This is a genomic window from Rhizobium sp. 01L419, assembly GCF_056400025.1.
This window is the reverse complement of record NZ_JBFTSM010000007.1, coordinates 163,900-217,250: the sequence shown is the minus strand read 5'-3', so window position 1 is coordinate 217,250 and position 53,351 is coordinate 163,900. Positions and strand designations below refer to the sequence as shown.

The 53,351-nt window shown below is 61.3% G+C and carries 62 protein-coding genes and 2 pseudogenes (2 of these 64 only partly in view); 32 read left to right on the top strand and 32 right to left on the bottom strand.

Features of this window, described 5'->3' with window-relative positions; all coding sequences use genetic code 11:
• Positions 1-445: the end of an MFS transporter gene (locus AC1DUP_RS16160; protein ID WP_115034777.1), read on the top strand. Its footprint begins 890 nt before the window's first position; 445 of the gene's 1,335 nt are visible here — the last part of the coding sequence; the start codon falls outside the window, past its left edge; its stop codon occupies positions 443-445.
• Between the two features lie 145 nt (positions 446-590).
• On the opposite strand, the gene AC1DUP_RS16155 is transcribed toward AC1DUP_RS16160, so the two are convergent.
• On the bottom strand, positions 591-1,550 hold the full coding sequence (locus AC1DUP_RS16155) for a LysR family transcriptional regulator (protein ID WP_115034776.1): 960 nt from the start codon (positions 1,548-1,550) through the stop codon (positions 591-593).
• 104 nt (positions 1,551-1,654) lie between these two features.
• On the opposite strand from AC1DUP_RS16155, the gene AC1DUP_RS16150 reads away from it, so the two are divergent.
• On the top strand, positions 1,655-2,179 hold the full coding sequence (locus AC1DUP_RS16150; protein WP_115034775.1) for a nuclear transport factor 2 family protein: 525 nt from the start codon (positions 1,655-1,657) through the stop codon (positions 2,177-2,179).
• 71 nt (positions 2,180-2,250) lie between these two features.
• On the opposite strand, the gene AC1DUP_RS16145 is transcribed toward AC1DUP_RS16150, so the two are convergent.
• The gene (locus tag AC1DUP_RS16145; RefSeq protein ID WP_477833163.1) at positions 2,251-3,132 is read right to left on the bottom strand and encodes an alpha/beta fold hydrolase; all 882 of its coding nucleotides are present in this window, start codon (positions 3,130-3,132) and stop codon (positions 2,251-2,253) included.
• Between the two features lie 89 nt (positions 3,133-3,221).
• On the opposite strand from AC1DUP_RS16145, the gene AC1DUP_RS16140 reads away from it, so the two are divergent.
• The gene (locus AC1DUP_RS16140) at positions 3,222-3,824 is read left to right on the top strand and encodes a TetR/AcrR family transcriptional regulator (protein WP_477833242.1); all 603 of its coding nucleotides are present in this window, start codon (positions 3,222-3,224) and stop codon (positions 3,822-3,824) included.
• Between the two features lie 250 nt (positions 3,825-4,074).
• Here AC1DUP_RS16140 and AC1DUP_RS16135 read toward each other — a convergent pair whose 3' ends face one another.
• Together AC1DUP_RS16135 and AC1DUP_RS16130 are read right to left on the bottom strand one after the other, a co-directional pair.
• Complete coding sequence (locus AC1DUP_RS16135; RefSeq protein WP_477833162.1) at positions 4,075-4,338, bottom strand: hypothetical protein; 264 nt, start codon at positions 4,336-4,338, stop codon at positions 4,075-4,077.
• Positions 4,301-5,539, bottom strand: a complete 1,239-nt coding sequence (locus AC1DUP_RS16130) for an alpha-D-ribose 1-methylphosphonate 5-triphosphate diphosphatase (protein ID WP_477833161.1) — start codon at positions 5,537-5,539, stop codon at positions 4,301-4,303. Before AC1DUP_RS16130 ends, AC1DUP_RS16135 begins: the two co-directional genes overlap by 38 nt.
• Before the next feature lie 198 nt (positions 5,540-5,737).
• Between AC1DUP_RS16130 and AC1DUP_RS16125 the strand changes: the two genes are divergently transcribed.
• Positions 5,738-6,904, top strand: a complete 1,167-nt coding sequence (locus AC1DUP_RS16125; RefSeq protein ID WP_477833160.1) for an MFS transporter — start codon at positions 5,738-5,740, stop codon at positions 6,902-6,904.
• A 113-nt stretch (positions 6,905-7,017) separates the two neighbouring features.
• Here the strand turns inward: AC1DUP_RS16125 and AC1DUP_RS16120 are convergent, their stop codons facing one another.
• Entirely contained in the window at positions 7,018-7,899 is an 882-nt protein-coding gene (locus AC1DUP_RS16120) for an AraC family transcriptional regulator (RefSeq protein WP_115034771.1), read from the bottom strand.
• Positions 7,900-8,030: 131 nt separating this feature from the next.
• On the opposite strand from AC1DUP_RS16120, the gene AC1DUP_RS16115 reads away from it, so the two are divergent.
• The 3 genes from AC1DUP_RS16115 to AC1DUP_RS16105 all read left to right on the top strand — a co-directional run bounded on the left by AC1DUP_RS16115 (position 8,031) and on the right by AC1DUP_RS16105 (position 10,236).
• Complete coding sequence (locus AC1DUP_RS16115) at positions 8,031-8,993, top strand: aldo/keto reductase (RefSeq protein WP_477833159.1); 963 nt, start codon at positions 8,031-8,033, stop codon at positions 8,991-8,993.
• Between the two features lie 66 nt (positions 8,994-9,059).
• Positions 9,060-9,446 (top strand): limonene-1,2-epoxide hydrolase family protein, encoded by a 387-nt coding sequence (locus AC1DUP_RS16110; RefSeq protein ID WP_477833158.1) that lies wholly within the window; start codon positions 9,060-9,062, stop codon positions 9,444-9,446.
• Positions 9,447-9,609: 163 nt separating this feature from the next.
• Positions 9,610-10,236, top strand: coding sequence for a LysE family translocator (locus AC1DUP_RS16105; protein ID WP_477833157.1), 627 nt, complete (start codon positions 9,610-9,612; stop codon positions 10,234-10,236).
• Positions 10,237-10,367: 131 nt separating this feature from the next.
• Here the strand turns inward: AC1DUP_RS16105 and AC1DUP_RS16100 are convergent, their stop codons facing one another.
• Positions 10,368-11,018, bottom strand: a complete 651-nt coding sequence (locus AC1DUP_RS16100) for a pyridoxamine 5'-phosphate oxidase family protein (protein ID WP_477833156.1) — start codon at positions 11,016-11,018, stop codon at positions 10,368-10,370.
• A 278-nt stretch (positions 11,019-11,296) separates the two neighbouring features.
• Between AC1DUP_RS16100 and AC1DUP_RS16095 the strand changes: the two genes are divergently transcribed.
• From AC1DUP_RS16095 to AC1DUP_RS16085, 3 genes are all read left to right on the top strand, one after another.
• The gene (locus AC1DUP_RS16095; RefSeq protein ID WP_477833155.1) at positions 11,297-11,848 is read left to right on the top strand and encodes a carboxymuconolactone decarboxylase family protein; all 552 of its coding nucleotides are present in this window, start codon (positions 11,297-11,299) and stop codon (positions 11,846-11,848) included.
• Positions 11,849-11,905: 57 nt separating this feature from the next.
• A complete protein-coding gene (locus tag AC1DUP_RS16090; RefSeq protein WP_477833154.1) occupies positions 11,906-12,742 on the top strand; it encodes a helix-turn-helix domain-containing protein in 837 nt (278 codons plus the stop codon).
• A gap of 173 nt (positions 12,743-12,915) precedes the next feature.
• Positions 12,916-13,806 carry an alpha/beta fold hydrolase gene (locus AC1DUP_RS16085; RefSeq protein WP_477833153.1) on the top strand — a complete coding sequence of 297 codons (891 nt, stop codon included), beginning with the start codon at positions 12,916-12,918 and terminating at the stop codon, positions 13,804-13,806.
• Here AC1DUP_RS16085 and AC1DUP_RS16080 read toward each other — a convergent pair.
• Complete coding sequence (locus tag AC1DUP_RS16080; protein WP_162765556.1) at positions 13,789-13,998, bottom strand: hypothetical protein; 210 nt, start codon at positions 13,996-13,998, stop codon at positions 13,789-13,791. The two genes, AC1DUP_RS16085 and AC1DUP_RS16080, sit on opposite strands and share 18 nt — an antisense overlap.
• Here AC1DUP_RS16080 and AC1DUP_RS16075 point away from each other — a divergent pair.
• Both AC1DUP_RS16075 and AC1DUP_RS16070 read left to right on the top strand, forming a co-directional pair.
• Positions 13,927-14,228, top strand: a pseudogene (locus AC1DUP_RS16075) (antibiotic biosynthesis monooxygenase). The gene AC1DUP_RS16080 and the pseudogene AC1DUP_RS16075 overlap by 72 nt on opposite strands.
• Before the next feature lie 471 nt (positions 14,229-14,699).
• Entirely contained in the window at positions 14,700-17,087 is a 2,388-nt protein-coding gene (locus AC1DUP_RS16070) for an autotransporter family protein (protein WP_477833152.1), read from the top strand.
• Positions 17,088-17,105: 18 nt separating this feature from the next.
• Here AC1DUP_RS16070 and AC1DUP_RS16065 read toward each other — a convergent pair whose 3' ends face one another.
• Both AC1DUP_RS16065 and pdxR read right to left on the bottom strand, forming a co-directional pair.
• The gene (locus AC1DUP_RS16065; protein WP_477833151.1) at positions 17,106-17,564 is read right to left on the bottom strand and encodes an NUDIX hydrolase; all 459 of its coding nucleotides are present in this window, start codon (positions 17,562-17,564) and stop codon (positions 17,106-17,108) included.
• 473 nt (positions 17,565-18,037) lie between these two features.
• Complete coding sequence (gene pdxR / locus AC1DUP_RS16060) at positions 18,038-19,540, bottom strand: MocR-like pyridoxine biosynthesis transcription factor PdxR (protein ID WP_477833150.1); 1,503 nt, start codon at positions 19,538-19,540, stop codon at positions 18,038-18,040.
• Positions 19,541-19,674: 134 nt separating this feature from the next.
• Between pdxR and AC1DUP_RS16055 the strand changes: the two genes are divergently transcribed.
• The 5 genes from AC1DUP_RS16055 to AC1DUP_RS16035 all read left to right on the top strand — a co-directional run bounded on the left by AC1DUP_RS16055 (position 19,675) and on the right by AC1DUP_RS16035 (position 25,392).
• Positions 19,675-20,295, top strand: coding sequence for a C39 family peptidase (locus AC1DUP_RS16055; RefSeq protein WP_477833149.1), 621 nt, complete (start codon positions 19,675-19,677; stop codon positions 20,293-20,295).
• Between the two features lie 25 nt (positions 20,296-20,320).
• On the top strand, positions 20,321-21,388 hold the full coding sequence (locus tag AC1DUP_RS16050) for a D-alanine--D-alanine ligase family protein (RefSeq protein ID WP_477833148.1): 1,068 nt from the start codon (positions 20,321-20,323) through the stop codon (positions 21,386-21,388).
• A gap of 137 nt (positions 21,389-21,525) precedes the next feature.
• Positions 21,526-22,932 (top strand): DUF1254 domain-containing protein, encoded by a 1,407-nt coding sequence (locus tag AC1DUP_RS16045; RefSeq protein WP_477833147.1) that lies wholly within the window; start codon positions 21,526-21,528, stop codon positions 22,930-22,932.
• A gap of 13 nt (positions 22,933-22,945) precedes the next feature.
• Positions 22,946-23,977: a DUF1214 domain-containing protein gene (locus AC1DUP_RS16040; RefSeq protein WP_477833146.1), complete on the top strand. Its 1,032-nt coding sequence runs from the start codon at positions 22,946-22,948 to the stop codon at positions 23,975-23,977.
• A 152-nt stretch (positions 23,978-24,129) separates the two neighbouring features.
• A complete protein-coding gene (locus AC1DUP_RS16035) occupies positions 24,130-25,392 on the top strand; it encodes a hypothetical protein (protein WP_477833145.1) in 1,263 nt (420 codons plus the stop codon).
• A gap of 71 nt (positions 25,393-25,463) precedes the next feature.
• Here AC1DUP_RS16035 and AC1DUP_RS16030 read toward each other — a convergent pair whose 3' ends face one another.
• The 4 genes from AC1DUP_RS16030 to AC1DUP_RS16015 form a co-directional block, all read right to left on the bottom strand.
• Positions 25,464-27,287, bottom strand: a complete 1,824-nt coding sequence (locus AC1DUP_RS16030; protein ID WP_477833144.1) for an adenylate/guanylate cyclase domain-containing protein — start codon at positions 27,285-27,287, stop codon at positions 25,464-25,466.
• Between the two features lie 130 nt (positions 27,288-27,417).
• Positions 27,418-28,110, bottom strand: a complete 693-nt coding sequence (locus AC1DUP_RS16025; RefSeq protein ID WP_477833143.1) for a molybdate ABC transporter substrate-binding protein — start codon at positions 28,108-28,110, stop codon at positions 27,418-27,420.
• Between the two features lie 16 nt (positions 28,111-28,126).
• The gene (locus AC1DUP_RS16020) at positions 28,127-28,834 is read right to left on the bottom strand and encodes a DJ-1/PfpI family protein (RefSeq protein WP_113311351.1); all 708 of its coding nucleotides are present in this window, start codon (positions 28,832-28,834) and stop codon (positions 28,127-28,129) included.
• A 48-nt stretch (positions 28,835-28,882) separates the two neighbouring features.
• On the bottom strand, positions 28,883-29,488 hold the full coding sequence (locus tag AC1DUP_RS16015; RefSeq protein ID WP_477833142.1) for an alpha/beta hydrolase: 606 nt from the start codon (positions 29,486-29,488) through the stop codon (positions 28,883-28,885).
• 128 nt (positions 29,489-29,616) lie between these two features.
• Here AC1DUP_RS16015 and AC1DUP_RS16010 point away from each other — a divergent pair, with 128 nt between their 5' ends.
• Positions 29,617-30,159 carry a P-loop NTPase family protein gene (locus tag AC1DUP_RS16010; protein WP_477833141.1) on the top strand — a complete coding sequence of 181 codons (543 nt, stop codon included), beginning with the start codon at positions 29,617-29,619 and terminating at the stop codon, positions 30,157-30,159.
• Positions 30,160-30,418: 259 nt separating this feature from the next.
• A complete protein-coding gene (locus AC1DUP_RS16005) occupies positions 30,419-30,802 on the top strand; it encodes a VOC family protein (protein ID WP_477833140.1) in 384 nt (127 codons plus the stop codon).
• A 189-nt stretch (positions 30,803-30,991) separates the two neighbouring features.
• On the opposite strand, the gene AC1DUP_RS16000 is transcribed toward AC1DUP_RS16005, so the two are convergent.
• The gene (locus AC1DUP_RS16000; protein WP_477833139.1) at positions 30,992-32,197 is read right to left on the bottom strand and encodes an MFS transporter; all 1,206 of its coding nucleotides are present in this window, start codon (positions 32,195-32,197) and stop codon (positions 30,992-30,994) included.
• Between the two features lie 329 nt (positions 32,198-32,526).
• Between AC1DUP_RS16000 and AC1DUP_RS15995 the strand changes: the two genes are divergently transcribed.
• Together AC1DUP_RS15995 and AC1DUP_RS15990 are read left to right on the top strand one after the other, a co-directional pair.
• Positions 32,527-33,081, top strand: a complete 555-nt coding sequence (locus AC1DUP_RS15995; RefSeq protein WP_477833138.1) for an NUDIX hydrolase — start codon at positions 32,527-32,529, stop codon at positions 33,079-33,081.
• 126 nt (positions 33,082-33,207) lie between these two features.
• Positions 33,208-33,279 (top strand): annotated as a pseudogene (locus tag AC1DUP_RS15990) (endonuclease domain-containing protein); the annotation flags it as partial.
• A gap of 107 nt (positions 33,280-33,386) precedes the next feature.
• Here AC1DUP_RS15990 and AC1DUP_RS15985 read toward each other — a convergent pair.
• Both AC1DUP_RS15985 and AC1DUP_RS15980 read right to left on the bottom strand, forming a co-directional pair.
• Positions 33,387-33,863, bottom strand: a complete 477-nt coding sequence (locus tag AC1DUP_RS15985; protein WP_477833137.1) for an SRPBCC family protein — start codon at positions 33,861-33,863, stop codon at positions 33,387-33,389.
• Positions 33,864-33,873: 10 nt separating this feature from the next.
• Positions 33,874-34,227, bottom strand: a complete 354-nt coding sequence (locus tag AC1DUP_RS15980; protein ID WP_113311357.1) for a helix-turn-helix domain-containing protein — start codon at positions 34,225-34,227, stop codon at positions 33,874-33,876.
• A 296-nt stretch (positions 34,228-34,523) separates the two neighbouring features.
• On the opposite strand from AC1DUP_RS15980, the gene AC1DUP_RS15975 reads away from it, so the two are divergent.
• The gene (locus AC1DUP_RS15975) at positions 34,524-35,279 is read left to right on the top strand and encodes an SDR family oxidoreductase (RefSeq protein WP_477833136.1); all 756 of its coding nucleotides are present in this window, start codon (positions 34,524-34,526) and stop codon (positions 35,277-35,279) included.
• A gap of 33 nt (positions 35,280-35,312) precedes the next feature.
• Here the strand turns inward: AC1DUP_RS15975 and AC1DUP_RS15970 are convergent, their stop codons facing one another.
• On the bottom strand, positions 35,313-35,471 hold the full coding sequence (locus tag AC1DUP_RS15970) for a hypothetical protein (RefSeq protein WP_477833246.1): 159 nt from the start codon (positions 35,469-35,471) through the stop codon (positions 35,313-35,315).
• On the opposite strand from AC1DUP_RS15970, the gene AC1DUP_RS15965 reads away from it, so the two are divergent.
• Together AC1DUP_RS15965 and AC1DUP_RS15960 are read left to right on the top strand one after the other, a co-directional pair.
• Positions 35,398-35,775, top strand: coding sequence for a cupin domain-containing protein (locus AC1DUP_RS15965; RefSeq protein ID WP_113311401.1), 378 nt, complete (start codon positions 35,398-35,400; stop codon positions 35,773-35,775). The two genes, AC1DUP_RS15970 and AC1DUP_RS15965, sit on opposite strands and share 74 nt — an antisense overlap.
• Positions 35,776-35,895: 120 nt before the next feature.
• On the top strand, positions 35,896-36,648 hold the full coding sequence (locus tag AC1DUP_RS15960; protein ID WP_477833135.1) for an SDR family oxidoreductase: 753 nt from the start codon (positions 35,896-35,898) through the stop codon (positions 36,646-36,648).
• A gap of 126 nt (positions 36,649-36,774) precedes the next feature.
• Here AC1DUP_RS15960 and AC1DUP_RS15955 read toward each other — a convergent pair whose 3' ends face one another.
• Complete coding sequence (locus AC1DUP_RS15955; protein WP_477833134.1) at positions 36,775-37,221, bottom strand: MarR family winged helix-turn-helix transcriptional regulator; 447 nt, start codon at positions 37,219-37,221, stop codon at positions 36,775-36,777.
• Between the two features lie 68 nt (positions 37,222-37,289).
• Here AC1DUP_RS15955 and AC1DUP_RS15950 point away from each other — a divergent pair, with 68 nt between their 5' ends.
• Positions 37,290-37,661 (top strand): VOC family protein, encoded by a 372-nt coding sequence (locus AC1DUP_RS15950; protein ID WP_477833133.1) that lies wholly within the window; start codon positions 37,290-37,292, stop codon positions 37,659-37,661.
• 73 nt (positions 37,662-37,734) lie between these two features.
• On the opposite strand, the gene AC1DUP_RS15945 is transcribed toward AC1DUP_RS15950, so the two are convergent.
• Positions 37,735-38,079: an ArsR/SmtB family transcription factor gene (locus AC1DUP_RS15945; protein ID WP_477833132.1), complete on the bottom strand. Its 345-nt coding sequence runs from the start codon at positions 38,077-38,079 to the stop codon at positions 37,735-37,737.
• Positions 38,080-38,186: 107 nt separating this feature from the next.
• Here AC1DUP_RS15945 and AC1DUP_RS15940 point away from each other — a divergent pair, with 107 nt between their 5' ends.
• On the top strand, positions 38,187-38,933 hold the full coding sequence (locus AC1DUP_RS15940; protein WP_113299702.1) for a glucose 1-dehydrogenase: 747 nt from the start codon (positions 38,187-38,189) through the stop codon (positions 38,931-38,933).
• Between the two features lie 56 nt (positions 38,934-38,989).
• Here the strand turns inward: AC1DUP_RS15940 and AC1DUP_RS15935 are convergent, their stop codons facing one another.
• From AC1DUP_RS15935 to AC1DUP_RS15925, 3 genes are all read right to left on the bottom strand, one after another.
• Positions 38,990-39,319, bottom strand: a complete 330-nt coding sequence (locus tag AC1DUP_RS15935) for a GNAT family N-acetyltransferase (RefSeq protein ID WP_477833131.1) — start codon at positions 39,317-39,319, stop codon at positions 38,990-38,992.
• A gap of 427 nt (positions 39,320-39,746) precedes the next feature.
• Entirely contained in the window at positions 39,747-40,214 is a 468-nt protein-coding gene (locus AC1DUP_RS15930) for a DUF4168 domain-containing protein (protein ID WP_113311364.1), read from the bottom strand.
• Positions 40,215-40,514: 300 nt separating this feature from the next.
• On the bottom strand, positions 40,515-41,663 hold the full coding sequence (locus AC1DUP_RS15925; protein ID WP_477833130.1) for a helix-turn-helix domain-containing protein: 1,149 nt from the start codon (positions 41,661-41,663) through the stop codon (positions 40,515-40,517).
• Between the two features lie 667 nt (positions 41,664-42,330).
• Between AC1DUP_RS15925 and AC1DUP_RS15920 the strand changes: the two genes are divergently transcribed.
• Positions 42,331-42,531: a hypothetical protein gene (locus tag AC1DUP_RS15920; RefSeq protein WP_113299706.1), complete on the top strand. Its 201-nt coding sequence runs from the start codon at positions 42,331-42,333 to the stop codon at positions 42,529-42,531.
• Between the two features lie 256 nt (positions 42,532-42,787).
• Here AC1DUP_RS15920 and AC1DUP_RS15915 read toward each other — a convergent pair whose 3' ends face one another.
• A complete protein-coding gene (locus tag AC1DUP_RS15915; protein WP_477833129.1) occupies positions 42,788-43,759 on the bottom strand; it encodes a quinone oxidoreductase family protein in 972 nt (323 codons plus the stop codon).
• 84 nt (positions 43,760-43,843) lie between these two features.
• Between AC1DUP_RS15915 and AC1DUP_RS15910 the strand changes: the two genes are divergently transcribed.
• The 3 genes from AC1DUP_RS15910 to AC1DUP_RS15900 all read left to right on the top strand — a co-directional run bounded on the left by AC1DUP_RS15910 (position 43,844) and on the right by AC1DUP_RS15900 (position 45,572).
• On the top strand, positions 43,844-44,704 hold the full coding sequence (locus AC1DUP_RS15910) for a LysR family transcriptional regulator (protein ID WP_477833128.1): 861 nt from the start codon (positions 43,844-43,846) through the stop codon (positions 44,702-44,704).
• 68 nt (positions 44,705-44,772) lie between these two features.
• Positions 44,773-45,204, top strand: coding sequence for a hypothetical protein (locus AC1DUP_RS15905; protein WP_477833127.1), 432 nt, complete (start codon positions 44,773-44,775; stop codon positions 45,202-45,204).
• Positions 45,201-45,572: a hypothetical protein gene (locus tag AC1DUP_RS15900; protein WP_115034756.1), complete on the top strand. Its 372-nt coding sequence runs from the start codon at positions 45,201-45,203 to the stop codon at positions 45,570-45,572. Before AC1DUP_RS15905 ends, AC1DUP_RS15900 begins: the two co-directional genes overlap by 4 nt.
• A gap of 378 nt (positions 45,573-45,950) precedes the next feature.
• Here the strand turns inward: AC1DUP_RS15900 and AC1DUP_RS15895 are convergent, their stop codons facing one another.
• Positions 45,951-46,415, bottom strand: a complete 465-nt coding sequence (locus AC1DUP_RS15895; protein ID WP_477833126.1) for a GNAT family N-acetyltransferase — start codon at positions 46,413-46,415, stop codon at positions 45,951-45,953.
• Between the two features lie 216 nt (positions 46,416-46,631).
• Complete coding sequence (locus AC1DUP_RS15890; RefSeq protein WP_477833125.1) at positions 46,632-46,832, bottom strand: hypothetical protein; 201 nt, start codon at positions 46,830-46,832, stop codon at positions 46,632-46,634.
• A 12-nt stretch (positions 46,833-46,844) separates the two neighbouring features.
• Between AC1DUP_RS15890 and AC1DUP_RS15885 the strand changes: the two genes are divergently transcribed.
• Positions 46,845-47,045 (top strand): hypothetical protein, encoded by a 201-nt coding sequence (locus AC1DUP_RS15885; RefSeq protein ID WP_037108222.1) that lies wholly within the window; start codon positions 46,845-46,847, stop codon positions 47,043-47,045.
• Between the two features lie 79 nt (positions 47,046-47,124).
• Here AC1DUP_RS15885 and AC1DUP_RS15880 read toward each other — a convergent pair whose 3' ends face one another.
• The 7 genes from AC1DUP_RS15880 to napE all read right to left on the bottom strand — a co-directional run bounded on the left by AC1DUP_RS15880 (position 47,125) and on the right by napE (position 52,826).
• Complete coding sequence (locus tag AC1DUP_RS15880) at positions 47,125-48,060, bottom strand: alpha/beta fold hydrolase (protein WP_477833241.1); 936 nt, start codon at positions 48,058-48,060, stop codon at positions 47,125-47,127.
• Between the two features lie 90 nt (positions 48,061-48,150).
• A complete protein-coding gene (locus AC1DUP_RS15875; protein WP_477833124.1) occupies positions 48,151-48,858 on the bottom strand; it encodes a NapC/NirT family cytochrome c in 708 nt (235 codons plus the stop codon).
• Complete coding sequence (locus tag AC1DUP_RS15870; protein ID WP_113301965.1) at positions 48,855-49,277, bottom strand: nitrate reductase cytochrome c-type subunit; 423 nt, start codon at positions 49,275-49,277, stop codon at positions 48,855-48,857. Before AC1DUP_RS15870 ends, AC1DUP_RS15875 begins: the two co-directional genes overlap by 4 nt.
• A gap of 41 nt (positions 49,278-49,318) precedes the next feature.
• Positions 49,319-51,823 (bottom strand): periplasmic nitrate reductase subunit alpha, encoded by a 2,505-nt coding sequence (gene napA, locus AC1DUP_RS15865; protein ID WP_113301940.1) that lies wholly within the window; start codon positions 51,821-51,823, stop codon positions 49,319-49,321.
• Entirely contained in the window at positions 51,798-52,097 is a 300-nt protein-coding gene (locus AC1DUP_RS15860; RefSeq protein WP_477833123.1) for a chaperone NapD, read from the bottom strand. The genes napA and AC1DUP_RS15860 overlap by 26 nt, the downstream gene beginning before the upstream one ends.
• Positions 52,090-52,608 carry a ferredoxin-type protein NapF gene (gene napF / locus AC1DUP_RS15855; RefSeq protein ID WP_477833122.1) on the bottom strand — a complete coding sequence of 173 codons (519 nt, stop codon included), beginning with the start codon at positions 52,606-52,608 and terminating at the stop codon, positions 52,090-52,092. The genes AC1DUP_RS15860 and napF overlap by 8 nt, the downstream gene beginning before the upstream one ends.
• A gap of 8 nt (positions 52,609-52,616) precedes the next feature.
• Positions 52,617-52,826, bottom strand: a complete 210-nt coding sequence (napE, locus tag AC1DUP_RS15850; RefSeq protein WP_113301943.1) for a periplasmic nitrate reductase, NapE protein — start codon at positions 52,824-52,826, stop codon at positions 52,617-52,619.
• A gap of 392 nt (positions 52,827-53,218) precedes the next feature.
• On the opposite strand from napE, the gene AC1DUP_RS15845 reads away from it, so the two are divergent.
• Positions 53,219-53,351: the start of a glutathione S-transferase family protein gene (locus AC1DUP_RS15845; RefSeq protein ID WP_477833121.1), read on the top strand. 524 nt of this gene lie beyond the right edge of the window; 133 of the gene's 657 nt are visible here — the first part of the coding sequence; the start codon lies at positions 53,219-53,221; the stop codon falls past the right edge of the window.

Sequence of the window (53,351 nt, the reverse complement as noted above, 5' to 3'; positions counted from 1 at the left end):
CGCGATCATCGCGCCATTTTCGGGACGTCTGGCAAACCGCGTCAAGACCGCATGGCTTTGCGCGACAGGCGGCGCGCTGCTGGCTGCCGGCCTCCTTGTGGCAGCTCTCTGCCCGCCCGATCCGAGAGGCATCGCGTTTCTGGTCGGCACGGTGATCGCCGGCCTGGGTTTCGGCCTGTTCCAGACGCCGAACAACCGCATTCTGCTTCTCTCGGCTCCGAAAGCCAGAAGCGGCGCGGCGGGCGCCATGCAGGGCACTGCACGACTTCTCGGCCAGACCCTGGGCGGAATCTCCATGTCGATCATCTTCGCGACATTGCCGCTGTCTGCCGCGCTCGAATTTGCGGTCGTCCTGTCGGCTGGCTGCGCGGCAATTGCCAGCCTGGTCAGCCTGAGCCGCGCCCGCTACGAACTGACGGGACAATCTGGAGCGAGCAGTCGATGAGCATTCTGTTCGCCAGGAGCCGAAAGCATTCCTTCGTTCCCAAAGCAATTCCAGCAAAAGTGTGTAGCGGTTTTGCGTCCGGAATTGCGTGAAAACAAAGAGATAGAGCATTTCCGTGATTCGGAGATAAACGGAAATGCTCTAGTCAGGCCAATCCCGCAGAACCCTCGCATGCCGACCGCAGCATCCCCAACAGCCAGCTCAGGCCGGCATCCATCATCGCGGCGCGGGGGGCGACCGCGCTCAGCTTGAAACGCGGCAGCGGCAATGGAGCATCCACCGTCACCAGGCCGAAGCGCGGGGCGTAGAGTGCGGCGAAGCGGCGGGGGACGGCGACCAGCATGTCGCTGTCGCCGGCGATGGCGAGCGCGAACATGAAATTCGGCACCGTCAGCGCCATCCGCCTGTTCAAGCCCCGCTGTTCAAGCGCCGTGTCGACGAAACCGTGCGGATCACCACCAAGCGAGACGACCAGATGCCGCATCCCGACATAGCGCTCCAGCGTCGCCTCCTGCGCGAAGGCATGGCCGGCGCGCATGGCAATGACGAAATCCTCTTCGTAGAGCGTGAGACTATGAAAGCGCGCCGGAATATCATCGGCAGGCACCACTGCGATATCCATGGCGCGGGCTTCCAGATCGGCAAACGCATTGCGCCAGGCCCGCTCAGGCGAACTCTCGCCCTGTTCCGGCAGCAGCTGGCGTATGCTGATATCGACCCCGGGTGCCGTCCTTTCCAATCCGGCAAGCAGCGCGGACAGGAAGACCGCGGAAACGCCATCCGGCGCGCCCAGCGTGAAACGGCGGTTCGACCTTGCCGGATCGAAGGGCCCGGCCGTCGAAATCACGCTTCGCACCCGGGCAAGGATCTCGGCTACCGGCGCTGCCAGTTCCATCGCCCGGGCCGTCGCCACCACGCCTCTCGGCGTCCTCACGAAGAGCGGATCGTTGAGCATGCGCCGCAGGCGTCCAAGCCCGTGGCTGACGGCTGATGGTGAGATGTTCAGCCGGTCGGCGGCGCGGCCGACATGGCCCTCCTCGATAACGGCTTCGAACAGCACGAGGAGATTGAGATCGGCGCGAGAGAGATCAGTTTCATTCAGCATATCGCTGAAATCATATCATTGGCTTCAGCATCGGGAAACGGGCATGTCTGAAGCACGGGGCTTTGCAGCCGCATTTCGAACTCCAGCCTCGCAGAGGACATGCCATGTCGCCGTCTCGCCGATCCCTCCTCGTTGCCGGCCCGGCCGGTCTCGCCTCCCTTGCCGCCGGTGCAGGCGGCAGCCGGGCGGCTCTGCAGGCGGCCGATCTCGCCCTGATATCGGAGGAAGCCAATGCCGCGCTGATGCGGGGCGATGTCGCCACCTACCGGACGCTCGTACCGCGCACGCAGGATTTCACCCTGATGTCACCCTTCGGTGGCACCCCATCGCGCGAGGCCGACATTACCGAGAAGACCTGGGATGGCATGAGCCGCTTCTTCAGGAACGGCACGCTGAAACAGGAGCTTGTCCAGACCTATGCCGGCACCGACATGATCGTGCTTGTCGTCGTCGAGCGCGCCAATGTCGAAGTCGGCGGCCTGCCCGCACAGGATTGGGCACTGCGTGTAACGCTCGTCTACCAGCGCGAGGGCGGAGAGTGGCGGCTTGCGCACCGCCACGCCGATCCGCTTCGCCATGCCATCACCCTGCAGCAATCGGCGGCACTCGGGCGCGGCGCTGCAGCCTGACGGTTGCTTTGCGCCGGGGGCGGACAAGACGTAAAGGGAGCGAGCACCCTGCCCGCCCCCTCTCTCCAAGTTCAGTTGCCGGCAACCGCGTCCCTGAACTCTGCCAGATCACGGTTGAAGCGCGGCGCTTCTTCCAGGAAGGGCGCATGCCCCGATTTCGCGTAGATCTTGGTTTCGACTGCCGGATTGAGCGACCGGGCACGCGCGATGCTCGGCTCCACATTCACCAGATCGTCCTTGCCGCCATAGAGCAGCAGCACCGGCACGCGCACCTTGGGCAGAGCTTGAGCGGCGGAAACGGTCATCGACGGGACGGTCCGCGTCATGACCCAAGAGGCCATCGCGGCATTGGAGAGCAGGCGCTCGAAGGTTGCCGTGTCGGGCTTCGTCGCAAAACACAAAGCCAGGAAGGTCTTCACCGCGTCGAGATGCACCTTCAGATCATCCGAAGCCATGCCTGCATAGACATCGGGATGCGATGTGATCAGCGCGGCATTGAGTTCGATGACGCCATCGACATAGACGATCCCACCAATGCCGTCGTCTCCATAGCTGGCAAGATAGTTTGAGATAACGACGCCACCGAGCGACCAGCCGACGAGAACAGGCTTTTTCGCACCCGTCGCCTTCAGGACCGTCGAGAGATCGTCTGCCCAGCGGCGCCCGTCGCGATAGGCTTCGGCATCATCAGGCTTTCCCGACAGGCCGTGGCCGCGCATGTCGTAGCTGATCAGCCGATAGTTCCGCAGTTTGGGGCTGGCGACCTGCATGTCCCAGTTCAGATGGCTGCCGAGCAGGCCGTGGATGAAAACGATCGCCGGACCGGCGGGATCGCCCGATTCCTGAACCGCGATCTCGACGCCGTCAGGCGCCTTCACCGTGTAGTCCTTCTCCGCCGCCATCGCCATGGAAGACAGGCCCAGCAGCAGGACGGAAACCCAAATTGCGCGCATTGTTCTTATCATGCCAGAATCCTTATGTTTAGCGATCGCTACAAACTAACGACTTGCCTTTTGCTGTCAAGAAGTCTTTAGTGATCACTATGGATAAGGTTGTGAAAACACGCCGCAGCGGCCCGCGAACCTTCGACAGGGATCAGGCAATCGACATCGCCATGCGCCTCTTCTGGCGGCATGGGTATGAAGGTGTCTCGTTGAACGACCTGACGGTCGCAATCGGCATCGCGCCACCAAGTCTCTATGCGGCTTTCGGCAGCAAGGCGGGGCTCTACCGCGAGGCGCTCGATCGCTATTTCGGGCTGCGGGGGGCGTTGTGGCATATCAAAACGACCACGACCCTTCAGGAGACGATCGAGACGCTGCTGCACAAGGCGATCGATGCCGTCACCGACCCCGCGGGAGAGCGCGGCTGCATGATATCAAGCGGCATGATCCAGTGCGGGCCTGACCATGCGGACCTGGCGCGCGAGATGGCAGAGCAGCGAAACACGATGCGGGAGACGATCGCACAGACGCTGGGGCAGTGGCTGGACCAGGAACGCGCAGTTTCCCTTGCCCGCTATCTTGTGGCCGTCATGCAGGGATTGTCCGTCCAGGCACGTGACGGCGCCTCGCGGCAGGAACTGCGGCAGGTCTCGGACGAAGTCATCGCAGGGGTGCGGGCGAGAGGCTTCAGCGAGATTTAGCGAGGCTTCCTGCCAAGCCGTTGGTGCCGTCAAAAACCCCTCCCCAACCCCTCCCCACAAGGGGGAGGGACTACCTTGGAGCACCGGCTCGCTTTTCCCGAAACATCGAAAATTTGCAAGACGAGTGCGGCAGTTTAAGCCCCTCCCCCTTGTGGGGAGGGGTTTGGGGCGGGGTCTTCAGTCGTGAGGACGGAAGCCTACCCCTCCACAAACTCCCAGCCCCCGAACACCTCTGCAAGTATCCGCGGCATCATTCCTTCCTCGCATCCTTGTCGTCATCAGCCACTTTCGGCTTGCTGGGCGAACGCAAATTATCGAAGCCCATATAGTGGTCGACGTCGGACGTGTTCCATTTGCCGCCCAGATAGATGATCGCTATGGCTACGGCGAAGATGAGCAGGACATAGAGCGCTTCCATACCTGCGATGTAGCGCGTACGGCCGGTTTGGACAGCGTCCGGCGATATGCCGCCGCTGTCAGGCCATTGCCAGCTGGCCGGCGGGCGCTGCGCCATAAGCTTGCCGGCCGGCGACCCAGGTGCGCCGCACGGCGGGTGCCGCACCCTCAGGCCAATCGACCAGCACGAGGTCCGCCCGCTTGCCGACTTCGATGACGCCGCGATCGGTGAGCCCCGAGGCACGCGCCGGATTATCAGAGACGAGCGGCCAGAGCGCATGGAGCGGCGCCACGCCATCGGCCTTGAGCCTTGCGAGGCCGAGCAGCATCGCCGGATAGTAATAGTCCGAGGCGAGAATATCGCAGAGCCCTTCGCGGATCATGTCGGCCGCGCCGATCGAGGCGAGATGGCTGCCGCCGCGCGTGGCGTTCGGTGCGCCGAAGACGATGAAGTCGCCGGCATCGCGGGCAGCCCGCGCCACCCGCCGGTTCATCGGGAATTCGCAAATCCGCGCGCCGCGCTGGCGGAAGAAATCGCGCGTTTCGATCTGGCTGTCGTCATGCGACAGCATCGGCGCGCCGGCGGCCTTTCCGAGTGCGGCCACTTCCTCGATTGCGTCAGGCACCTGCGGCCGGCGCTCCCACATGTTGCGCACCAGCGCCACCATGTCCGCCACCGGGATCTTCGCCCGCTTGGCGCGTTCCGCCATCTTCTCGGCGAAGGCAGGCGTTTCGGGATCCACTGTCGGGAAGGCCGGATCGAGATCGAAGGGCCGCTCCTGCAGCGGGATCGACGGATGCAGCATCACCATCGACGTGTGATCGTTGAAGGCAATCGACGGCAGGCGCGGACCGGCAAGCGCCTCGCGAATGAGGTCGACCGCTTCGACGCAAAAGGTTTCCCAGCGCAACTGCACGCGATTGTCCACCGTCAGCCGCGGCGTGAGCGCATCGAGCGCGCGCACGATGGCATAACCGGTTTCGACCGAGCGAAGCCCCGGCTCCCAGCTGAGCGTCAGCGCATGATAGGCCGTCGCGATGCCGTTAGCGGCAAGCTGGCGGTCGGTTTCGAGCAGCGCGGCAGGAACAGGCAGCATGGTGCCGGGCCGCGGCATGACCTGCCGCTCGAAGGCATCGCCATGAATGTCCACGAAAGCCGGACCGAGCAGATGGCCGCGTCCGTCAACGACATCAGCTCCGTCGCGCTGACCGTCGATACCGGTGATCCGGCCGTCTTCGATACGCACGGAGGCCGCCTCCAGACGGTCTCCGAAAACCACGGTTGCGCCCTCGATGATCACTGCCGGATTGTTCTGCATGGGTCTCATTCCAGGAAAAAGAAGGCGCGGCAGTCGAGTCACACGACAAGGTGCGCGCCGCCCGCAGCTTCTAGCCAGCGTATATGACAGATTTGCCAACGTCGCTGACAAAACACCTCAAAAAGATCAAACATTTGAATAGCAGAAATCAACGGGACGCAATTGGTCGCAAGATCCGGCTCTGATACCAAGAGACCGATGACCACACGCTCGAAACCCTCAGTCCTGTTCATCCTGATCGCCGGCGGAACCGTTCTGGGCATTGCCGGCACCGATCTGGTGCTTCCGGCCATCCCGAGCCTGCCGGGGCAGCTCGGGGGAAGCATCGAGGCCGCGCAGCTCGTGCTGGCGGCTTACGCGTTCGGCACGCTGGTCGGGCTGCTGACCTTCGGCGAACTCGGTGCGCGGCATGATCCACGCAAGCTGCTGATCTGGTCGCTTGCCCTGTTCGGCGTAGCCTCGCTCCTAGCCGCGGAATCACCGTCGATCGAATGGCTGATTGCGCTGCGCTTTGCTCAAGGTGCCTTCGGCTCCGGCCCGGCCGTCTTTGCGCCGGGTTTCATCCATGGCCTCTATCCGCCCGACAAGGCGGCCGCCGCCATGGGGCGGCTCGGTTCCGTCGAGTCCCTGGCGCCGGCGCTCGCCCCCATCGCCGGAGCCTGGCTGCTGGAATTTGGCGGCTGGGAGATTTCCTTCGTGCTGCTGGCAGCGCTCTCCGCGCTGGTCGCCGCAGCCGTTTTCTGGCAGCGCGCCCATTTCCCGCGTCGACAGCAGATGGAAGACCACCACAGCTACTTCGCCATTCTGAAGAACCGCGAATTTCTGAGCTATGCGTCGAGCCAGGCTCTGAGCCTGGGCGCCCTCCTCGTTTTCGTCTTCGGCCTGCCGGCCGTCCTGACCGGCCCGCTCGACAGGGGGATCGAGGATTTCGTCATGCTGCAGGTCTGCGGCATCGCCATCTTCATTCTGGCCGCGAATTCGTCTGCATGGCTCGCGGCAAAATTCGGCACCCTGCGGACGATCCGCGCGGGCACGGCCATCATGCCCTGCGCCTTTCTGGCAATCCTGGCCTATGCACTCACAGGCGCCAGCAGCCTCTGGGCACTCGTCCCGCTCTGGGCGGTCGTGAATTTCGGCTTCGGCATGCGCGGGCCGATCGGCTTTCATCGGGCAATATCGGCTGCCCGCGGCGATCATTCGCGCGCCGCGGCAATCGTCATCGCAGCGATCCTCGGCATAGCGGCGCTCGGAACGACCGCCGTCGCTCCATACATCTCCGTCGGTCTCTCGCCGCTGGCGATCGCCGGTGCCGCGATCTCGGCCCTCGCGCTACTGTCGCTGGCGCCGCTGCGAGCCCTCGTTTGAAGCCCCACCGCCAAGCGGTAGTGACGCCGGACCTGAACCAGTGGACGGCGCCATATCGGTCGTTGCCGATCAGATACGGGCCATCATGAAACGATGTGATGGGCGGGCACCCTCTATAGGCTACCTTTGACCCTGGCCGACACCATGTCGGCGTCACGACGCGGAGGCTCGCCGAAAAGCTGCTTGTATTCACGGCTAAACTGCGACGTGCTTTTGTAACCCACGGCAAACGCGACGGAAGCGGCATCGGTCTGCCTGGCAATCAACCGCCGGCGGGCCTCCTGCAACCGAATGTGCTTTTGATATTGCAGCGGGCTTAGAGCCGTCACCGCTTTAAAACGTCGGTGGAACACGGACTCGCTCATGCCTGCAACAGCGGCCATATCTTCGACGCTGAGTTGCTCCGTGTAGTGTTCACGTATCCAGGCCATTGCCTGTCGAACATGCGACAGGCGGGACTCGACGCCGGCGATCTGACGCAACATCTCGGCGTGCGGGGTCAGCATCAGCCGGAACATAAGTTCATGCTCCAGGTGAAGCGCCATCACCGGAATTTCCTTTGGCCGCTCATACATTCCCAGCAATCTTTGCCACGCACCAATCAGCTCGGCATTGGCCATGCTGAAAGCAAACCCAGGCTGCATCTGCAGCTCCGGGGTGTTGGCCAGGTACAGCACCACATTCATTATAACGGCAGGATCAAGATCGAGATTGACCGCCAGGAATGGCTTGTCCGGCGACGCCTCGACGATCTGGCCCATGGCGGCGATTTCGGCACAAACGACCATGGTCTGGCCGGGGCCATACTCGAACACCTTATCCCCGATAATTGTCCGCTTGGTTCCCTGCAGGACTATGAACGCCATCGGGTCATAAACCAGAGCATTCAGCTCGGTCGGTTCGGTGATGCTGTAAATGCTTAGCCGCGACATGCCGGGATATTCAGCTCCCGCATGTCGGATCGCCAGAGAGCGAATTTCATCGAGTTTGTCCATCGTCCCATTGAGGACCAGTTGCCTGAAAACATCAAGGTGCTGACGGGATCAGGCAATAAATCAGGACCATCAGGCATAGTCAAAAACACGCATATGACCCAGATTCCCTTCGCACAATGGAAGGTACGATCATGCAAAAGCGTAAACTGGGCACAAACGGCCCGGAAGTCTCTGCCATCGGCTACGGCGCAATGGGCTTCCATCTGGCCTACGGCTCAGCCGACGAAGAGGCCGGCTTGGCGACGATCCGCCGTGCCTATGATCTCGGCGTGACGTTTTTCGACACGGCCGAGCTGTATGGCTGGGGCGAAAACGAGAAGTTCATCGGCCGCGCGGTCAAAGGTTTCCGCGACGACGTGGTATTGGCCACCAAATTCGGCTTTACCCGCTCATGGGAAGCCGACAGCCGCCCAGAGCACATTCGCGAAGTAACCGAGAACAGCCTGCGCTATCTCGGCGTGGAGAATATCGACGTGCTCTACCAGCACCGCGTTGATCCCAACGTGCCGATTGAAGATGTCGCAGGCACGGTCAAGGACTTGATCGCCGAGGGCAAGGTCAAGCATTTCGGCCTCAGCGAAGCCGGTCCTCAGACTATCCGCAAGGCCCATGCCGTACAGGAAGTCGCGATGCTTCAAACCGAGTATTCGGTGTTCGAGCGCGACGTGGAAGTCCTGTTCCCGATCCTGAGGGAGCTTGGTATCGGCTTCGTCCCTTACTCGCCGCTCGGTCGTGGCTTTCTGACGGGAGCAGTCAAGCCTGCAGCCGAACTGGAAGAGAGCGACATGCGCCGGGGCGATCCGCGCTGGCAGCCCGGCAATTTCGAGAAGAACGTCGAGGCCGTCCGCCAGTTGAATGAGCTTGCCACGTCGAAGGGCGCTACCGTTTCGCAAGTGGCACTCGCCTGGCTGCTGGCTCAGGGTGACGACATCGTGCCTATTCCGGGCTCACGCAAGGCGGAGCGCGTCGCTGAAAACGTCGGTGCAGCCGACCTGGTGCTAGCGGCAGAAGACTTGGCCAGGATCAAGGAAATCTTGCCGGAAGGCGGTTTTGGCGAGCGTTACGCCAAAGAGTTTGCACCGACCTGGATTTAGTCCCCGCCAACAACGGGTTGGGCTGGCGAACCGCCAGCTTGCCCCCACTTAAAAAGGAGCCATCAAATGCCTACCCCTCTTGAGATCGTAACCGAGTTTTGCAACACCTTCCCCGAGGATGGCGGAAGGCCTGCGGTGCGGCGTTGGTTCACCCCCGACACTGTTTGGGAAAACGTGGGGATTTCATCCACGACCGGCATCGACGAAGCTGTCGGCATGATCGATGAACTCGAAAAGTCCATGGGCATCGCAACTGTTCGCATCGAGATGCTTGCCATCGGTGCAGATGGCAACCGTGTGCTCACGGAGCGGCTCGACATTTTCGAACGCGCTGACCGCAGCGAAATCGGGCGAGTGACGCTGATGGGTATCTATGAAATCGAGGGTGATCGCATCGTCTCCTGGCGCGATTACGTTGACGTCAACGCGATCTCAAAGCTCGCGGCCGGCTGACGGTCTGACCTTCGCCTGGGGCGACGCGGCGGCCAAGAGTGCGCCGTGTCGCTGGCTCATGACCGGTGCGGAACTGTTTTAGATAACACTGTGTCCACACCGGTATCGGTAGTTTCGCCAGATCCCGCGTGGTATTGGGCGTTAGCCCCAGGAGGTCCCGATATTGCTCTCACTTGAGACCCTCATCACGTTTGCTGCCGCAGCAACTATTCTATGCTGGGTACCAGGTCCGGATAATTTGTTCGTGTTGATGCAATCGGCGATCTACGGCCGGGGTGTAGGGCTGTCGGTGACCGCAGGGCTGTGCATCGGCCTTGTCTTTCACACGGTCGCTGTGTCCTTGGGTGTCGCGGCAATTTTCCAGACGTCGCAATTTGCCTTCGATGCACTGAAGTTCGTCGGTGCCGGCTATCTTGTTTACCTGGCCTACAAGGCCTTCCGGGCAGTGCCGGACGAACTCGAGGCTGGAACCGCGAAAGTAAAGCCGATGTGGCAAATGATGGCGCGCGGCGTCGTCATGAATGTCACGAACCCGAAAGTCGCGATCTTCTTCCTTGCATTTCTGCCCCAGTTTACCTCTGCCGCCAACGGCAGCATCGTTTTTCAGATGCTCCAGCTTGGCGGCATCTTCATCATCTGCGCCTTCACGTCTTTCGCCGTCATCTCGCTGCTTGCCGGGTCGATAAGCACCTGGTTGAAGCGCTCTGACCGAAGCCAGGTCATTCTGAACCGCGTTGCCGGCCTCGTATTCGTCGGGCTGGCCGCAAAGCTCGCAACAGCGCATCGTTAAAGCAGCCGTTTCTTGATCGTTTGCGAGAAAACGTACTCGGTCCTCGCGCTGTGAGATCAACTTCCGACATGACGCTCGATCGGCTCGGCCAGGTCGATCCAGTGCGGGCGCCGGGGCCGAGGGCCTCGCCGTCAATAGAGCGACTTCCTGTAGGCGTCTTCGAGTGCGTCATCTATTTTGCGCATTTCGATATCATCGGTCGGAGCGCCAGTCGTCTGATCCAGGATTATCTTTGAAAGCGAGGGCATCTCGCTGCGATCCTGAAAGTGCTCTGGGTCCCATAGATGAGAGCGCCTGAATGCCTTGGCGCAATGCAGGAAGACCTCGCCCACCTTGACCAATATCGCGAGCTTGGGCAAACGATCGCCGACCCCCATATCCCCAAGGATTTCAGGGTCGGTCACGAGCCTTGCTTCGCCATTCACGCGAAGCGTGTCGTCAAATCCCGGAATGATGAAGAGCAGTCCAACGCTCGGATTGGCAAGAATATTGACCAGCGTATCGAGGCGATTATTGCCCGGTCGGTCCGGGATCGCCAATGTGTGCGGATCAAGGATTTTCACGAAGCCGACCGGATCGCCGCGCGGGCTGACATCGGCTTTGCCATCCTGGTTCTGGGTGCCGATGCACAGGAATGGCGATCGCCTGATGAACTCCTGTGCGTGCCTGTCGAGTACGCCCAGACACTTCTGAGCTGCCAGAGCATGCGTCGGTTGAAACAGCTCCCGTAGAGCCTGTTCATCCCTCACGACAAATCTTGGATCGACACTGAACTCCGTCATTGCATTCGCCTCCCATAGCATCATGGCCGGACGATCGCGCCATGCTGATGTACGTACCTCAAATTTGCACTGTTCGTCAAGTCACGTTGACCCTGCGAGCGAAGTGCTTCGTCAATGCGAGGTCTCTGCCCTTCCCTCCGTCCGGTCTCTCGGTCCCCGCTTGCCCGCGGCTATTACCTTCCTGGTAATTGATGCAATACCGAGTTTTTCAGATGGTCCGGATCAGACGCGGTCACGCAACCGCGCGATCTCAGCCCGATTATCTGAAAGGTCATGCAATGCCCCATTTTCCGATCCATAGCCTCGAGACGGCGCCACAGGCGTCGCAGCCCGCCCTGCGCGGCCTGAATGATGCTTTCGGCCTTGTCCCCAATATCGCAGGCGCGATGTCGACTTCGCCCGTGCTCATCAATTGCCTGGCAGCGCTTTTCCAGAACGTGCATGGCGGCAGCTTTAGCGAGCCGCAGATCCAGGTATTGCTGCTGACCAACGCCGTGACGAATGCCTGCGAATGGGCGGTCGGCTTTCATTCGTTTCTGGCCATCCGGCAGGGCATTCCGGCTGTCGATGTCGAAGCAATCAGAGGCGGCGGGTTGCCGGGCGAACCGGAGGCGGCAGCGCTTTCAAAGCTCGCCCGCACACTGATCGAGAGCCGTGGACAACTGCCGGAAGCCGATGCCGACGCGTTTCTTCAGGCGGGCTTCGGCGAGGACGAGCTTCTGGAGGTGATCGCCGTTGTCGCCGCTTCGACGATCACCAATTATACCGGCAGCGTCACCCGCCCTGCCCTGGAGCCGCCGTTTGATGCCTACGCCTGGATAAGGCCCTGATATACAATCGGCTCGGCCGCTCCGGCGGCCAGCCTCTCCCACGATCCAGCGGACCCCATGACCAGAGCCTTTCATGCCCCACGGCCTTCCCATCCGACGACATCAGGCGCGCTGTTGCGCCAATGGCGAGAAATCCGGAGCAAGCCGCAGCTGGAACTCGCGCTGGATACGGGCATCTCGCAAAAGCATGTGAGCTTCGTCGAAACCGGAAGATCGACACCGAGCCGGCAGATGATCATTGATATCGCCGATGCCCTGCAGATCCCCCTGCGCGAGCGCAATGCCATCTTTCTTGCCGCGGGATACGCGCCGGTCTACCGCGACGAACCGCTCGACGCCCCTTCCATGCAGAGCATCGATCGCGCGGTCGGGCGAATGTTGCGGCAGCATGAGCCATTTCCTGCGATCGTCATGGATCGGTATTGGAATGTGATCGACACGAACAGATCGGCCCCCGCCTTCTTCAATCGCTTCATCGATCTTTCGCTGCGACCGAAGCCTCGCAATCTTCTGCATCTGATGTTCGATCCCGAGGGGATGCGGCCCTTCCTGATGCACTGGGAGGAAACAGCCCGCAGCCTTCTGTCCCGGGCCCGAAGGGAAGCGATCGGTCATGTTTCCGACGAAGGCACGCAGATGCTCATAATGGAGCTCATGGCCTATCCCGATGTCCCGCAGGACCTGCATTCCGGATCGGTCTCGGATGCCCTGCCCATGATCCCCCTCAGGTTTCGGACGGAACGCCATAGCCTCAGCCTCTTCTCCATGATCACAACGGTCGGAACGCCGCAGACGGTGGCAGCCGAGGAAATGCGCATCGAAACGATGTTTCCGGCCGACGAAGAGAGCGAAAGCATATACCTGGACTTCATGAGCCGAAATGACGCTGGCTGAGCCGACAGACGCCGCGGCTTCACGAGATTGATCCAACGGCAGCGATGGCGGGTTTTTAACGCCATCCGCCAGGATCGACCTTTGTCGCAGCCTCGAATTTGGGTAGTCTCAGTTTCTGCAAGCGTAAGAGAAATCTTTGTTATTCTTGTCTGTTTCGAGACCAGGAGGACAGAATGCGCACCGTCTCTGCCGGAACCTTGGATATTGCCTATATCGATACTGGTCCGCCGGACGGGACACCGGTCATCCTATTGCATGGTTTCCCGTACGATGTTCATGCCTATCATGAGACAACGGAAATCCTGACGGGCCACGGCCATCGTTGCATCGTCCCATTTCTGCGCGGCTTCGGAGGGACAAGATTTCGGTCAGAGAGAACGCCGCGTTCGGGTGAACAAGCCGCGTTAGGTGCGGACCTGCTTTCACTCATGGACGCCCTTTCGATCGAAAAAGCCTTGCTCGGTGGCTATGATTGGGGAGGCAGAGCGGCGTGCATAGTGGCCGCACTTTGGCCGGCACGGGTACTAGGCTTAGTCAGTTGTGGGACCGGTTATAATATCCAGAACATCGCCGAAGCCGGAAAGCCAGTACCTCCTGAAGAGGAGGCCCGCTATTGGTATCAATATTACTTTCATTCAGAGCGTGGCCGCCGGGCTCTTGAACAGAATCGCGCTGATGTTTGCGGATTCATCTGGAAAATTTGGTCGCCTACATGGTCGTTCAGCCAGGCAACCTTCGAGCAAACAGCCGCTTCCTTCGACAATCCCGATTTTGTGGACATTGTGATCCATTCATACCGCCATCGCTTTGGTGGTATCCCCGGTGATCCGGAAGTCGAAGCAGTAGAAGCTCTCTTGGCCAGGCAGCCGGACATTACGGTTCCGACGATTGTTCTCCAGGGTGCGGACGATGGCGTCGATCCTCCCACCTCGATCGATCGCGATGAGCCGCATTTTAAAGCTAGCTACGAACGCCGAATCGTTCCTGGCGTTGGGCACAACTTACCGCAAGAGGCACCGAAAGCGTTTGCGCAGGCCATCCTCGACTTATCCCGGCGTTCCTGAGTTTTTCAACGCAATCCCCCCAAAGCGACCGCGTGGCAACATCCGCCCGGCCAGCTTCAAGAACTGTATCCCACCAAAACGATCGTCGCCTTTGCGGGCGCTCCCGCTCCCACCACCTTCATCGTCAACATCATCCATGCCCATCCCGGAAAGCAGCAAGAAGCCTTCGAGATCATCCAGGACGTAGTGCATTACGTCGCCGAACGGAAAGAAGGTTTCCTTTGGAGCAGCCTGGCGAAGAGCAGCGACGGCCTGACGGTCGTCAACATCGAGGCGATCCAGGAAGCCGGCAATGTCGGCGAGTTCTTTTCCGATACTGTTTCGCCGAAAAGTTCAAGCGGCTGGACACGGTCTCCAGCAGCCAATTCCATACCTATACGGCCGCGGATCTCGTGCTCCCGAAGCGCGAAACGGCCGGGTGAGCATAATGACCGGGTAGAGCGGAATGCGCCCGGCCGACAGAAATCCGGCGGAGGAAGCTTCCCTTTGCCGGCGCTGACCACACTCGCCCCTCCGGTTTGCCACAACCTTTACGAGAGCGCTTCCGGCGCGCTGCAGCGCCGGCTTGCCCATGTCCCGACCGCGACTACCCGGAAGTTACCAAAGCCATAACGTATTGATTTATAAAACTGTCGCATTTGAAGATCCTGTTGCCGCCCTGCAACAATCTGTCGCTTTTGGAACAGCCAGCCTTGCATGTGATCCGCCGATCGCTTGCGGGATAGGCCGAAGCAGCGCAGAAAAACACATCCTTTAAGCGTGTGAACATATTCGAATCAATTCATCGAGGAGCAGACATGGGCGGCGGCGCTACGGGCATAGTTGGAAAACGAAATCTTCTGGCGGGCGTTAGCATCGCGGCCTTGGCCATTGCCTGCTGTCTGCCGACTCCTGTGTCCGCGGGGGAATACACTGCCGCCACCAGAGGGGAGCTGGACGATCAGATCAGAGCCGCGAATGCCGATGGCGACGCCAGTTCTATCATCAGGCTGACCGGCAACGTAGGCGTCGGAGCCCCGACAAGCCTTGCTGCAGCAACCAAGCCGATCACGATCGATACTCAGGGCTTTGTTCTCTCGGGCGCGGATGGTACCGGCGCAACGACCGGCACCACGATAACCCTGCAAGGGAACGGCGGTGGAACCTATACATTGATGGGAACTTTCAAGGGCGGCAACGCGAATGCGGGCGCCGGCGGCCAGGGCTTGCGACTAACGTTTGGGGCAGCGGCAACGAACGACGGCGTGATCCAGGGAGGAAACAGCGTGAGTAACACCGGCGGGTCCGGTTTCGAGCTCGGAGGACCCGGCGCCGCTCCGACTTTGGTCAACAACGGAACGATCCGCGGCGGAAGCGGAACTGTCGGTGGCTCAGGGATTCTCTACCGCGCGGGCACCCTTACCAACACGGGTACAATCGAGGGCGGAACGGGCGCGGCCGCCATCGTCGGCAACGGAGCCACAGCAAATCTCTCCATCATCAATAGCGGCACAATCCGCGCTGGCGCGGGCCAGGCAAATGCCATCACGCGCTCAGCTGCGGCGACGACGGGCACACTCACGCTTGAGCTCCGGGCCGGGTCGGTGATCGAAGGTAACGTCGTTGCTGGTGTCACGCCCACCACTGACACGCTGCGCCTCGGCGGCTCGGGCACGGACAGCTTTGACGTCTCCGCGATCGGTGCGGCCGCGCAATACCAGAACTTCGACATTTTCGAGAAAACCGGCACCGGCACCTGGCTGCTGACGGGCGTCGCCACCACCGCGACGGATTGGACGATCTATGACGGCACGCTGCTGATCGGCGACCACAGCGCCGCTTCGAGCCTCATTGGCGATATCACCAATTTCGGCACGCTCGGCGGCAGCGGCACCATCTTCGGCGACGTGACGAACTCGGGCACGGTCTCCCCCGGCAATTCGATCGGAACGCTGACGATATCGGGCAACTATATCGGCAATGGCGGCACGCTCGCGATCGAAAGCGTGCTCGGCGGCGATGCCTCGCCGACCGACCGCCTTGTCGTCACCGGCAACACCTCGGGCACGACCAGTGTCAAGGTGACCAATCTCGGTGGCGGTGGGGCCCAAACCTCCGAAGGCATCAGGATCGTCGATGTCGGCGGCACCTCGGCCGGCACCTTTTCGCTCCTCGGCGACTATGTTTTTCGGGGAGATCAGGCCGTCGTCGGCGGTGCATACGCCTATCGGCTCTACCAGAACGGTGTCGCGACCCCTGGAGACGGCGACTGGTATCTTCGCTCGACATTGGTCAACCCGGCCGCGCCGGGCGCATCCGCAGGGCCACTCTATCAGCCCGGCGTTCCGCTTTACGAAGCCTATCCGCAACTCCTGCTCGCCCTGAACGGGCTTTCCACGCTGCAGCAGCGCATCGGCGACCGCTACCGGTCGGAAGATGGCAAAGCATCATCGGCCAAAGGCCCTGACAATGTCTGGCTGCGCGCCGAAGGAATGCATGCGAGCCTCGAGCCTGACAGCAGCACGACCATCGACAGCTATGATTACGATCTGTTCAAGCTGGAGGGCGGCCTGGACGGCGAACTCTATCAGGACCAAAGCGGCCGGCTGATCGGCGGCCTGACAGTCCACTACGGCACCATCTCCGGCGATATCGACTCCCTCTACGGCAATGGCGATATCGACACGACAGGATTCGGGCTTGGCGCGGCACTGACCTGGTATGGCGACAACGGCTTCTATGTCGACGCGCAGAGCCAGGCCACCTGGTATGACACCGACCTCAAATCCGATCTCGTCGACGGCGCCATGGAGAGCGGCAACAACGGCTTCGGCTACGCGCTGAGCCTTGAGACCGGACGGCGGTTTGCAGCCTCCGGACCATGGTCGATCACGCCGCAGGCCCAGCTCATCTATTCCTCCGTCGACTTCGACACGTTCAATGATCGCTTCGGCGCGCGGGTATCGCTCGATGACGGCGACAGCCTGGTCGGCCGGCTCGGCGTGGCGCTGGACCGTGAGGAGACGTTGCAGCGGGCCGACGGCCAGACGGCACTGGCGAAGGTCTATGGCATCGCCAACCTCTACGGCGAGTTCCTGGACGGCACCGCCGTCGATGTTTCCGGTACCGGTTTCGAGACCAGGAACGACCCCGTCTGGGCCGGCCTGACGCTGGGCGGCTCCTACACCTGGAACGACGAGCGCTATTCGCTCTATGGCGAAGTCGCCGCAAAATCCTCGCTGAAGGATTTTGGCGACAGCTATGCCCTCAGCGGCACCGCGGGCCTGCGCGTGAAGTGGTAGATCGGCAAAAGCGTTTGCTCACTCCGCCAGCATAGCGGACGCCAGCAGCGCTTTCAGGCCTTTTGGATAGAGGCCTGGCGACCCGTCGAGATCAAGTGTCTTCGGGTCATACCATCGAGCGAGCCCGGACGTTCCATCGCTTTCCTGGAAGGTGATCACATCCTGACCCTGATAGTCATCGGAGACGAAGCCGATCTTGAAGACGAACATGATCTCGTGGCCGCTCTCGCCTTCGAAGACATACATGTTCTCCATGACAAGCGGTCCTGAGAGAACCTCGACCTCGACGCCGAGCTCTTCCCTGAACTCGCGCCGCAAAGCCGCTTCCGAGCCCTCGCCGAATTCGACGCTGCCGCCAAGCGGACGCACGCCGGCAACCCGCCCCTTACTGTCATAGACCTCGGCCGCCAGAAGACAGCCGTTGCGCCAGTGGAGACCAAGAGCCTTCACATTGATTTTCGTACGGGGGGAACTCATGGGATCTCTGCACGCAAGGGAACAATGGCGCGCAATCTAGAAGAGCAGGCCGATAGCCGCAATGGGCAGTGGCAATTCTGGCGTGAAGTGACCCCATCCGGAAAGATGCCAATAGTTTTCATCGCAATGCTGCAAGCGAAGAATGCGCCGCCTCCCTGGACGGGGTATTGGCGGCTGCCCGCACCGCTCCTCCGTCAAGTCAGAAAACGAACAAGGCGGTGCGCTCGCGGCCCCCTCATCCGCCCTTCGGGCACCTTCTCCCCGATGGGGCGAAGGGGTGTCGTTGCAAAGCCTCTCGCTCGTCTCAAAGCGTCTCTCGTTGCAAGCCGTGCCGCGTGCTCCCCCTTCTACCCATCGGGGAGAAGGTGCCCGAAGGGCGGATGAGGGGGCCGCGGACGCACTCCCTTGCTCGTTTTCTGACCTGGTAAGGTGGTGGGGCCACCACCCTAATAGACGGCCGGTTCTGCCGCCCATCACCCTCCCGCCAAAAACGTCCCATCCTCGAAAACCTCCGCAAGTACCCGCGTCCCCATATCCGCCTCCTTCTCGGAAAGGCCGGAAAACCCGAGCAGCAGCCGCGACCGGTCCGTCGAAACCACATTCATCCTTGATAGCGGCATGACCACGACACCCTTCTTCAGCGCCGCAGCGGAAACAGCCGTGTCATCATCCCAGCCACCCTTACTGCGAACCGTGAGATTGATCCCCTGATCCGGCAGCAGCACAGCCACATGCTCCGCCAGCCGCTCCCCCAGAAACCCGGCCAGCATATCGCGCGACGCCCGCAGCCGTTCCCTGAGACGCCGCAGATGCGCCGGAAAATAGCCCTCCTCCAGAAAATCGGCGATCACCCGCTGCTGGAAACTCGGCGGGCAGCGGTCGACGGCGGGGCGCACGGCGCGGAAGGCGGGCACGAGATCGGCGGGGATGACGAGGTAGCCGATGCGCAGGCTCGGCAGCAGCGCCTTGCTGAAAGTGCCGGTGTAGAGAACGCGCCCCGCCTTATCGAGGCCGTGCAGCGAGGCGATCGGATGGCCCTGGTAGCGGAATTCGCTGTCGTAATCATCCTCGATGATCCAGCAGTCGTTCTCCTCTGCATAGGCGAGCAGCCCGAGCCGGCGCGAAAGCGAGAGAACGGAGCCGACCGGATACTGGTTGGAGGGCGTGACGTAGAAGGCGGCAGGCGGCGGGATGGTACCGTCCAACAGCCGTGCCATGTCGATGCCATCAGCGTCGACCGGCAGGCCGACGATATCGATGCCGTTCAGCGCCAGGCATTGCCGGGCGGGAGGATAACACGGGTCCTCGACGACGGCCGTATCGCCTGGCGTCATCAGCACGCGGAAGGCGAGGTCGAGCGCCTGCTGCGTTCCCGCCGTGATGAAGATCTGCTCCGGGCTGCAGCGCACGCCGCGCGAGACGGCGAGATGGGCGCTGATGGCCGCCCTGAGCTCCCTTTCGCCCTGGATATCGCCATAGCCTTCGAAGGCATAGTTCATATGCCTGACGGCAATGCGGTGGAGCAGCCGCGCCGTGCGCTCGTCATGGGCGATGCGGCCGGTGACGAATGGCAGCGCCTTCTGCGGCTCCAGGCTCGGCCCGCGCGTGAGGATCGCGGTCGCAGCGGCCGACACGCCGCGGCGGATCGCCTGCGCGCTGCCTGCACCCAAGGGATCGATGCGCGCCGCACTCTCGGGAATGGATGAGGCGATATAGGTGCCGGACCCGTGGCGGGCCACCGCAAAGCCCTCAGACATCAGGATTTCATAGGCCTCGGCAATGACGCCGCGCGAGATCGCCCATTCCGCCGAGGCGAGCCGTGTCGAGGGAAGCCGCTGCCCGCCGGTCAACCGCCGCTCGGTTATGGCGTTGCGCAGCGAGAGATAAAGCTGGCGCGGCAACGGCGCTGATGACGACGGATCGATCGTAGGCCGGAAGGAAGCCGATGGCCCTTCGCGTCTTCTCGTCAGCGTCATCAAACTTCCCCAATGGCTTATTCAAGTGGCTCACGCGCAATGAGCAAAGTGGATCTTCATATCAACACGAAAATGCATTTAGATTGAGCCACTTTCAAGCAGGATTCGTAATCGCAGTGCCTGACGGAGACGACATGAACCCAGCGAAGCCAGACGTGCCCTATTTCAGCCAGTGGGAAACGCCCGAGATGACCCTGCCTGTGCTGGCCGAAGGGGCCGCCGCCCTGCACCGCGATGTCAGGTGGAAGAATTCCGGCGCCGAGACGATCGAGGAATATGCACACTGGGCGGTCAATGTCTGCGGCATGGCCTGCCTGAAGATGATCCTGGCCGCCCGCGGCGAGGCGCATCCGATCCTGTCGCTGGCGCGCGCCTGCACCAGCTATGGCGGCTATGTCGTCAACGAGGCCGATGCCTCGATCAAGGGTCTGATCTATGCGCCCTTCGTGACCTTCGTGCGCGAGCGCTTCGGGCTTGTCGCCGATGTAAGGACACAGGTGCCGGCGGAAAGCATTCCCGAGATCCTCTCGGGACACAGCTTCTTCATCGCCTCGGTCAGCAGCGCCATCCGCTGGCCGGAGCGCGAGCCGCCGGGCAAGGGTGGCCATCTGGTGCTGGTGACGGCGGCCGATGAAGCCAGCGTCCGCTTCCACAATCCCTCCGGCCATGACCGCGCCAGCCAGGCCGATGTCACCCTGCCGCTTGCCACGTTCGACCGCTTCTTCGCCAACAGAGGCATAGCGGTCTGCTTCTGAAATTGTTTTTCGCCAGGAGATTTTGATGAGCCCTTCCCCATCCAGGCTACGCATCGCCGTGCTTTTCGGCGGACGTTCCAGCGAGCACGACGTCTCCGTCATGTCGGCGACCAACGTGATGCGCGCACTCGACCCGGAGCGATATGACGCCCTGCCCGTCTTCGTCGCCCGCGATGGACGCTGGCTGCAAAGCCGCGTCAGCAATGGCGAACTCGACAGGCCCGACGCCGGCACCGAACTCTGCCTCGTGCCCGGCGGGCGCGGGCGGATGTTCTCGATCGCACCGGATGGAAAAGCCGCCGAAGCCGGCAAGATCGATATCGTCTTCCCGGTGCTGCATGGGTTGCATGGGGAAGACGGCGCGGTCCAGGGGCTCTGCCAGGTGGCGCGCGTGCCGCTTGCCGGCTGCGGCATCCTGGGCTCGGCAACGGCGCTCGACAAGGATATCGCCAAGCAGCTCCTGAAGGCGGCCGGCCTGCCCGTCGCCCGCTCGGTGACGCTCGATGAGGCGGCGCCACCGGCACTGGAAACGCTGGAAGGCGCGCTCGGCCTGCCGCTCTTCATCAAGCCCGCCCGCCAGGGCTCCTCGGTCGGTGTGCGCAAGGTCTCCGGCAGCCAGGAGTTCGGCCCCGCCCTCACTGAAGCTTTCAGCCACGACCGCAAGCTCATCGCCGAGGAATTCATCGCTGGGCGCGAGATCGAATGCAGCGTGCTGGAGGATGTAAACGGCGGCCTCTTCGTCTCCCGCCCCGGCGAGATCGCGCCGGCCGAAAGCCACGGCTTCTACAGCTACAACGCCAAATATATCGACGAGAATGGCGCAGCCCTGAAAGTGCCCGCCGAGCTTCCCGCTGATGTCGAAGCCAGGATCCGCGACATGGCCGCCCGCGCCTTCCGCGCGCTCGGCTGTGACGGCATGGCCCGCGTCGATTTCTTCCTGATGGAAGACATGCGCTTCGTCGTCAACGAGGTGAACACCATTCCGGGTTTTACCGATATCAGCATGTATTCCAAGGCAATGGCGGCGAGTGGGGTCGCCTATGCGGAGGTGATCGACCGGCTGGTGGAGCATGGGCTGGCGCGCGGGGCGTGAGAGAACGTCGAGAATCTGGAAAGCACGTGCTCCGCGCTTACGGTCCGATTTACACCAGCATTTACCGTTACGTACTTCCGCCGGCGGTTTCAGCCGTGGCACCTTTCGGCCCTGGAACTCTGGGCCGGAGGTGACACATGTTGCGCCTGGTATTTGCATTGACGATCGGCCTCCTGTCGGCGGGTGTGGCTGCCGCGCAGGATCATTCCGCGGCGCAGGAGGTGGAAGAGCGCCTCGCGCGCAGCCGGGCGACGGAAGCGGTGATCTGGGGCATGCCGGCGGTCAACACCCTGCTCATGTACGATCAGATGATCGCGGCCGGCGGCAAGACCGGCGAGATCATCTACTGGGGCCGGCCGCTCGACTGGCACAATCAGACGCTGACGCCCAATCCAGATACCCTCTATTCCATGGGCTTCTATGATCTCGGCAAGAGCGGCCCCGTCGTGGTGGAAATTCCGCCAGCCGGCGACGACGGCTCGCTCAACGCCAATTTCGTGACCCTGTGGCAGACCTCGCTGGAAGATGCCGGCCTGCTCGGCATCGACAAGGGCGCCGGCGTCAAGTTCGTGATCACCCCGCCCGGCTTCAAGGGCAAGCTGCCCAAGGGGTTCCAGCGGCTCGCGGCCGAAACGAATACCGGCTATTTCCTGATGCGCTCCAACCTCAGGAGCCATGGCGAGGCGGATGTCGAGAAATCGATCGCCTATGGCAAACGCGTCAGGTTCTATCCCCTGTCCGCGATAAAGGCGCCACCGCAGACCGTCTACCGCGACGTCAAGGACGCCGATTTCGTTTCAACCATCAAATACGACCCGAGCTTCTTCACGCTGCTCGACCGTGTCGTCCAGAGCGGGCCATGGCTGCCGCGCGACCGGGCGATGATCGACCAGCTGCGCTCGATCGGCATCGAAAGGGGCAAGCCTTACGCGCCCGATGCCGCAGCGAGCAAAGCCCAGGAGGAAGGCATTGCCGATGCCAGGGCCTGGCTCGAGGCGCGCTACGAGGCCGGCTTTCCGGCCTTTTTCGAAGGCACGCACTGGACCATGCCGGCCCTGCCCGATGCCGTTCAGGGTCAGTCCACCACTTATGCCGAACCGGACAAATATGCCGTGGATGCGCGCGGCATCGCCTATACCTACGCCTATATCGCGATCAAGCGCCTTGGCGTCGGCCAGTTCTACCTGATCAACATCAAGGACAAGACCGGCAAGAGCTATGACGGCGCCCGCGCCTACAAGCTGCATGTGCCGGCCGATGTGCCGGTAAAGCAATATTGGTCTGTCACCGTCTACGACCGAGAGACGCACGCACTTCTGAAGGGGGCCGATCGCGCCAGCCGCGCCTCCAATGCAGCCGATGTCAAGAAGAATGCCGACGGGTCGGTGGACATCTATTTCGGGCCGAAGGCGCCGGAGGGCATGGAAACGAACTGGGTGCCGACCATTCCCGGCCGCCAGTTCGAACTGATGTTCCGCCTCTATGCGCCAACGCAGCGCCTGTTCGACAAGGCCTGGACGCTGGCGGATGTCGAACCGATGTGAGGAGTTCAAGATTATGACCGCGAAGAAGACAATTCTCACCGCCGCGTCGGTGGCTCTGCTCCTCATGACGGGCGCAGCATCCGCCGCCGATGCCATCAAGGTCACGCCGGATAATTTCGCGCGCGCCGAAACCGACATGTACATGACGGTCTCGGCCGGGGAAGCCGGGCTCGGAAAGCTTTTCCACCGCCGCGAGCCCTTCGATGTGAAACATCAGACGGTCATTCGCGGCAACCGCGATACGCTCTATTCCAGCGCCGTCTTCGATCTCAATGCCGGGCCGGTGACGATATCAATGCCGGATGCCGGCAAACGCTTCATGTCGCTGATGGTCATCGACGAGGATCACTATGTGGTCGATGTCTCGCATGGCGCCGGCAGCCACACGCTCACCAGGGATGGCGTCGGCACGCGTTATGTCTTGGTCGCCGCGCGCACGTTGATAGACCCGACCAGAGCAGGCGATGCCGACGAGGTGCACAGGCTGCAGGATGCCATCAAGATCGATCAGCCCGGCGGGCCGGGTACGCTGGACATGCCCGTCTGGGACAAGACGAGCCAGGATGCCGTGCGCAACGCGCTGCTGGCGCTCAATGCGTCCATGGGCAGTTTCAACAAGGCCTTCGGCAAGAAGAGCGAGGTCGATCCCGTTCATCACCTCATCGGCACAGCCGCCGGCTGGGGCGGCAATCCCGACAGCGAAGCGACCTATCTGAGCGTCACGCCCGAAAGGAACGACGGCAAGACCCTCTACAGGCTGCACGTCCCCAGTGACGTGCCGGTCGACGGTTTCTGGTCGATCAGCCGCTACGACGCGGCAGGTTATTTCGTCGAGAACCCGTTCAACGCCTATTCGGTCAACAATATCACCGCCGCCAAGGGCGCGGATGGTTCCGTCGACATCCAGTTCGGCGGCTGCGACGGCAAGCTTGCCAACTGCCTGCCGATCGAGGCCGGCTGGAACTACACGGTCCGCCTTTACCGGCCGCAACAGGCCATACTGGACGGAAGCTTGAAATTCCCGGCTCCGCAACCGGTGGATTGAACGCAGCGATGCCGCCGCCTCGAAAGACCTCTCCTCAACCCCTAACCTGTGGATGTGATTATTGTGACAATTCCCAACTTTAACGAGCCGACTGGGGAATTGTTAATGCCAGGCCGTTAACACCCGCCACCATCGCAATGATGGATTAGAGCATGCGGCCAAATATCGAGTGCAAATCTCCAGGTTCGAAGCTGGGTTATACGACGCTTGGCATATTGGCGGGACTCGCCTTCTTCACGACCGGACCATCGCCGCTTCGGGCGCAGGATACAGCCCCTGCGCCAATCGCTGCCGGAACCGTCGGCGAACGCGTGCAGGCTTCAACCGAGGCGCTGGTGCGGATGTTCGATTTCGGCGCGGATTTAAGCCCGAAAACGCTCATCAAGACCTTGCCTGGCGACTGGGCGATATTGCCGCCGGATCACGGCTTGCCCGCAAGCAAACTGAAGACGTGGTGCAAGTTCAATGGCATCAATCTCAAGCAACCCGATCCACGCTATCCGATCTTTGACGGTTCGAGGGGCCGGGAGGGCAGCTCAAGGCGATTTGAATTGCGCCTGTCTGTTGGTGCAGCCATCTTTTGGATCTCCAATGTTCAGGATGAGATGCATGTGCTGGGCTATGACAATCCCGAAGCCAATGAAGTGGCACGCATGCGGCGCAATCTGGTCATGCAAAACAGCGTTCAGCAAGGCGAGGTGTTTCCGGTAAACGACGATGTGGTCGGTTTTATCAATCCAGCCACTTCCACTACACCGACTTTCCTTGTGCGATGCCCGGGTGAGCCCGAGGATACAGCAAGGACCGAGCAGAATATCCAGACCGTGAAGACGATAGCGGAGACGATAGCGCAACGGGCTGCATTCCTGTCATATTCCCCGGATGGGTCCGTTCCCTTCGTCAGCAAGATGCAGGGCAACTGGACATTGGTCGATGAACCCGCCCGCCCCGAGGTGCGAAACAAAACACTCGCCGACCTGTGCCATATCCGCCGCATCGAGATGCGGCCGGACCATCAGCCCCTGCCAATCCTGACCGCGCATGTCGCCGACACGTCTTCCGAGCAGGATCGCCCGGCGCCCGCGTCACAGGATGAGTTCGAATTGCGCCTCGCCGGCGACGGTGAACTGTTGCGGGTGGCCCTGCATGATCCGCTGGTCGAGGTGAAACAGGATCCCGAACGCTTTCGCGTTCCACCCGCTGAGAAAGACGACCTGGCTGCCAAACGCCTCCAACAGGCAGCTGTTGCGCGCTACCGCCAAACGACATTGTCCTTCGTAATGCCGGTGACGCTTGTTTCGATCGACGACGACACGTTTATTGAAACTCCGAAGAACCCATGGAGCCGGGCTCCCAGCTACGGCACTGGGCCTGCGGCCTTCAAACGCTATTGGATGAGATGCCCTGAAAACTGACCTGCTGCAATCGTCGCCGTGCCCGTCGGAGATCCGGCAAGCGGCAACGACAGGACGGGCGGGGTCTTCGGTCATTTCGCAGTCGGCGAAACCTGATCCCGAAGATGCGCCTTCGCCGCGAGCATGATCTCGGAAAAACGCGGCAGCGGGCGCAGGCTGTCCAGGTCATTGTCGTTTTCCATCCAGACCAGCAGTTCCGAGCTCATCTTCAGCGCCATGCGTTCCAGCACATCGAGAGCGGCTTGCGCATCGCCGCTGATCGCCCAGGCACAGACGAGGTTTGACTGGAGCTGGATATTGTCAGGCTCCAGCAGGCTCGCGCGCGAGGCCCATTCGCGGGCTCGCTCGTGATCGCCGAGCAGCGCCAGGATGCCGGCTCCATGCCCGATCGCGCCACTATGGTCGGGCTCGGCGGCCACGATACGCTCGATCCGTACCAGCGCGCGGCGGCAGGCATCCAGCGCTGCCGGCTCGTCGCCCTTGCCCTGATAGCACTGGATGACCATGGCGGCTGCGTTGTAGTCTCCGGGGGCGAGTGCTGCCGCCCGCTCGAAATGGCCTATGGCATCGTCGAACCGGTGCTGCATGACGAAGGTGCGCCCGGCGGCGAGGTTGGCGGTGTAGTCGTCGGGGTCGAGCTGCAGGGCGATTGCACTCTGGCGCTCGGCCTCCTCGAACTGTCCCCTGTAGAGAAACAGCAAGGCCTTTCCGGCATGGGCGCTGGCGAGTTCGGGATCGAGTTCGAGGGCGCGGTCGATTTCGAATTCGCCCGTCTCGGCGCCGCCGGCGCTGCGCCTCTGGCGATTGAGCGTTTCGCCGAGAAGCGCCCAGGCACGTGCGTTACCCGGCTCCAGTTCACAGACGCGGCGGCAGAGGCGGATGATCAGCGGCAGGTGTCGCTCCGAGCCGCTGATATTGTATTCCCGTGCCAGAAGGAACAGCTTGTACGCCTCGGGATCGGTCGGCCCCGTGCGCTCCAGCGCCTGGCGTTCCGAAGGCAATAGCCGCAGCCTCAGTGCCTCGACGACGGATTTGGCGAGATCCGACTGCAGCACCAGCACATCCTTGATGTCCCGGTCGAAGCGCTCGGCCCAGACGGTCGTTTCGTTCGACCCGTCGATCAATTGGGCGGAGAGGCGGATTCGCTCCCCCGCCTTGCGCACGTTGCCCTCCAGCACATAGGCGACATTGAGCTGCTGGGCGATGGCACGCGCGCTCTGAGCCTTGATGCTGAAAGAAGTCGCGCGAGAAACGACCGTCAGGGCCGAGAGCTTGCTGAGGTCGATGATGATATCCTCGGTCACGCCGGCGCTGAAATAATCCTGCTCCGGATCGCCGCCGATATTGGCGAAAGGCAGCACGCAGATGCCGATCCGCTCGCGGCTGACGGAAGCCTGTGCCGGCGCCTCGCCCTGGATGGCGAAGGCGCGGATGGGGCGCTCGATGTTCTTGAGCGAGATCGTCCCGAGGTCTTCGAGAGCGACATTCAATTTTCCCGCCACGTGTTCACGCACCGTTTCGGAGAGCACGATACCGCCCGGCTGGGCTAGGGCCTGCAGCCGCGCTGCGATATTGACGCCCTCCCCGAAGAGATCGCCGTCATCGACGATTACATCGCCCAGATTGAGGCCCATGCGGAAGCGAAGCGTCGGATCAGTTGCCGAAGCCGCGCTCTGAAGCGCAATGGCGCACACAGCCGCGTCGACTGCGCTCGCGAACTCGATGAGGGCACCATCGCCCATCAGCTTGACGATGCGGCCATGGTAACGCGCCAATGCGGGATCGAATGCCGCAAAGGCCGCCTTGACGCGCAAGAGCGTGCCGGCCTCATCGCGCCCCATCAGCTTGCTGTAGCCGGCGACATCGATACAGAGAACGGCAGCCAGTTTGCGCATACAACCGTACCAGTGAGTTGAGTGCTGGCGGAAAGCCCGGGTTTGCCCAGGGTCAGTCCATCACATCACGGCATTGGAGACAAGCGAGCGAAGGTGCCCCGGAAACGCCTGTCCAGAGGAGCTTGATCGTTCAGCGGCATTCAAGGCCCTTTGCCGTCAGGATGTCATCGACCTCTGCCGACGCCAGAAATTCCGACAGGGTTCCGGCGGCTTCGGCATTGGTCGTATCGGTGCTGATGCCGGTAGCAAAGTCGATATAGCTTTGCAGCTCGTCCGGAAACCGGCCGACAAGCATGACCTCGGGCGCAGCGGCAAGGATAGACGTCACGGGAACGACGCCGAGCTCTGCCTCCCCGCGTCCGACAGCCGGCGCCGTCCGGCCGCCTTCGATGGCGACTAGCCTGGGCTCTATCTCACCGTCCATTCCGAGCCGCTTCAGCAGGCCGGTGAAATAGGCGCCGCTGGTTCCGTCACTGGCATAGGCGATCGACCGGGCAGCCGTAAGGGCATGTTTGAAGGCTTCCACCGAGCCGATCTCGGGCGCACGGGTGCCCGATCGGACCGCCACTCCCATCGCTATCCGCCCGAAGGCGACCTGGCTTCCCGCCCTGATCTTGCCGAGCGCTGTCAAATCCTCGACATGATCCGGATTGGTGATGACGAGATCGAAAGCTTCGCCCGCCTCGATCTCTTTCCTGATCGCCGGATTGAGCGCCCATTTGACCGCCACCTTCAATCCCGTGGCCGCTTCGAACCGGGGAAGGAGAGCAAGGACGGCGGGCCGAACCGCAATGGCGCTGAAAAGCCGTATCTCCCCGCTCATGGCCGAGCCTCCCTTTTCAACCCAGCCGCTCCAATGCCGCCCGCATTCCGCTATGCGCCGCATCATTTCGCTGCAGCATCAGCGCCTTCGCCGCCTCGCCTGCCTTGTCCGGATGGCCGGCATTGAAGGGCGGCGACGGATCATATTCGATGCCGAGCTGGATCGCCCGCGCCACATCGGCGCCGGCAAGTTCTGCAACGATGGAAAAGGCGAAGTCGATGCCCGCCGTCACCCCGCCCGAGGTGATGATATTGCCGTCGCGCACGATGCGCGCCTTTTCATGGGTGGCGCCCACCAGGGGAAGCAGGTCGGTATAGGCCCAATGCGTCGCCGCCCGCCGACCCCTGAGCAGACCGCTGGCACCCAGCAGAAATGCGCCGGTGCAGACCGAGGTCGCATATTGCGCCTGCCTGCCCTGATGGCCGATGAAATCCACCGTCTCGGCATCGCCAAGCGCCTCGACGACCCCTGCCCCGCCGGGCACGCAGATCAGGTCCAGCGCCGGGCAGGTCTCGAATGTTTCGGTCGGCAGGAAGCTCAGGCCCCGATCGCTTGGCACCGGCTGCAGGCTTCTGGCGATGACATGCGTCCTGGCGCCGGGAAACCTCGAAGGCGCCGAGAGCGAAGGCGGCGTCGAGAGCCTGCTCAGCACTTCGAACGGCCCGGTGAAATCGAGCTGCGTGATGCCGGGAAAGATCACGAAACCAAGGTTGAAATCAGCCATGCCACATCTCCTCCGAAATGATGCATGCGAAGCCTGGGCGAAATCATCTCACTTGCGGCCGATGGCTGCAATGGGCGACAGCAGGCTCGTGAAACTTGCCGCCATCCAGGACGCTGCCAAAGTGAGGTCGGCATCATCGGGTGCGAGGCCGTGTCCGGCCTCCAGCGCATGATGGCTGACATCGGCATTGGCCGCGGAAAGCTGCTCCGCAAGCTGCAGGGCATGATGCGGCTGGCGCCTGCTGTCGTTGAGGCCCGACAGGATGAGCATCGGCTTTGCCGATAGATCCGGAAAGGCGAAACCCTCCGAGATCACCTGCGGGCGCAGCAGGATCGCACCGACGAACAGGTGCGGCGCAACGGCAAGCAGAGCCGTGGCAAAAATCGCCCCGCTGGAATATCCGACAGCGAGCATCGTCTCACTGCCGGATGCGCAAACGAAGCCGGCGGGGGACACGCTGTCTCTCGCAAGGTCCAGAAGCTCTTCCTCGGGTATGCTGAAATCCGGGCGGCGTTTGAAAAATGTGAAACCGTCGCCATCGGGGAAAGTCCCCTCTGGACAGATAGACGAAACATCAGGCGCGAGTTTTTCAATAAAACTCCGGATGAAGGCGGGGTGGCCGGACGACCCGTGAAGGCCGAGAAGTGCAAACATCAGGTCGTTCCGATCAAGTCGACCGCGGTCATGACGGAGGCAAGGAATCCGAAAATATCGGCGGAGGTAGACATGGTGGCGGGCCGCGGCCAAAGTCAATGCGTGCGCAAGAGCACAGGAGCAACCCGTTGAACAAAGAGCTACCTGCAGACCTCCACCGGATCCTGATCTTCGGAAATGGCGGAACCGGAAAGACATGGCTTGCTCGCAAGCTCGGAACCTTGCTTGAGCGTCCGGTCATTCATCTCGATGATCTGCGCTGGGCTCCGGGCTATTACGGCATCGCGCGGGACAATCAGCTTGTCGCCAACGAAGTGGTCGACGCAGCCAAAGCCGACATCTGGTTGATGGAGGGCGTTTACGGCTGGCTGGCAAACGTCGTCCTGAACCGGGCGACATCCCTTGTCTGGATCGATCTGCCGGAAGACGAATGTATCGCCAATGTCAGGACCAGAGGCATTCAGGGCGGTGAGAGCGAAGAGGCTTTCGAAGAGCTGATCAAATGGATCGGAGAATACCGTCTGCGCAATAACTCCACCTGCTATGCGGCGCATGCGCGATTGTTCGGGGCCTTTGACGGGCCGAAGATCATCCTCACGAACCGGGCTGAAATCGGCTCGTATCTGGAGAGCCTGAACCACAGGATTCCAGGCGATATCACCGGGGAGTGACCAGGCATCGTCCGCCCATCGGCATCGAACATTCAACACGCCTACAAGGTCCCGGCCGGGACGCTATATCCGGTTCTGCACTCCATGAAGAGGAAAGTTCATCTCGCCTCGCGAACCGAGCGAGTGGCCGAACATATCGCCGGATAGACAAGGCCACACCCTATGTCGTGGCAGGTCTGAAGATGGCCGGAGTGCCGTTTCGCGAAGGCTCCGGCGAAATCAATTCATGAGGGAGCAACGACCTGAAGGAGGAATTGATATGGCTACTGTCAGCGTTCGTTACATTGTCGACGACGTCGATGCAGCGATTGCATTCTATACGCAGTCGCTCGGCTTTACGCTCGCCATGCATCCGGCTCCGAGCTTCGCCATGCTGACCAGAGGCGATCTTCGCCTGCTGGTGAACGCAACGACGGGACCGGGCGGCGCGTCCCAGCCCATGCCGGATGGGCGCCGGCCTGCACCCGGCGGCTGGAACCGGATCCAGATAGAGGTCGACAATATCGAAGCCGAGGTCGAACGCCTGCGCACATCAGGCGCCAGATTTCGCAACGACATCGTGCCGGGGATAGGCGGCAGGCAGATCCTCGTAGACGACCCCGCGGGCAATCCCATCGAATTGTTCGAGCCGCCCCAAAAGTAGCTTGGGGAGTGCAAGTGTCGGGGAGCGAGTGGCGGGAATACGCGCGCTGGCCTTTCGTCGATGGTGGGCATAGCCGTAGCCAACGATCCGGAACCGAAAGACGATGAGTGTTCATTCGCCGTCGATCTCTACTGCTAGTAAGATCCCGATAGCGGCCATTCCAGAGAAGTCGAAGGCGTGCCGCCTCGCTTACTCTTTCAAAGGCACATGCCGTGCATCAATCCTGAGGAGGAATGACGCGCCGATGGTGATCACACCTATTGTCGCGAAGGTAAGCGGCAAGCTGATTTCGGCCAGCGCGCCCGTGACCATGCCCATGGCGGCAACATAAGCACCGCTCAACATACTGATGATGGACAGCACAGTCGTTCTTCTGCTGCTGTCGATATGGCGATTGATGTAATCCGAGAAAATGGGACGTTGCAACGTGGCGGCCCCGAAGGTCGCTACGAAGGTCAATACCGCAGGCCACGAAGAGCTGCTGAAGGCCAGTGCGATGTATAGCAGACCGGGCAGCAATGTCGCAGTGAACAGCGCCCAACGGATGCCCAGGATGCGCTCCAGGACATGGGCGAAGTGACTGCTGGCCGCGCCCAGCAAGGATCCCAGCGCCAGACTCAATCCCAGCCAGTCCGCACCAACACCGGCGGCCAGCAGGTGAGGCTGATAGAAGGTGATAAGATAGGCCGTCAACGGATTGGCGAGGACCGACAATGCAACGATCCGCCGGAGTTTGCGGTTGCTGTACAGGAGGAACAGACCACTGGACAGGATTGCAAATGCGCCCTCTTCCTCGCGCGCAATGTCGTCTTCAGGCTCCCGTAGAAGCAACGAAACAACGAGAGCGATGGCGACAGAGCCGATGGTCATGACAATCAGGTAGATATAGCTGTTCATGGTCAGATCGCGGGCGATATGCCCGCCTACCACTGCGCCGGCAATCATCGCCAACTGCGCTGAGGCGCCGTTCTGCCCCATGACCCTTTGCATTGAGCCTTCCTGGTTACGCTGCCTGAGCGTATCGTACATGATCGACTCGAGGCAGCCGGAGGAGAAGGCGAACCCGACGCCTCCGAGGACCGCGCTGGCGACGAAGAGCGGATAGACGTCCGCATAAACGAAAACGATCTCGCCAGATAGCTGCAGCGCCAACGCCAGAACGATGGCCCATTTGCGCCCGATCCGATCAGCCAGGATACCGGATGGAACCTCCGAAACCGCCATGGTGATGACGACTACTGCCCAGAGCGAGTTGATCTGGACGAAGTCCAATCCTCGTCCCTGGTAATAGAGAGTGGCGATAGGATGGTAGAAATACAGTGCGCCGAAAAAGGCTATCGCATGAAGCGCTGCAATATTGCCTCGAAAGCACGAGGCGAAGGATGAAGAATGCATGTAGACCTGCCGGCATCAAAGAGTTCGGATCGTCAAACGCTTTGAGTTACAGACCTGCCATGCCACCCCTCCGTTGCTGATTATCAGCGTTGCATGAATGGCTTGGCGACGCAACCGGCTTGTCCGACGCGTCAAAGAACTGCGGCCGCCTGGTCAGTTCCCGTGGCAAGGCTGTTTCGGCACATCTTTATCTTTTGACGGCCCGTCGGCTCTCCACCGTTCCTCATCCGAAGCGGACAGCAACCCCACCCCATCTCGGCCATTCGCGTTTTATGGGTTCACGGCGTAGTGTTCGAAAATCCGGGAGCTCGAAAACAGGGGATTTTTGAATGGACGATGGCTGGAAGGTGCTCGAATCCAGAACGATCCTGCAGGATCGGTGGCTGAATCTACGCGCCGACGACTGCCTGACGCCTGATGGAGTGACGATTTCTCCCTATTACGTGATGTCCTATCCCGATTGGGTCAATATCGTTGCGATCACCCCGGATGACCGCCTTTTGCTCGTTCGCCAATATCGGCATGCGGCGGGCAGATTCTTCCTGGAAATACCGGGAGGCGGCCTCGACGAGCGGGACGTAGATAGCGAAAAGGCAGCCCGTCGCGAACTGGAGGAAGAGACCGGGTACATTGCCCAGGACTGGCAATTGATCAGCAGCCTTTATCCGAACCCGGCCTCTCACACGAACCGTCTTCACACCTATCTCGCAACCGGCGCCGAGCGCAGGCACCAGCAACGCCTCGATGCCGGCGAAGAAGGCCTGACCGTTCATGCCCTTCCCATACCGGAGGTGCTGGACGGGTTGCAGGCCGGCCTGATCGGGCAGGCTCTTCACGTGTCGTCTATTCTTCTGGCGCTCCGGGCTGCCGGACGGCTGAGGTAACGACTGGCTCCAACGAACGGCTAGGCGGCTCCGGAGTGGGTGGCCCCCTCACCCTAACCCTCTCCCCGCTGGGTAGAGGGGACTTGGCATACGACGCCTTTAAGAGTGCCGAAACGGCGCGGCATCCCCTTCTCCCCTCGGGGAGAAGGTGCCCGAAGGGCGGATGAGGGGGCTCCGGGCGCAACGGACCTTCTCAAAACCCTCCTTACCTGTGGGGTCCGAAGGACGGGTCGAGACACGTGGCTCGACCCTGGGCGGAGCTTCGGAAACAGAGAGCTAGCCGGCCGTCCGCGAGATCGGCGACGTCAGGATCCTCCCGCGACGAGCGTGACGAGAAGCTCGTCCAGTTGATCGAACTGTTCGGGCATCCCGCCCTCCGCCCCGGAGTTGGCGTCGAACGCTTCCTTCGAGGGATAGAGTTCATGCAGCACCAGCAGCGTCTTGCCGTCTTTTTCCTCGAAAGTCACCGTGGTGATGGCAGCGTCATCGCTTTCCTCATTCGTCCAGACCAGGCGCGCGTTCGGTATCACTTCGAGATACTTGCCGAAGAATTCCATGGCGCTCGAGGCATCGTGGCCAAACGCAATACGGTAGCCGCCTCCGACACGAACATCCATGTCGCAGGAAAGCATGGGCACGCCCATAGACTTCGGCGCCCACCACCGCATGAACAGCTCGGGCTTGGTCCACGCTTGAAACACGATATGTGCCGGGCCGTTGAAGGTTCTGACAACGACGAGCTCGCGCTCGGACGTCCGTTCCACCGTCGTGGGGTTCTTCATGGGGGTAGGCTTACTCTCCATCGACCTTCTCCTTCCGTTTCAGTTCCTCGACAACCTTGTCCAACTCGTCGAAGCGCGCGTCCCAGAGCTGGCGATACGCCTCGATCCATGCCGCCTCTTCCTCCAGCCGGCGCAGGCCGAGCCTGCAGGTCCGCACGCGCCCGATCTTCTCGGTGGTGACGAACCCCGCCTGTTCCAGGACGCCGACATGCTTCTTCATGCCCGTCAACGTCATCTGGAACGTCTCGGCAAGGTCCGTGATCGAAGCGTCAGCGCGCCCGAGCTGCTCCAGAATACCGCGCCGGGTGGCGTCCGAGAGCGCGGCGAACGAGGCATCGAGATGGGCTTTTGCATACTGAACCATTCGGTTCAGTATCTAACACACGGATGGGCGGCATGCAAGGGAACCAACCGGGCTGCGCCGGTGGCCGCCTCCCCTCAAAACCGATCCCGCATTTCGCCAATTCCGGTTGCCCCTGATCTCATATGGGAACAATATACCCCCGCGATGCGAGATCGCCCCTCGGCCGAAGCCGACCGTGGCGACGACAGTCGATGTGTTTCACTTAATCCAAGCATGGAATTTCTCGCAGCTGTGTCGGCTTTCGCGATCGTAACCTGGAACTCCGGCCCAAGAGGGTCGCGGGAGGAGAACGCGTTATGAAAATCGTCCTTATCGGAGGCACCGGCCTCATCGGATCGAAGACCGCAGCGCGCCTGCGCGACAAGGGCCACGAGGTGCTGGCCGCATCCCCGAAAACCGGCGTCAATACCATTTCCGGGGAAGGACTGGTGAGCGCGCTGGCCGGGGCCGAAGTGGTCGTCGATCTTGCAAACTCACCGTCCTGGGAAGATCAGGCGGTCCTGGACTTCTTCGAAACATCGGGCCGCAATCTGCTCGCCGCAGAACGCGATGCCGGCGTAAAACATCATATCGCCCTGTCCATCGTCGGATCGGAACGGCTGCCGGAGAACGGCTATTTCAGGGCCAAGCTTGCCCAGGAAAGGCTCATCAAGGGATCGTCGATCCCGTACACGATCATTCATTCGACCCAGTTCATGGAATTCTTGAAGGGTATCGCCGACGAGGCGACCGTCGGGACTGTCGCCCGGCTCTCTCCTGCAGCGTTCCAACCCATAGCGTCTGATGACGTTGCCGACATCGTGGCGGACGTTGCGCTTGCAAGGCCGATCAACGGGATGATCGAAATTGCGGGGCCGGAGCGCTTCCCCATGAACGAGATCATCGGCCGTTATCTGAAGGCGATCAATGATCCGCGCACGGTCGAGGCGGATGTTCACGCGCGCTATTTCGGGGCTGAGCTCGATGATCGCTCGCTCGTGCCCGGCGAGGGTGCGAGGCTCGGCAAGATCGGTTTTGCAGACTGGTTTCGCCTGTCTGCACAGTCCAGGTAGCGTGAGGCTCCCGGCAACCGGGCCACGCGATCTTCAATGGCTTGCAGGCTCGAAACGCATTTTCGCAACGGCAACGAAGAGGGTTACGCCAATGAATTTTGCCCTATCCGCATTGCTGGTGTCAGCCAGCATCTGTCTCTCCGCCACTGTGGCTGCCGCCGCCGAAGACACTGCAAAAGTAACATCGCTCATGAGCAAAAACCTCCCCGACTATCCGGGCAAGGAAGGGCTCATGATTTCGGTCGAATACGGGCCGGGAGGCTCCTCGCCGGTTCACAAGCACGAGGCCGACGCGTTCGTCTACGTTCTGGAGGGCTCGATCGTGATGCAGGTCAAGGGAGAAAAGGAAGTCACCCTCTCTCCAGGCGATACGTTCTACGAGAGCCCTTCCGACATTCACCTGATCAGCCGCAACGCGAGCAAGACGAAACCGGCGAAGTTCATCGTCCTGCTGGTCAAGAAAAAGGGCGCTCCGGTGGTGATGCCTGTGAAATGACATCAGGCCTCCAGGCGCCGATGACGAAGCTTTGTGGTGCCGGCCCAACCAGTGCCGGCATTATCAGGGCTTTTTTGATCGTTGCGATGCAGGGCGGGAACGAAAACACGGAGCGGATCGATGAAAGTAACGGTCATGGGAGCGAGCGGGCGCATCGGAACGCGCCTCGTTGAAAGCCTCCGCCAGGCGGGGGCCGAAGTCGTCCTTGCATCCCCCACTTTCGGAGTGAACAGCGTGACGAGGGAAGGCCTCAGGACTTCGCTGGCGGGAGCGGACACCGTCATCGACGTCACCAACGCGGCATCCTTCGGAGACAATTCCGCGTTGGAGTTCTTCAGGACGTCAACCCGAAATCTCCTGGCCGCCTCTGCAGATGCAGGGGTCGGCCACTATCTCGCCCTGTCGATCGTCGGGACCCCTCGCCTCGTCGAGAGCGACTATTTCCGCGCAAAGATGGTGCAGGAGAACCTGATCAAGGCGGCCCGGCGGCCCTATACGATTGTCCACTCGACGCAATTCTTCGAGTTCATCAGCGGCGTGATCGACATGGCGTCAGACGATGACGGTATCCGGCTTCCTTCCGCCTCCGTGCGGCCCATTGCTGCCGACGACGTCGCGGAGGTGCTCACCCGGTTGGTATTGGAACCCCCGGCAAACGATACGGTGGAAATAGCGGGGCCGGAGCAGTTCGCCCTCGATGAAATCGCCCGCATGCTCGTCGCAGCAAACGAAGACATGCGCCCGGTGATCACCGACGAGACCGCGCGCTACTATGGCGTCGAACTGAACGACGACACATTGCTGCCGCCTCACCCCGCCCATGTTGGTCCCATGCGTTTCGAAGACTGGCTGAACCGGGCTATGGCCAGCTAAAGCATGTCGCGCAAAAGTGTGCGGCGGTTTTGCGATAACGACATGCGAAAAACAAAGACTTAAAGCGTGGCAAGCGAATCTGAAAGATCGCGACACGCTTTAGGGGTCAATCCCGGCCGGAGGACTTCACCGCATGGCGTCTGCTATCCGTAGCAAGGCTGCATATATGATCTCCGGATCACCTGGTGCGACGGCATTTCGGGCCAGGCCTTCGGCGTTGGCGACAATCTCGTGGGCCGCACGCAATGCTGAGCGCCCATCCGGCGTAAGTTCGGTCGTCAGGACCCTGCCATGGACCGGGTGGGCCATCCGCCTGATGAGGCCATCCCGTTCGAGTGTCGCTATGATGGACTGCATCGTCTGCGGTGTGACGAAGGCCCGCCGCGCAAGCTCCGCACTCGACAGGCCCGCGCTGAACTCAAGCCCCGCCAGTACCGAATATTGTGGGGTCGTCAATCCGATGTTTCGAAGCTGGGTGTCGAGATGGCCGCGCAGCGCTTGCTGCGCCCGCTTCAGCGCATACCCGAGCGAGCGGTAGGTGTCATCAACAGGCGGATCAATCAGGCTGGACATATCAGGATCCTTATATTATATCAGGGCCCTGACGATACTGCGTCAGGGATAAAAAGGAAAGATCGCTCATGCCTCGCCTCATTGGACCGGATTTCATCGGGATACAGACGAAGGATCTGGACGCCGCACGGACCTTCTATCGGGATATTGTCGGGCTTACGCCATCGGCAAAGGCTCCTCCGGGCGCAATTGTTTTCGAAACGTATCCCATCCCATTCGCCGTCCGTACACCGATCGAGGACTTTGACGACACGCAGAAGCCAGGGGTTGGAATCGCGATCTGGTTTGGCTGCGACGACGCTGACGAATTGCACGCTCATCTGTGCGAGCGCGACGTGCAGATAGCTTTTCCACCGAAAGACGGCCCGTTCGGACGCTATTTCGCCTTCGTCGATCCATTCGGCTATACGATCACCGCGCATACCGTCCCGACAAACTGACGGCATCCAAAGAGCGCGGGCACTCCCACACTTCGGTTGCGTGCCGACGGCCAACGGCAACGTCCCAAGGTGGTCAGCCTGCGTTCGTTTCTTCCGGGGGCCGTCCATAAGCACCGAGAATGGCCGCGACTAGACCCGGGAATCGTTTATCGACTTCCTGGCAGCGCGAATGGTTGCGCATCTCCACGCCATGACGCTCGCCGCGGATAAGGCCGGCCTCACGCAGCACTTTCATATGCTGCGACAGCGATGATTTGGGGATGACGCGCCCGCCGAGATTGGAAAGTGCGGTGCACGTGCCGCTGGAGCCGACGCCCGCGATCTGAGCGAAGATCGCCACACGCTCCGGATCGGAGAGCGCATAGAGGATCGCCTCCGGCTTCAAATCCTCGACGGCTGGATGAATAAGCGGTCTCATGAATTTTTATATAGGGCCACTTGAAATCAAGATCAACAGTTCCGAATTTCTGAACTATGGAACAATGCCGTCAACCCCGGCGGCAATCCAGGTCGAAAGGAATTGATATGTCGAAACTCGCTGGAAAAGTCGCCCTTGTGACGGGCGCCTCCAAGGGCATCGGTGCCGCCATTGCCAAGGCGCTCGCCGCGGAGGGTGCACACGTCGCGGTCAATTACGCGTCGAGCAAGGCGGGAGCAGATGATGTCGTCAAGACGATCGTCGCAGCCGGCGGCAAGGCCATCGCGGTACAGGGCGATGTTTCGAAGGCGGAACAGGCAAAGGGATTGGTCGATGCAACGGTCAAGGAATTCGGCCGTCTCGACGTGCTGGTCAACAATTCCGGCGTCTACGAGTTCGGGGCGATCGAAGAGATTACCGAGGAACACTATCACCGCCAGTTCAACGTGAACGTTCTCGGCCTGCTGCTGACCACCCAGGCCGCCGTCAAACACATTGGCGAAGGCGGCAGCGTGATCAACATTTCCTCCGTGGTGACCAGCATGGCTCCGCCCGCCTCCGCCGTCTATACCGGCACCAAGGGAGCGGTGGACGCCATCAACAGCGTGCTTGCCAAGGAGCTAGGCCCGCGCAAGATCCGCGTCAACGCCATCCTCCCCGGCATTATCGAGACCGAAGGCACGCATACCGCAGGCGTTATCGGCTCCGATTTCGAGCATACCGCCGTGGCCCAGACCCCGCTTGCGCGCATCGGCCAGCCCGACGACATCGCCAAGGTCGCAGTCTTCCTCGCTTCTGACGATGCCGGCTGGCTGACCGGCGAGCGACTGACTGCCGCCGGCGGTTTTCGCTGATCGTCGATTGATACTGTGCGTGCTCTTTCATGGGGCACGCACCCTGCCCCGGTTGCTCAGTCGGGAAGCTCTTCCCAGACTTCGGAATAAGCCTTGAAGCCGATGCGCTCGTAGGTGGCTTTGGCCTTCGGATGATCCCAGGTATCCGTGTGCAGCCACACGCGCTCAGGTCGATGGTTCCATATCGCCCGCAGCGACCAATCCAGCAGATAGGGTCCGAGACGCCGGCCCTGGGCATCGGGGATCAGCCCAAAGTGCTTTAGCTCCACATCCCCCGCGCCGACGCCCGCAAACTCGCACAGCCCGACCGATCGTCCCTCGTGCCGCAAAATGTAGAGCGCCGTGGAACCGTCGCGCAGGAACGCCAGAAGTCCTTCCCTCGTCATCCGCAGACGCTCGTCCCATCGCAGGGGCGTCCCTATGGCTCGATAAAGGCGCAGATAATCGTCCGCATCAGGACGTTCCCTAGCGATACCGGCGGCCGCAAGCGGAGACGACAGCGCAGCCCCGGTCGGGGGCGCAAGCTGTTCCATATATGTGACGAGTAGACGGACCATGGATGCGGGGGACTCAGCAACCGCCGATCGTTAGCAGACCCGGCTGATGAAATCGACGTCTCACATGCCTTTGACGTCGCTCCTCGCTTTGCTGACGCGATGCAGGCCGCAGATCATGATAACAAGGGGCAAAGCGCGATACTCGGCGCCGATCGGGGGAGCCAGGCCAGAATGACGCTGACCTTGCCCCAGTGATCGAGGTGTACTCCTCGACGTAATCCTCTCCGATCTAAGGATTATGCAGAAGCGCGCAGCCCTATTGCTGCTGCTGCGCCGGCGGCGGGGTGCCGATCTTTTCCAGAACCTTCTTGGCAAGAGCCGGGTCGCTTTGTGCGGCTGTCAGAATCGTCGAGTATTCCTCGACAGAGATGTCCTTGGAGGCTTCGACGGTGTCGACCATCTGCTTCTTGGCTTCGTCCTGCAGCTTTTGCTTCGCAGCCTCGTCCTTTGTCGCGCCGATTTTGGCCGAATATTCCTGCCTGACCTTGTCGACCTGCAGATAGGCAACGGCAAAGGCCTCGATTTTCTGATCGCTGACAGGGGCGGCTGCACCATTGTCGCCGCTCTGCCCCTGCATCGGCGCCTGGCCCTGCATCGGCGCCTGGCCCTGCGCCGGCGGCTGCTGTTGCGCCTGGGCCATGTCCACGGCGGATGCCGGGCTGAAAGCAAGCAGGCTGAAGACCGCAGCGGTCATCGTTGCGACGGGTGTGTAACGGGTGATCATAGTCATTCCTTTTCACGTGCATGATTTGATCGGCAGCAGGACCGCCTCGGTCGATCGCTCAGCCGCTAGAGGCTGGCGAGGTCGCGACGATGGACCTTTAAGAGGGCACGGTGCGGCGGTGGCGGGGCAATTTGCTGACGATTGAGCGGCAGCTTTGTGACCGTCGACATGCCGGCCGGCGCGGATAAATCCGGTGCCAGTTCACGAGGCTGGCGTTCCTGGGAGGCCTCCCGCCGGGACGTTGCATCCGGAGATGGATCTCGGATCAGGCCGACGCAAGCCCTCTGCCATGACATCGGATCAGCCTGCAAGCGTTAGCCAATCGCCGATCGTCGTTCCATGATGCCGCGTGGAACGCGCAGCCGGAATGGCAGGGCGCTCGGTTGCCACGGTTCTTCGGACTTCGCGCGGGCTAAGCCCGAATTCGTGGCTGAAAGCACGCGTAAAATTGGCGGCGACGGCGAAACCGGCAGCCTCCGCAATCTCGGAGATCGGCCTGTTGTCGGCCGGGTTGCCAAGATCCGCATAGGCCTGCAGCAGTCGCCGTTTGCGGATATAATTAAGCACTCCCCCGTTCGCTTCGAACAGTTGATAGAGCCGCGTGCGCGAGATGCCCAATGCGCGGCAAATAGCGTCGGGTGTCAGATTGTCAGACTGCAGGTTGAGGTGAATGTAGCGATGCGCCCGCTCCATCATTCCCACCCTGGCTTGGACTTGCCCCGTATCCGATTTTATGGATGAGGCAGCACATGCAACGACCATGTCGGCGATCGTTTGTATGATGCGCGGCACCTCCCCGGCCGTCAGGTTGCCCAGCTTCGTTTCCAGACCGGCGATATAGCTGACGAGCAATTCAGCCAGGCTACCGGACAGAAGCGTATTGTTGACACCCTGGAGAAGGCTTGCATCCACGGCCAGCAATTCATAGGGCAGGAAGACAAGCATGGCGTCGCAATCGGTCATCCGCCCGCGATAGGGATAACCGAGAGATCTGAAAAACACCTCGCCGGCACCGGTTTCCGTAACGTGACGGCTGACCTCGTTCCATATCCGGCCGCTGCGAGGCAGGCCGACGTTCCAATGGTCTATCGGGCTCGAACGGAGCATGGATTGATCGCGGACATAGCTATGCGCCTGGGTGCGCTGCTGGACGATGAGCATGCCGCCGAGATGCCAGCCGATCTGTTCGGCAAGAAACCCGTCGTCGGGTGATTTTCCATCCGGCAGATGGACACTGACGAGAGGCGCCATATGCGCACGCCAGGCCTGGAACTGGTCTTTCAGCGGCAAATCCCAAGTCGAGAAACGCAAGGGCACAAGCGCAGGCGCAGCATCCAGGCGTTGGTCCTTCTCCGTGGCCGGTTCGCGCGGCCAGCGCCGCCGCTCCAGGTGGGCCGGCCATGCCTGCCCCGCAGCCGGGTCATCTCCAGATCCAGAACCCGTAGCCATCCAATCCCTCCAGTGTAACAACCGATCCGACCGGGCCGTTGAAACTGAGAGTGAACAATCGTTTTGCGGCAAAATCGCCGCCGGAAACCGCCCTAGCCGGGAATCGGCGAGCAGCCACGTCCATAAGTTGTTTATCATACTCCCTTTGGAGCAGAAATGTACGGTGCGATAATTTTCAGGACGCGCGGATAACGACAATTGCGTCCCATGGCTGTATTTAGATAAGCACGGTCATTTCCCGAATGAAGACGGAATAGACCAGAATATCCCACCTGCCAGCGCCGCGTTAAAACGTGGAAGTCCCAGGTGAAACGATAAAAATTCAAGACAAAACATGAGAATACGAGGAGGTAGTCGTGAACTATCCGGGCAATATTCGTGCGTCTTCTGCATAGGCTTCGGCCTATTCGGAGACTCTTCGTCACACAACCCGCAGCCGCCAAAAAGAATAGTTATAACCGGCTGTGCAGGCTTCCGTGATCACTCAACTGGGGGAGGATTGAGGCGATCGTTGGCAAGGCCAGGTGAGACGAAGCGAGGGGTTGCGCGCAAATTCAGGCGCCATTTGTCTATGCGTAGGAGCCTGATGCTGAAGCGCAACCCCATTCCATCGATTTCAAGAGAGTTCTGATGCGAGCTGCCCGCTCATGGGCAAACGGAGGCTAAGATGATCACTACCGATAACCAGAACCACATCGAATTGAAACCGGCTTCGAACTGCAGACGGGAAGTCGAAATCGCCATGATGGGAATGCTCACCAATCTGCAGACCCGTGGATGGTCAGCCGCCGAACTGGCACTGGCGCTTGCGGATGCCTCGGAAGAGCTCGTGATGCTGATCGCCAGCAAAAAACTGAGATCGAATTAAGCGTTCAAGCCGGATCGCCATGCTTGCGGGCGTGATGAAGCCAAGGACGTTGGCGGTGGGTTTGTCGTATCGCGTTGCGATACGACACCGCCCGGAAGCGAGTTGAAGGTGACCGGTGCGGCCGGCCACATCAACGGCCGAAGCAGACGCGGCGATTGACCGGAAGGTCTGCCACTATCGAGAAACGTCACAAGCCGCCTGTCGCCCGCGTCGCCTCCACCGAGGAACGACCCCGCCACCCAACCCAAGCCAACCATCACGGCAGCAGCAAAATGCTGCCTGCCGACCGACCCGTTTCCATTTCCTCATGCGCCTTCGCGACCTCGGCCAGCCCGTATTCCGCTGATATCTCGCAGACGATGCCCCGCTCCATCGCGGCGATTGCAGCCTGCGCCGCGTCGCGGTATCGGCCGACATCGGCACACCAGGCCATGATGCTCGGATGCGAGAGCGATTTGCCCGGCCGAAGCTCCTCGACGGCAACGGGTGGAATGGGGCCGGCGGCCTGGCCGATGGTGATGGCCGTGCCGAAGGGGCGCACGGAGCGGATGCTTTTCAGGAGCATGTCGCCGCCGATGCCGTCATAGGCGACATCGACGCCGTTGCCGCCCGTTAGTTGCTTTACTTCGGCAACGATATCGGCCCCTCGCCCGACAATCAGATGGTCTGCGCCATAGGAAGTGGCGAGTGCCGCCTTTTCCGGCGAACTGACCGTCCCGATGACGGTGGCATTAAGCGATTTCGCCCATCGAACGAGAATGCTGCCGAGCCCGCCGGCGGCGGCATGGATGAGCACGGTGCTGCCCTGCCCGACATTGGTGACCTTCCTCAGCAGCATATAGGCCGTCATGCCCTTGAGCAGCGAGCTTGCGGCCACCTTGGCGGAGACCGCATCGGGAAGCGCAATCACCCGTTCGGCTGCGATAATGCGGGTGGAAGCATAGGCGCCGGCCGGTGGGCCGGCATAGGCGACGCGGTCGCCCGGTGCAAACTCCGTGACATCGGCGCCGACCTCTTCGACGACACCCGCGGCCTCCACGCCGATGACGGCGGGATAGGAGGGCAGCGCATAGAGGCCCTTGCGGTGATAGACATCGAGGAAATTGGTGCCGATAGCCTGATGGCGGATCCTGACTTCACCGGGACCGGGAGACTCTGACGGCTGATCCTGCAGCCGGAACTGGGTGACATCGCCGGGGGCGTTCAGCAGGACGATCTGGTCGGGCATCGGTCATCTTCCTTTGTCTGGGGCTGCGTTATGGGGAGAAACTAGCCGATAGCCTTATGTGTGAAAATTCCCTATTGTCGCACAATGATTGGGAAGGAATTCACACAGATCGACTGGGACGACCTGAGGCACTTCCTGGCGCTGGCGCAGGCGGGAACCTTCCTCGGCGCGGCAAGACAGATCGGCGTCGAGCACGCCACGATCAGCCGGCGCATTGCCGCCCTTGAGAAAGATCTCGGCCGCAAGCTCGTCGACCGCCGCGGGCGGCGCATCGTCCTGACTGATGACGGCGAACAGGTTGCCAGACACGCTGCCCTCGTCGCCCAGCAGATGGCTGTTATCGAGCAGCTCGGCCGCGCAAGCGCCACCGAGATGCGCGGCCATGTCAGGATCAGCGCCCCGCCGGCCCTGTCGAGCGTGCTTCTTGCAAAACCCGTCGCCGCCATCAGGCGAGAGCATCCGGGCATCGAGATCACGCTCGTGGGCGAAAAGCGCCTCGCCTCGCTGAACCGCCGGGAGGCGGATATCGCAGTACGCATGTCGCGGCCGGAAGACGGCGATTATGCCATCGCCAAGATCGGGGAAATGGCCTTCCATCTCTATGCGTCCAAGGCCTATCTCGAAACCGTGGCGGAGGCGCAGTGGACCTTCATTGGCTATGACGAGGGCATGAACGCCTCGCCGCAGCAATTGCGCCTCTTCGAACTCGCCGCCTGCCGGCCGATCGCCATCCGCTCCTCCGTTCTGGAGTTTCAGGCAGCCGCAGCAAGGCTCGGCGGCGGTGTCGTCCTGCTGCCGGATTTCGCGGTGTCGGATGCGGATGACCTGCAGCGTATCGAGGATGAAAACCCTCTGAGGCGGGAGGTGTGGCTGGTCGTCCACGCCGAGATCAAGGATGTGCCGGCCATCAGGGTGGTGATGGAGGCGCTGAAGGGCGCCTTTTGAGAGGCGACGATCGGGTGTCTGCTAGCCGGCAGACTTCGCCCGGAGCCGGGGTCCGGTCAGATTCCGCCATGAACGGACAAGCGCCGTGCTTTAGTGAGTTGGAAAGCAAGCTTCCTGAGCAGGCAGGACGAGAAGTCGGCTTCATGATCTATACCCATGCGTACAAACGACATCAGGGGTTATCGATAATGAATAGGGTCGAACTGCCCTTTGAGACCATCAGGCGGCTGGCAGAAGAGGCCGGCCGTGAGCACTGGCACGCATTTCTCGCAGCCGGCGATCAGCCGATACTCGACGAATGCATCAATGTCGGCCGGGCCTGGATGTTCTTCCGAAGCCCTGACATCGCGATACCGCCGGGGGCGGGCCTGCGCAACTGCGCTCTGGTGGTCAGCAATGACGGCGAGGTGCGGTTTACAGCAGACTACTATCCCGATCTCAACAAATGCCGGGATTATCTGCAGAATATGTCCGACCATTTCGAGGAGCGGGGCATATGAGATACGAGCATCCGCTTCAACTTTCGAGAGAGGAAATCCTGGCTGGCCTGTCGGATGAACAGCTCGATAGCCATGACCGAACAACCCTTGTGTTGTCAGCCATCTATTATTTGCCGACGGAATCTGCCGGCGACATATTTCTGGATGAGTTCAGACGCGCGACAGGGACGTATAAACGCAATCTGTTGAATTTGTTCCAAACATTCTATCAGATGCTCGGAACGACCTACCGATATGGCGACAGCCTGGCTCTCCTGAAATCCTATCGCGATGAGGAAAACAGTCTTGAGGGAGAGATTTCCTACGTGATTTCAGCGGTGGAGGAGCTGGTTCTCATCTTCAGCAGGAACGCGTCGCGCAGCAATTGACGGACGGATTGAGTGCTCCCGTATTCGCCGGAATTCAGCGGAATTATAAAGTTTCACCGTCACACGATCCGATGCCGATTATGGGGATTGGTTTCTGGGATAGACGAATACCGGATTTCGATGCCGTATCAGCATACTGTGCGGTGTGAAGGAGATGACGCCGTATTGGAGTTCGACGTCGAACTCTCTACTGATGGGATAATTTTCTACAGCGGTTCACGCAGATGATGGCCGCGGCTTTGCCGGCGCAACGAAAACCTTGGAAGGGATTTTCGGAAGACCCTAAGCGCTGTTTGCCTCGCACCTTGACCACGCGCGTTGTGCCGTTTCGAAGACTACCGCTGTGACAGAGATGACAACAATGCGACATGAGACTCGTCAACGCACGACGTTATACGGCCAACGCACATACCGTTGGCGGACTACTTCACCCTCTCTCCAGATGTCCCCTGCAATGAAGCCGCAGCACTCATACAGCCGCCTGGCGGCACCCGCTCCCGGACTACCTGCGACGAAGGTATCCACATGAATAGCAGACTCGGGAGGTGTGGTTGAAATGGCAGCCTCGACAAGTAACTTGCCAATGCCGAGCCGCTGAAAGTTGGAAGAGACCGCGAGCCAGCGGATGGCATACTCCGTACCACTACCGCCGATGATAACGCCTCCTAAATAGCAGTCATCTCCAGCATCGGTTCTTGCGCAGTAGGCCTGCCGCTGCGCGATCTTCCGGATAAGAACATTATCGAAACCGGGCATGGGACCGAACAACGCCACCACTTCCTCAGCCAGCCGAAGCCAAGGTGCTACATCATCATGTTGTGCCAAGCTGATCTGAACCTGCATCCACCGCCTCGCCATGTCCTGAACCAAACTTCCATAGCAGGCAGATGTTGGCTTGTCCGCTTCGGGCGCAACAGCAGACTTCAGCCGTGTGTTCGCTCCGAGTAATTCCACGGCATTAGCTCGTCGACCCGACTCTGCTTGCGGCCATTGACGTTGGAGCCATCTGGCCAGAGCCATGCGCGCTGCTACCTGGCTCGGCGCCCGGGGGGCTGACGGTTATTCTGCATGACCGGTGGCGAAAAATGGCACCGGCTGTCGAATTCGCGCCCGCTCGCGCGTCTTCTTGACAGAGAGGTCAAGGAGAACAGCCATGACGATTACCATTACCGCTTTCGAACGCTCGCCGCCCTTGCCTTGCTTTTGCCACCACCCTGACATGCATTCTTTACAAATGACGCCTACCATAGGTTCGGACATGGAGGACCTGCTATGAATGAGATGACCGCATCGGATATGCTGAGGGATCCGCTGATCCGCCAGATGCTGCGCGCCGACAGGATCAGCCTTGCCTCCTTTGCCACCCTGCTCGATACCGCCAGCCGGCGGCAGGCAAGCCGCGCCGTCGAAAACGCCGCTCCGCGGCCCACGGCTCCGGAGGCCCGGACCGGCGAGGCCCTTTCCACCGTTTGACTTCCCCATGCCTGACCAGGGCAGCAACTTTCGGCTCGCCTTAGCCAGGCGGGCTTTTTTTTGGCCATGCCCTCCCGAGCTAGGCGACCGCAATTATGGGCTGGCTCGTCTCACCGGTTTCGTCCGACGTCCTGCCCGCAAGATCGTCCGGCGTCTTGCCCGCAAGATCGCCCAGCATGGTCACCGCCAGATCGGGCGCGACATGGTGCGGCATGTGGCCGACGCCATCGAGCAGTTCGACGCGGACGGCCGGATGCCTCTCATGGAGCCAGTCGAGATGCCAGACGGGATCGATGATCCGGTCTTCGCGCCCGAAGAGAACGGAGACCTGCAGATCGGCCGGCAGTCTTCCGAGCGGCTGCATATCGCCGTTGAAGGCCCAGAGCTCCTCGGCCATGGTGGCGATCGAGGCGGCATTGACCACGTGCATGGCCGGCAGGGTGAAAAGCTCTGCTGCGACGGGATTGGGATAGCACGAGGCGCGCAAGCCGCGCTCAAGGAAATAGGACGACCAGCGGGCAATCACATGCTGGCGGATGACGGGGCCGACGAAGGGCGCCACGGCGCTGCGCAGCACGATGAACGGCTTGAAGGCAACGGGCCGGCAGCAGGGCGAGATGAGAAACAGGCCCTTTACGAGATCCGGCCGGCGGACGGCCAGATGCAGCGCTGCAGCACAACCGATCGAATGGGCTGACAGCACGACCTTCTCGAGCTCCAGCGCCTCAAGGAAACGCTCCAGCCAGAAAGACTGGCCAAGCGGGCCGCGCTCACCGGCGGGCAGTGCCGGGCTGAAACCATAACCCGGCCTGTCGGGCGCGATTATGTGAAGACCGCTGCCCGCAAACGGCATCATCACTTCCGCGGCAATACTGCCGCAGCCATGCAACAGCACGACCGGATTTTCACCTGCGCTTCCACTTTCGAGCATGTGGATCTGCTCGCGACCGGTCTCGATGATTTTGCCAAGCTGTGGGAAGACGGCCGGCGGAGGGAGAGGCTGCACGTGGATCATGTCGGCGAAACGCAAATGCCGGCAAAACGTTCCCCTCCGCCCCTGAAAAACAGACGGCTTTCAGGGGGTTAGAGCACCGGGCAGCAGCCGTCAGTCGTTGACGGTCACCGCATCTGCCGTGCCGAGATATGCCGCGAGTTTGGCCCGTTCATGCCAACCGGGATCGGAATTCCTGCCCATCAGCTCCGCCGGGACCTTCCAGCCCGGATCGACGCCTTTCATGTCGGGAAGTTCATGCGCGATGCCCTTGTGGCAATCGATGCAGGTCGCCTTGCCCGGCAGCAGGTATCGCGTGTGGATCTCGGCGGCGCGCACGGTCTGTTTCGTCAGGTCCATGGCGCCCATCGAGTGACAGTTGCGGCATTCCAGGYTGTCATTGGCCTTCAGCCGCGCCCATTCGTGCTGGGCGAGCTCCAGCCGCTTGTCGAGGAACCTCTCGCGCGTGTTGATCGTCCCGAATATCTTGCCCCAGACTTCCTTCGACGCCTGCATCTTGCGGGCGATCTTGTCGGTCCATTTGTGCGGCACATGGCAATCCGGGCACGTGGCGCGAACGCCCGAGCGGTTGGAGAAATGAACCGTGCGGCTCAGCTCCTCGTAGACGTTCGTTTTCATTTCATGACAGCCGGTGCAGAAGGCCTCGGTGTTGGTCACCTCGAGCGCGGTGTTGAACGCGCCCCAGAACATGACGCCGCCGACGAAGCCGCCGAGCGTCAGGAAACCCAGGCTGAGTGTCACGGCCGGCGTGCTCACCAAACGCCAGCACCAGAGGATTATCGCCTTTATCCAGCCGATCATTGCTCGCTTCCCGCAGGCTTGAAGCCCAGCTCGCTCATGTCCTTGAAGGTATTCGGCACCAGGGGCTTCGCATCCGCCTGCGGCACGTGGCAGGCGGTGCAGAAATATCGCCGGGGCGAAACGTCGGCCAGCATCTGCCCTTCGCGGGTCATGAAGTGCGTAACACTGATCATCGGCGCGCCGGAGCCTTCCGTCAGCTCGCGCCGATGGCAGGAAAGGCAGCGATTGGCGTTCACCGTCAGCTGGTAGCCCTCGATCGAATGCGGGATGATCGGAGGCTGGTCCGGATAATTCCGCATCTTCCTGATGTCATCGACGACCCATTTGGGAACCGGTTTCGCCTCCTTGCTCTCCATCGGGTTCTCGTTGCCCGACAATGAGGGCACCATCTGCGCCAGGGTGACGGTGCCCGTGAGCATGAGAAAGGCGACGGCCGCGATCGCCCAGGCGCGCCTCGAGATCAGGCGACGGGAAGAAGCTTGACTGCGCATTTTTTGAAATCCGCTTGCTTGGAGATGGGGTCGGTGGCGTCGAGCGTGACCTTGTTGATCAGCTGGCTGGCGTCGAACCACGGGACGAAGATCACGCCATGCGGCATTCGATTGCGCCCGCGAATTTCCACGCGGCTGATGATCTCGCCGCGCCGCGACTGGATGCGCACCTCCGCCCCCTGATTGAAGCCCAGCTTCCTGGCGTCGTCTCCGTTCATGAAACACCGCGCGCCGGGAAACGCCCTGTAGAGCTCGGGAACACGCATCGTCATCGAGCCCGAATGCCAATGTTCGAGAACACGTCCCGTCACGAGCCAGAAATTGAACTCCTCATCGGGCGACTCGGCCGGCGGTTCGTAGGGCACCGCCAGGATGACCGCGCGGCCGTCCTTCTGCCCGTAGAACTTCAGCCCCTCGCCCGGCTTGACGTAGGGGTCGTAGCCTTCACGGTACCGCCACCGCGTCTCCTTGCCGTCGACGACGGGCCAGCGCATGCCGCGAACCTGATGATACATGTCGTAGGGCGCGAGATCGTGTCCATGCCCGCGGCCGAACTCGGCATATTCCTCAAACAGCCCCTTCTGGATGTAAAAGCCAAAGGCCTTGGCCTCCCGGTTCTCGTATTCGGGCGACACTTCCGACAGGGGAAATTCGTCCACCTTTCCGTTCTGGTAGAGCACCTGGTAGAGCGTCTTCCCCTTGTATTCCGGGTTCTTGTCGAGGATCTCGGCGGGCCAGACCTCGTCGGTGGTGAAGCGCTTTGAGAATTCCACCAGCTGCCAGAGGTCCGAGCGGGCCTCGCCCGGCGCATTGACCAGCTGGTGCCAGACATGCGTGCGCCGTTCGGCATTGCCGTAGGCACCCTCCTTCTCCACCCACATGGCCGCCGGCAGCACCAGATCGGCGCTCATGGCGGTCACTGTCGGATAGGCGTCCGAGACGACGATGAAATTGTCCGGATTGCGGTATCCCTTATAGGTCTCGTTGCTGGTGTTCGGAGCGGCCTGGATGTTGTTGTTGACCTGCACCCAGTAGAAATTCAGCTTCCCGTCATGCAGCATGCGGTCCTGCTCGACGGCATGATAACCGGGCTTGCCCGGCAGCAGCCCGTCCGGCAGCTTCCATATTTCCTCGGCGTGCTTGCGATGCTCCGGATTGGTCACGACCATGTCGGCCGGCAGCCGGTGGGCGAAAGTGCCGACCTCGCGGGCCGTACCGCAGGCGGACGGCTGTCCCGTCAGCGAAAACGGGCTGTTTCCCGGCTCGGAAATCTTGCCCGTCAGCAGATGCAGGTTATAGACCATCTGGTTGGCCCACACGCCGCGCACATGCTGGTTGAAGCCCATGGTCCACAGCGACATGACCTTGGTCTTGGGATCGGCATAGAGTTCCGCGAGCTGTTCCAGGAAGGCGCTGTCGACGCCCGAAAGTTCGACCGCCTTCTCGAGCGTATATTCGGAGACCATCTCCTTGAAGGCCTCGAAGTCGATCGGGTCCATCTTGGCGGCGTCGGCGACACCCTTGGCCTTCAATTCGAGCGGGTTGTCCGGACGCAAGCCGTAGCCGATGTCGGTCGTCCCCTTCATGAACTTCGTATGCTTGTCGACGAAATCCTGGTTGACGCGGCCGGTCTTGATGATGTGGTTGGCGATGTAGTTCAGGATCGCGAGGTCCGAACCCGGCTTGAAGATCAGCGGTATGTCGGCAAGGTCCATGCTGCGATGCGTGAAGGTGGAGAGCACCGCGACCTTCACATGCTCATGCCCGAGCCGCCTGTCGGCGACGCGCGTCCAGAGGATCGGATGCATCTCGGCCATGTTCGAACCCCAGAGCACGAAGGCGTCGGCGTTCTCGAAATCGTCGTAGCATCCCATCGGCTCGTCCATGCCGAAGGTGCGCATGAAGGCCACCGCTGCGGAAGCCATGCAGTGGCGCGCGTTGGGATCGAGGTTGTTGGAGCCGAAGCCCGCCCGCATCAGCTTTGTCGCGGCGTATCCTTCGAAGATCGTCCATTGGCCGGAGCCGAACATGCCGAGCGCCGTCGGCCCCTTTTCCTTCAGCACGCGCTTGGCCTGCGCCGCCATCACGTCAAAGGCCTCTTCCCAGGTGACGGGTTCGAACTCGCCGTCCTTGGCGTAGACGCCGTCCCGCTTGCGCAGGAGCGGGCTCGTCAGCCTGTCCTTGCCGTACATGATCTTGGAGAGGAAGTAGCCCTTGACGCAGTTGAGGCCGCGATTGACCTCCGCCTCCATGTCGCCATGGGTCGCGACGACCTGGTTCTCCTTCACGCCGACCATGACGCCGCAGCCGGTGCCGCAGAAGCGGCATGGCGCCTTGGACCATTTTATCTCCAGCGCCTCCACCCCGCCCGGCACCGACTGCGCCGCAGCGGGCGCGGCAAGGCCTGCGGTCGCAGCGGCGATTGCCGCAGCCTGCGCCTTAAGGAGATCACGCCGCGTGAGTTCGGTCGTCATCGATTGTCTCCTTCATTTCCAATGCCTGTTCAAAAACCATTGCCTGTTCGAAAACCATGTGGGCGGCGAGCACGCCGTCCATCCCCGAGATGCCGATGAGCGTCTCCCCGAGCACGCCGGAATGCGGCCCCTCGATCACCACGACGATCTTGCCCGCTCCCGTTGCGTGAACCTCGACCCCGTCGATCACCGCCAGACGCGCTGCGACATCTTCTGTCAGTTCCGGGCGGGTGATGACGACGGCACTGGAGACGTGATGACGGCTCTCAGACATGAGCGACCTCCTGACGGCGGGGCTTTATGGTGATGGAATCGGCCGGACAGACCGCAATGCAGGCGCCGCATCCCGTGCATGCCTCCGCATCGAGTTCGGGAACGAACGGCCCGCCGAGCCGCGGCCGAAACCGGATCGCGCCGGCCGGACAGCTGTCGCGGCAGGCCTGACAGTCGACGTAATTATTGGCCAGGCACCCATCGCCAATTGCCGCATAATGGGCAAAGCCGCCTGCAGAACCGGCCGGAAAGACATTCTCGGGACATCGTTCCGCGCACTTGCCGCAAAAGGTGCATTCACCGTGCCTGAAGTCCACGACCGGAACGCCCGAACGGATCGAAATGACCTTCGTCGGACAGGCATCGACGCAGGCACCGCAGCCCGAACAGTTTTGAACGGATGTCTCAGTGGCTCCGGGAGGAAGTATCCTCCCGGAAGGGAAGATCCTGCCTTGATCTTCAGATGACCTTCCGGTGAGAAAACCACGTCGGGTGCGAGCTGGGAGAACCATGGAGATCCTCACTCTGCCGAGCCCGGAGGCGCGGCCTTCACGTCATGCGGTCCCGGCGGCCCGTAAACGATCTGGTACATCCAGACCATGAAGCCATAACCGCCGACGACCCCGACAGCGACCACAGGCCAGATCCCGAAAGCGAGCACGGCAAACGTCAACAGCTCGCGCCTGCGTTTCTTCCTGAACTCTCCGACAGAATCAGTGATTTGAGCCACAACGCCTCCCCAGAGTTGCCGACGCAACTGGTATAACCCTTTTAGCGTGTTCGGCCAATCTCCATCTGCTATCGCGACTCTCGCAAGCGCTTCACGAGCAGGAGAATCGACTATGCAGAAAGGTGTATCGCAGGCTCGTCCGGCAGTCCTTGACAGAGATCAAGCGGGCAGCCGACGAGATTGAATCCATCGGGCGGGCGACCGACGCATCCTGCTGAACTTCATTCTCCATGAGAGCTGCAGCAGTGCCCTTTCCGGCACACAATCGTTCTATGGGCGACCGATGGCGCAAGCCCGGCTCCGCGTGGTCCGCGCGGATTAATTCGGGCATCATCTGTCGGCTTCCCGCCTGCCCGTCCGTCTTCCAGACGGACAGACCAAGGAGAACGACCATGACGATTACGATTACTGCCTTTGAACGCTCGCCCGATCGCGGCAACGGTCTGGCGCGTGACATGCGCGTTCGCTGGGCGCTCGAGGAAGTCGGCCAGCCCTATGACGTCCGCTTCCTTTCGTTCAAGGCGA

Coding starts and splice junctions, on each gene's coding strand:
- AC1DUP_RS16155 (WP_115034776.1), bottom strand. CDS start 1,550: ATGCTGAATGAAACTGATCTCTCTCGCGCCGATCTCAATCTCCTCGTG.
- AC1DUP_RS16150 (WP_115034775.1), top strand. CDS start 1,655: ATGTCGCCGTCTCGCCGATCCCTCCTCGTTGCCGGCCCGGCCGGTCTC.
- AC1DUP_RS16145 (WP_477833163.1), bottom strand. CDS start 3,132: ATGCGCGCAATTTGGGTTTCCGTCCTGCTGCTGGGCCTGTCTTCCATG.
- AC1DUP_RS16140 (WP_477833242.1), top strand. CDS start 3,222: ATGGATAAGGTTGTGAAAACACGCCGCAGCGGCCCGCGAACCTTCGAC.
- AC1DUP_RS16135 (WP_477833162.1), bottom strand. CDS start 4,338: ATGGCGCAGCGCCCGCCGGCCAGCTGGCAATGGCCTGACAGCGGCGGC.
- AC1DUP_RS16130 (WP_477833161.1), bottom strand. CDS start 5,539: ATGCAGAACAATCCGGCAGTGATCATCGAGGGCGCAACCGTGGTTTTC.
- AC1DUP_RS16125 (WP_477833160.1), top strand. CDS start 5,738: ATGACCACACGCTCGAAACCCTCAGTCCTGTTCATCCTGATCGCCGGC.
- AC1DUP_RS16120 (WP_115034771.1), bottom strand. CDS start 7,899: ATGGACAAACTCGATGAAATTCGCTCTCTGGCGATCCGACATGCGGGA.
- AC1DUP_RS16115 (WP_477833159.1), top strand. CDS start 8,031: ATGCAAAAGCGTAAACTGGGCACAAACGGCCCGGAAGTCTCTGCCATC.
- AC1DUP_RS16110 (WP_477833158.1), top strand. CDS start 9,060: ATGCCTACCCCTCTTGAGATCGTAACCGAGTTTTGCAACACCTTCCCC.
- AC1DUP_RS16100 (WP_477833156.1), bottom strand. CDS start 11,018: ATGACGGAGTTCAGTGTCGATCCAAGATTTGTCGTGAGGGATGAACAG.
- AC1DUP_RS16095 (WP_477833155.1), top strand. CDS start 11,297: ATGCCCCATTTTCCGATCCATAGCCTCGAGACGGCGCCACAGGCGTCG.
- AC1DUP_RS16090 (WP_477833154.1), top strand. CDS start 11,906: ATGACCAGAGCCTTTCATGCCCCACGGCCTTCCCATCCGACGACATCA.
- AC1DUP_RS16085 (WP_477833153.1), top strand. CDS start 12,916: ATGCGCACCGTCTCTGCCGGAACCTTGGATATTGCCTATATCGATACT.
- AC1DUP_RS16080 (WP_162765556.1), bottom strand. CDS start 13,998: ATGCACTACGTCCTGGATGATCTCGAAGGCTTCTTGCTGCTTTCCGGG.
- AC1DUP_RS16065 (WP_477833151.1), bottom strand. CDS start 17,564: ATGAGTTCCCCCCGTACGAAAATCAATGTGAAGGCTCTTGGTCTCCAC.
- pdxR (WP_477833150.1), bottom strand. CDS start 19,540: ATGACGCTGACGAGAAGACGCGAAGGGCCATCGGCTTCCTTCCGGCCT.
- AC1DUP_RS16055 (WP_477833149.1), top strand. CDS start 19,675: ATGAACCCAGCGAAGCCAGACGTGCCCTATTTCAGCCAGTGGGAAACG.
- AC1DUP_RS16050 (WP_477833148.1), top strand. CDS start 20,321: ATGAGCCCTTCCCCATCCAGGCTACGCATCGCCGTGCTTTTCGGCGGA.
- AC1DUP_RS16045 (WP_477833147.1), top strand. CDS start 21,526: ATGTTGCGCCTGGTATTTGCATTGACGATCGGCCTCCTGTCGGCGGGT.
- AC1DUP_RS16040 (WP_477833146.1), top strand. CDS start 22,946: ATGACCGCGAAGAAGACAATTCTCACCGCCGCGTCGGTGGCTCTGCTC.
- AC1DUP_RS16035 (WP_477833145.1), top strand. CDS start 24,130: ATGCGGCCAAATATCGAGTGCAAATCTCCAGGTTCGAAGCTGGGTTAT.
- AC1DUP_RS16030 (WP_477833144.1), bottom strand. CDS start 27,287: ATGCGCAAACTGGCTGCCGTTCTCTGTATCGATGTCGCCGGCTACAGC.
- AC1DUP_RS16025 (WP_477833143.1), bottom strand. CDS start 28,110: ATGAGCGGGGAGATACGGCTTTTCAGCGCCATTGCGGTTCGGCCCGCC.
- AC1DUP_RS16020 (WP_113311351.1), bottom strand. CDS start 28,834: ATGGCTGATTTCAACCTTGGTTTCGTGATCTTTCCCGGCATCACGCAG.
- AC1DUP_RS16015 (WP_477833142.1), bottom strand. CDS start 29,488: ATGTTTGCACTTCTCGGCCTTCACGGGTCGTCCGGCCACCCCGCCTTC.
- AC1DUP_RS16005 (WP_477833140.1), top strand. CDS start 30,419: ATGGCTACTGTCAGCGTTCGTTACATTGTCGACGACGTCGATGCAGCG.
- AC1DUP_RS16000 (WP_477833139.1), bottom strand. CDS start 32,197: ATGCATTCTTCATCCTTCGCCTCGTGCTTTCGAGGCAATATTGCAGCG.
- AC1DUP_RS15995 (WP_477833138.1), top strand. CDS start 32,527: ATGGACGATGGCTGGAAGGTGCTCGAATCCAGAACGATCCTGCAGGAT.
- AC1DUP_RS15985 (WP_477833137.1), bottom strand. CDS start 33,863: ATGAAGAACCCCACGACGGTGGAACGGACGTCCGAGCGCGAGCTCGTC.
- AC1DUP_RS15980 (WP_113311357.1), bottom strand. CDS start 34,227: ATGGTTCAGTATGCAAAAGCCCATCTCGATGCCTCGTTCGCCGCGCTC.
- AC1DUP_RS15975 (WP_477833136.1), top strand. CDS start 34,524: ATGAAAATCGTCCTTATCGGAGGCACCGGCCTCATCGGATCGAAGACC.
- AC1DUP_RS15970 (WP_477833246.1), bottom strand. CDS start 35,471: ATGAGCGATGTTACTTTTGCAGTGTCTTCGGCGGCGGCAGCCACAGTG.
- AC1DUP_RS15960 (WP_477833135.1), top strand. CDS start 35,896: ATGAAAGTAACGGTCATGGGAGCGAGCGGGCGCATCGGAACGCGCCTC.
- AC1DUP_RS15955 (WP_477833134.1), bottom strand. CDS start 37,221: ATGTCCAGCCTGATTGATCCGCCTGTTGATGACACCTACCGCTCGCTC.
- AC1DUP_RS15950 (WP_477833133.1), top strand. CDS start 37,290: ATGCCTCGCCTCATTGGACCGGATTTCATCGGGATACAGACGAAGGAT.
- AC1DUP_RS15945 (WP_477833132.1), bottom strand. CDS start 38,079: ATGAGACCGCTTATTCATCCAGCCGTCGAGGATTTGAAGCCGGAGGCG.
- AC1DUP_RS15940 (WP_113299702.1), top strand. CDS start 38,187: ATGTCGAAACTCGCTGGAAAAGTCGCCCTTGTGACGGGCGCCTCCAAG.
- AC1DUP_RS15935 (WP_477833131.1), bottom strand. CDS start 39,319: ATGACGAGGGAAGGACTTCTGGCGTTCCTGCGCGACGGTTCCACGGCG.
- AC1DUP_RS15930 (WP_113311364.1), bottom strand. CDS start 40,214: ATGATCACCCGTTACACACCCGTCGCAACGATGACCGCTGCGGTCTTC.
- AC1DUP_RS15925 (WP_477833130.1), bottom strand. CDS start 41,663: ATGGCTACGGGTTCTGGATCTGGAGATGACCCGGCTGCGGGGCAGGCA.
- AC1DUP_RS15920 (WP_113299706.1), top strand. CDS start 42,331: ATGATCACTACCGATAACCAGAACCACATCGAATTGAAACCGGCTTCG.
- AC1DUP_RS15915 (WP_477833129.1), bottom strand. CDS start 43,759: ATGCCCGACCAGATCGTCCTGCTGAACGCCCCCGGCGATGTCACCCAG.
- AC1DUP_RS15910 (WP_477833128.1), top strand. CDS start 43,844: ATGATTGGGAAGGAATTCACACAGATCGACTGGGACGACCTGAGGCAC.
- AC1DUP_RS15905 (WP_477833127.1), top strand. CDS start 44,773: ATGAACGGACAAGCGCCGTGCTTTAGTGAGTTGGAAAGCAAGCTTCCT.
- AC1DUP_RS15900 (WP_115034756.1), top strand. CDS start 45,201: ATGAGATACGAGCATCCGCTTCAACTTTCGAGAGAGGAAATCCTGGCT.
- AC1DUP_RS15895 (WP_477833126.1), bottom strand. CDS start 46,415: ATGCAGGTTCAGATCAGCTTGGCACAACATGATGATGTAGCACCTTGG.
- AC1DUP_RS15890 (WP_477833125.1), bottom strand. CDS start 46,832: ATGTCCGAACCTATGGTAGGCGTCATTTGTAAAGAATGCATGTCAGGG.
- AC1DUP_RS15885 (WP_037108222.1), top strand. CDS start 46,845: ATGAATGAGATGACCGCATCGGATATGCTGAGGGATCCGCTGATCCGC.
- AC1DUP_RS15880 (WP_477833241.1), bottom strand. CDS start 48,060: ATGATCCACGTGCAGCCTCTCCCTCCGCCGGCCGTCTTCCCACAGCTT.
- AC1DUP_RS15870 (WP_113301965.1), bottom strand. CDS start 49,277: ATGCTCACGGGCACCGTCACCCTGGCGCAGATGGTGCCCTCATTGTCG.
- napA (WP_113301940.1), bottom strand. CDS start 51,823: ATGACGACCGAACTCACGCGGCGTGATCTCCTTAAGGCGCAGGCTGCG.
- AC1DUP_RS15860 (WP_477833123.1), bottom strand. CDS start 52,097: ATGTCTGAGAGCCGTCATCACGTCTCCAGTGCCGTCGTCATCACCCGC.
- napF (WP_477833122.1), bottom strand. CDS start 52,608: ATGGTTCTCCCAGCTCGCACCCGACGTGGTTTTCTCACCGGAAGGTCA.